General features: G+C 32.8%; 52 protein-coding genes and 1 pseudogene (2 of these 53 only partly in view). 19 read left to right on the forward strand and 34 right to left on the reverse strand.

The features are described 5' to 3' along the window. Nucleotides 1-321: the 5' portion of a UPF0738 family protein gene (locus tag KA900_RS04250; protein ID WP_096810472.1), read on the reverse strand. It extends 27 nt beyond the left edge of the window; only the first 321 of its 348 coding nucleotides appear in the window; the start codon lies at nt 319-321; its stop codon lies off the left edge, out of view. A 189-nt stretch (nt 322-510) separates the two neighbouring features. Between KA900_RS04250 and KA900_RS04255 the strand changes: the two genes are divergently transcribed. The 3 genes from KA900_RS04255 to yjbH all read left to right on the forward strand — a co-directional run bounded on the left by KA900_RS04255 (nt 511) and on the right by yjbH (nt 2360). Further along, the gene (locus KA900_RS04255) at nt 511-1095 is read left to right on the forward strand and encodes a CYTH domain-containing protein (protein ID WP_096810473.1); all 585 of its coding nucleotides are present in this window, start codon (nt 511-513) and stop codon (nt 1093-1095) included. An 87-nt stretch (nt 1096-1182) separates the two neighbouring features. Continuing rightward, nucleotides 1183-1554, forward strand: a complete 372-nt coding sequence (locus KA900_RS04260) for a truncated hemoglobin YjbI (protein ID WP_096810474.1) — start codon at nt 1183-1185, stop codon at nt 1552-1554. Nucleotides 1555-1571: 17 nt separating this feature from the next. Then, entirely contained in the window at nt 1572-2360 is a 789-nt protein-coding gene (gene yjbH, locus KA900_RS04265) for a protease adaptor protein YjbH (protein WP_096810475.1), read from the forward strand. A 527-nt stretch (nt 2361-2887) separates the two neighbouring features. Here the strand turns inward: yjbH and pepF are convergent. From pepF to spxA, 4 genes are all read right to left on the reverse strand, one after another. Continuing rightward, nucleotides 2888-4696 (reverse strand): oligoendopeptidase F, encoded by a 1809-nt coding sequence (pepF, locus tag KA900_RS04270; RefSeq protein WP_096810476.1) that lies wholly within the window; start codon nt 4694-4696, stop codon nt 2888-2890. Nucleotides 4697-4749: 53 nt separating this feature from the next. Then, a complete protein-coding gene (locus KA900_RS04275; RefSeq protein WP_096823896.1) occupies nt 4750-5751 on the reverse strand; it encodes a competence protein CoiA in 1002 nt (333 codons plus the stop codon). A gap of 208 nt (nt 5752-5959) precedes the next feature. After that, a complete protein-coding gene (gene mecA / locus KA900_RS04280) occupies nt 5960-6676 on the reverse strand; it encodes an adaptor protein MecA (protein WP_096810479.1) in 717 nt (238 codons plus the stop codon). Nucleotides 6677-6989: 313 nt separating this feature from the next. Then, nucleotides 6990-7385 carry a transcriptional regulator SpxA gene (gene spxA / locus KA900_RS04285; RefSeq protein ID WP_040030144.1) on the reverse strand — a complete coding sequence of 132 codons (396 nt, stop codon included), beginning with the start codon at nt 7383-7385 and terminating at the stop codon, nt 6990-6992. A 306-nt stretch (nt 7386-7691) separates the two neighbouring features. Here spxA and trpS point away from each other — a divergent pair, with 306 nt between their 5' ends. Beyond that, nucleotides 7692-8681: a tryptophan--tRNA ligase gene (gene trpS, locus KA900_RS04290; protein ID WP_096810480.1), complete on the forward strand. Its 990-nt coding sequence runs from the start codon at nt 7692-7694 to the stop codon at nt 8679-8681. Between the two features lie 66 nt (nt 8682-8747). Here trpS and KA900_RS04295 read toward each other — a convergent pair whose 3' ends face one another. The 5 genes from KA900_RS04295 to opp3b are packed head-to-tail and all read right to left on the reverse strand — an operon-like array spanning nt 8748 to nt 14440. Continuing rightward, nucleotides 8748-10397 (reverse strand): peptide ABC transporter substrate-binding protein, encoded by a 1650-nt coding sequence (locus KA900_RS04295; protein ID WP_115342317.1) that lies wholly within the window; start codon nt 10395-10397, stop codon nt 8748-8750. Nucleotides 10398-10412: 15 nt separating this feature from the next. Continuing rightward, nucleotides 10413-11354 (reverse strand): ABC transporter ATP-binding protein, encoded by a 942-nt coding sequence (locus KA900_RS04300; RefSeq protein WP_182478047.1) that lies wholly within the window; start codon nt 11352-11354, stop codon nt 10413-10415. After that, nucleotides 11344-12429, reverse strand: coding sequence for an ABC transporter ATP-binding protein (locus KA900_RS04305; protein ID WP_119488072.1), 1086 nt, complete (start codon nt 12427-12429; stop codon nt 11344-11346). Before KA900_RS04305 ends, KA900_RS04300 begins: the two co-directional genes overlap by 11 nt. Nucleotides 12430-12446: 17 nt before the next feature. Then, nucleotides 12447-13514 carry an oligopeptide ABC transporter permease gene (gene opp3C / locus KA900_RS04310; RefSeq protein WP_107644298.1) on the reverse strand — a complete coding sequence of 356 codons (1068 nt, stop codon included), beginning with the start codon at nt 13512-13514 and terminating at the stop codon, nt 12447-12449. Further along, nucleotides 13514-14440: an oligopeptide ABC transporter permease gene (gene opp3b / locus KA900_RS04315; protein WP_096810485.1), complete on the reverse strand. Its 927-nt coding sequence runs from the start codon at nt 14438-14440 to the stop codon at nt 13514-13516. The genes opp3C and opp3b overlap by 1 nt, the downstream gene beginning before the upstream one ends. 245 nt (nt 14441-14685) lie before the next feature. Between opp3b and KA900_RS04320 the strand changes: the two genes are divergently transcribed. After that, nucleotides 14686-15060, forward strand: coding sequence for a DUF3899 domain-containing protein (locus tag KA900_RS04320; RefSeq protein WP_115342320.1), 375 nt, complete (start codon nt 14686-14688; stop codon nt 15058-15060). A 53-nt stretch (nt 15061-15113) separates the two neighbouring features. Here the strand turns inward: KA900_RS04320 and KA900_RS04325 are convergent, their stop codons facing one another. From KA900_RS04325 to KA900_RS04335, 3 genes are all read right to left on the reverse strand, one after another. After that, nucleotides 15114-16346: an MFS transporter gene (locus KA900_RS04325; protein ID WP_107644550.1), complete on the reverse strand. Its 1233-nt coding sequence runs from the start codon at nt 16344-16346 to the stop codon at nt 15114-15116. 391 nt (nt 16347-16737) lie between these two features. Then, nucleotides 16738-17982: a beta-ketoacyl-ACP synthase II gene (gene fabF, locus KA900_RS04330; protein ID WP_096810488.1), complete on the reverse strand. Its 1245-nt coding sequence runs from the start codon at nt 17980-17982 to the stop codon at nt 16738-16740. 11 nt (nt 17983-17993) lie between these two features. Then, on the reverse strand, nt 17994-18935 hold the full coding sequence (locus tag KA900_RS04335) for a beta-ketoacyl-ACP synthase III (protein ID WP_107644549.1): 942 nt from the start codon (nt 18933-18935) through the stop codon (nt 17994-17996). 226 nt (nt 18936-19161) lie between these two features. Here KA900_RS04335 and KA900_RS04340 point away from each other — a divergent pair, with 226 nt between their 5' ends. After that, nucleotides 19162-19356, forward strand: coding sequence for a DUF2929 family protein (locus KA900_RS04340; RefSeq protein ID WP_119488071.1), 195 nt, complete (start codon nt 19162-19164; stop codon nt 19354-19356). Nucleotides 19357-19432: 76 nt separating this feature from the next. Here KA900_RS04340 and clpB read toward each other — a convergent pair whose 3' ends face one another. Continuing rightward, on the reverse strand, nt 19433-22042 hold the full coding sequence (clpB, locus tag KA900_RS04345; RefSeq protein WP_119488070.1) for an ATP-dependent chaperone ClpB: 2610 nt from the start codon (nt 22040-22042) through the stop codon (nt 19433-19435). Between the two features lie 316 nt (nt 22043-22358). On the opposite strand from clpB, the gene KA900_RS04350 reads away from it, so the two are divergent. Then, nucleotides 22359-22778 (forward strand): nuclear transport factor 2 family protein, encoded by a 420-nt coding sequence (locus tag KA900_RS04350; protein ID WP_210139323.1) that lies wholly within the window; start codon nt 22359-22361, stop codon nt 22776-22778. A gap of 103 nt (nt 22779-22881) precedes the next feature. Beyond that, nucleotides 22882-23586: an SDR family oxidoreductase gene (locus KA900_RS04355; RefSeq protein ID WP_210139324.1), complete on the forward strand. Its 705-nt coding sequence runs from the start codon at nt 22882-22884 to the stop codon at nt 23584-23586. Between the two features lie 49 nt (nt 23587-23635). Here the strand turns inward: KA900_RS04355 and KA900_RS04360 are convergent, their stop codons facing one another. The 5 genes and pseudogenes from KA900_RS04360 to KA900_RS04375 all read right to left on the reverse strand — a co-directional run bounded on the left by KA900_RS04360 (nt 23636) and on the right by KA900_RS04375 (nt 25455). Next, complete coding sequence (locus KA900_RS04360; protein WP_232164695.1) at nt 23636-24004, reverse strand: ester cyclase; 369 nt, start codon at nt 24002-24004, stop codon at nt 23636-23638. A 13-nt stretch (nt 24005-24017) separates the two neighbouring features. Then, the gene (locus tag KA900_RS04365; RefSeq protein ID WP_182478046.1) at nt 24018-24218 is read right to left on the reverse strand and encodes a hypothetical protein; all 201 of its coding nucleotides are present in this window, start codon (nt 24216-24218) and stop codon (nt 24018-24020) included. 53 nt (nt 24219-24271) lie between these two features. Then, nucleotides 24272-24535, reverse strand: a complete 264-nt coding sequence (locus tag KA900_RS04370; protein WP_182478048.1) for an MBL fold metallo-hydrolase — start codon at nt 24533-24535, stop codon at nt 24272-24274. A gap of 194 nt (nt 24536-24729) precedes the next feature. Beyond that, nucleotides 24730-24872, reverse strand: a pseudogene (locus tag KA900_RS14755) (hypothetical protein); the annotation flags it as partial. A 274-nt stretch (nt 24873-25146) separates the two neighbouring features. Beyond that, complete coding sequence (locus KA900_RS04375; RefSeq protein ID WP_019469047.1) at nt 25147-25455, reverse strand: metal-sulfur cluster assembly factor; 309 nt, start codon at nt 25453-25455, stop codon at nt 25147-25149. Between the two features lie 113 nt (nt 25456-25568). Between KA900_RS04375 and KA900_RS04380 the strand changes: the two genes are divergently transcribed. After that, on the forward strand, nt 25569-26411 hold the full coding sequence (locus tag KA900_RS04380) for a Cof-type HAD-IIB family hydrolase (protein ID WP_096810494.1): 843 nt from the start codon (nt 25569-25571) through the stop codon (nt 26409-26411). A 29-nt stretch (nt 26412-26440) separates the two neighbouring features. Next, nucleotides 26441-27763 carry a CoA-disulfide reductase gene (locus KA900_RS04385; RefSeq protein ID WP_115342321.1) on the forward strand — a complete coding sequence of 441 codons (1323 nt, stop codon included), beginning with the start codon at nt 26441-26443 and terminating at the stop codon, nt 27761-27763. 255 nt (nt 27764-28018) lie between these two features. Here KA900_RS04385 and KA900_RS04390 read toward each other — a convergent pair whose 3' ends face one another. Then, nucleotides 28019-28927: a ketopantoate reductase family protein gene (locus tag KA900_RS04390; protein ID WP_210139325.1), complete on the reverse strand. Its 909-nt coding sequence runs from the start codon at nt 28925-28927 to the stop codon at nt 28019-28021. 137 nt (nt 28928-29064) lie between these two features. Between KA900_RS04390 and KA900_RS04395 the strand changes: the two genes are divergently transcribed. After that, nucleotides 29065-29586 (forward strand): TetR/AcrR family transcriptional regulator, encoded by a 522-nt coding sequence (locus KA900_RS04395; protein ID WP_115342323.1) that lies wholly within the window; start codon nt 29065-29067, stop codon nt 29584-29586. A gap of 140 nt (nt 29587-29726) precedes the next feature. Here the strand turns inward: KA900_RS04395 and KA900_RS04400 are convergent, their stop codons facing one another. The 9 genes from KA900_RS04400 to KA900_RS04440 form a co-directional block, all read right to left on the reverse strand. After that, nucleotides 29727-30116, reverse strand: coding sequence for a YisL family protein (locus KA900_RS04400; protein ID WP_096810498.1), 390 nt, complete (start codon nt 30114-30116; stop codon nt 29727-29729). Nucleotides 30117-30347: 231 nt separating this feature from the next. After that, nucleotides 30348-31253, reverse strand: a complete 906-nt coding sequence (locus tag KA900_RS04405; RefSeq protein ID WP_210139326.1) for a fumarylacetoacetate hydrolase family protein — start codon at nt 31251-31253, stop codon at nt 30348-30350. 117 nt (nt 31254-31370) lie between these two features. Further along, on the reverse strand, nt 31371-32501 hold the full coding sequence (locus KA900_RS04410; protein ID WP_232164694.1) for a DUF418 domain-containing protein: 1131 nt from the start codon (nt 32499-32501) through the stop codon (nt 31371-31373). Between the two features lie 31 nt (nt 32502-32532). Beyond that, complete coding sequence (addA, locus tag KA900_RS04415; RefSeq protein WP_182478057.1) at nt 32533-36198, reverse strand: helicase-exonuclease AddAB subunit AddA; 3666 nt, start codon at nt 36196-36198, stop codon at nt 32533-32535. Continuing rightward, on the reverse strand, nt 36195-39659 hold the full coding sequence (addB, locus tag KA900_RS04420) for a helicase-exonuclease AddAB subunit AddB (RefSeq protein ID WP_107644443.1): 3465 nt from the start codon (nt 39657-39659) through the stop codon (nt 36195-36197). The genes addA and addB overlap by 4 nt, the downstream gene beginning before the upstream one ends. Before the next feature lie 303 nt (nt 39660-39962). Next, nucleotides 39963-40535, reverse strand: coding sequence for a signal peptidase I (gene lepB, locus KA900_RS04425; protein ID WP_103372899.1), 573 nt, complete (start codon nt 40533-40535; stop codon nt 39963-39965). An 18-nt stretch (nt 40536-40553) separates the two neighbouring features. Continuing rightward, nucleotides 40554-41072, reverse strand: a complete 519-nt coding sequence (gene lepB, locus KA900_RS04430; protein WP_096810503.1) for a signal peptidase I — start codon at nt 41070-41072, stop codon at nt 40554-40556. 4 nt (nt 41073-41076) lie between these two features. Beyond that, nucleotides 41077-41652, reverse strand: a complete 576-nt coding sequence (locus tag KA900_RS04435; protein ID WP_096810504.1) for a TVP38/TMEM64 family protein — start codon at nt 41650-41652, stop codon at nt 41077-41079. Between the two features lie 383 nt (nt 41653-42035). Further along, complete coding sequence (locus tag KA900_RS04440; protein WP_103372898.1) at nt 42036-43367, reverse strand: glucose-6-phosphate isomerase; 1332 nt, start codon at nt 43365-43367, stop codon at nt 42036-42038. A 352-nt stretch (nt 43368-43719) separates the two neighbouring features. On the opposite strand from KA900_RS04440, the gene KA900_RS04445 reads away from it, so the two are divergent. From KA900_RS04445 to KA900_RS04455, 3 genes are all read left to right on the forward strand, one after another. Then, a complete protein-coding gene (locus tag KA900_RS04445; RefSeq protein ID WP_096810506.1) occupies nt 43720-44922 on the forward strand; it encodes an argininosuccinate synthase in 1203 nt (400 codons plus the stop codon). After that, entirely contained in the window at nt 44915-46297 is a 1383-nt protein-coding gene (gene argH / locus KA900_RS04450) for an argininosuccinate lyase (protein WP_096810507.1), read from the forward strand. The genes KA900_RS04445 and argH overlap by 8 nt, the downstream gene beginning before the upstream one ends. Nucleotides 46298-46596: 299 nt before the next feature. After that, nucleotides 46597-47571, forward strand: a complete 975-nt coding sequence (locus tag KA900_RS04455) for a glycerophosphodiester phosphodiesterase (protein ID WP_107644287.1) — start codon at nt 46597-46599, stop codon at nt 47569-47571. Nucleotides 47572-47650: 79 nt separating this feature from the next. Here the strand turns inward: KA900_RS04455 and KA900_RS04460 are convergent, their stop codons facing one another. The 5 genes from KA900_RS04460 to KA900_RS04480 form a co-directional block, all read right to left on the reverse strand. After that, nucleotides 47651-48895, reverse strand: coding sequence for a Glu/Leu/Phe/Val family dehydrogenase (locus tag KA900_RS04460; RefSeq protein WP_096810509.1), 1245 nt, complete (start codon nt 48893-48895; stop codon nt 47651-47653). A gap of 110 nt (nt 48896-49005) precedes the next feature. Then, a complete protein-coding gene (locus KA900_RS04465) occupies nt 49006-50196 on the reverse strand; it encodes an ornithine--oxo-acid transaminase (RefSeq protein ID WP_107644286.1) in 1191 nt (396 codons plus the stop codon). A 586-nt stretch (nt 50197-50782) separates the two neighbouring features. Further along, nucleotides 50783-51916, reverse strand: coding sequence for an NADH-dependent flavin oxidoreductase (locus tag KA900_RS04470; RefSeq protein ID WP_103373618.1), 1134 nt, complete (start codon nt 51914-51916; stop codon nt 50783-50785). A gap of 201 nt (nt 51917-52117) precedes the next feature. Next, on the reverse strand, nt 52118-52519 hold the full coding sequence (ygs, locus tag KA900_RS04475; protein ID WP_096810512.1) for a S1 domain-containing post-transcriptional regulator Ygs: 402 nt from the start codon (nt 52517-52519) through the stop codon (nt 52118-52120). Between the two features lie 521 nt (nt 52520-53040). Then, on the reverse strand, nt 53041-53637 hold the full coding sequence (locus KA900_RS04480; protein WP_096810513.1) for a peptidylprolyl isomerase: 597 nt from the start codon (nt 53635-53637) through the stop codon (nt 53041-53043). A 67-nt stretch (nt 53638-53704) separates the two neighbouring features. Here KA900_RS04480 and kapB point away from each other — a divergent pair, with 67 nt between their 5' ends. From kapB to KA900_RS04505, 5 genes are all read left to right on the forward strand, one after another. Beyond that, the gene (kapB, locus tag KA900_RS04485) at nt 53705-54085 is read left to right on the forward strand and encodes a sporulation phosphorelay system protein KapB (RefSeq protein WP_096810514.1); all 381 of its coding nucleotides are present in this window, start codon (nt 53705-53707) and stop codon (nt 54083-54085) included. 129 nt (nt 54086-54214) lie between these two features. Then, nucleotides 54215-56632: a Na+/H+ antiporter subunit A gene (locus KA900_RS04490; protein WP_096810515.1), complete on the forward strand. Its 2418-nt coding sequence runs from the start codon at nt 54215-54217 to the stop codon at nt 56630-56632. Then, nucleotides 56613-57041, forward strand: a complete 429-nt coding sequence (locus KA900_RS04495; RefSeq protein ID WP_096810516.1) for a Na(+)/H(+) antiporter subunit B — start codon at nt 56613-56615, stop codon at nt 57039-57041. The genes KA900_RS04490 and KA900_RS04495 overlap by 20 nt, the downstream gene beginning before the upstream one ends. Beyond that, nucleotides 57041-57388, forward strand: coding sequence for a Na+/H+ antiporter Mnh1 subunit C (gene mnhC1 / locus KA900_RS04500; RefSeq protein ID WP_210139327.1), 348 nt, complete (start codon nt 57041-57043; stop codon nt 57386-57388). The genes KA900_RS04495 and mnhC1 overlap by 1 nt, the downstream gene beginning before the upstream one ends. After that, nucleotides 57375-57671: the beginning of a Na+/H+ antiporter subunit D gene (locus KA900_RS04505; RefSeq protein WP_096810518.1), read on the forward strand. The gene runs 1200 nt beyond the window's last position; the window shows 297 of its 1497 coding nt (coding positions 1-297); its start codon is at nt 57375-57377; the stop codon falls past the right edge of the window. The genes mnhC1 and KA900_RS04505 overlap by 14 nt, the downstream gene beginning before the upstream one ends.

Below are 57671 nucleotides of genomic sequence, written 5' to 3' on the forward strand. Positions count from 1 at the left end.
AACAGAAACAAACGCCTTACCATAGTTTGAATTACCTTGAATATTATCTAATATGTAATTAAGTTCTCTTCCGAATTGTTTTAATTCTAAATGATCATTAATTATTATTTTCTTGTTTTTATTTTCATGTAACATTGACCATGTTTCTTGAACAAATATTAAATAGGAATAGGATTGGCCATCATCTAAGATATATGCAAAACTATAATTATCACTGTCAACAAGCATTTGTCCTGCTTCTTGTAAACCTTCCGTAGATTGTTCTGTATAACAATTTAAACTATCTTTTGTTACTTTAATTTCATTCACATAAATACGCATGCTTGTTCCTCCTTATTCTTCATCATTTTAACATAATTATCCCGTACATAACACGTTACATGTCTATTATAATGTCATCAATATACTTTAATATAATATAATCATTTCCACCTAGCGATGCAATTCAATTTAAATTAACTTACAAGTCCTTTAAAATGAATTATCATAAATATTTAAGGAGTGTGTATTGTGTCAACGAACAACGAAATCGAATTTAAGCAACTACTATCTAAAGCAAACTATCAGGACATTTATGACAAATATTTTTTAGATGAAAAAGCATTTAGCCAAACCAATTATTACATCGATACATTAAACTTCGATTTAAAATCACATCAATCCGCATTGAGAATCAGAGTTAAAAACAATGCCTATGAAATGACTTTAAAAGTACCTGCAGAAATTGGTTTACTAGAATACAACTTTGAAACCAATATTGAGCCTAAACTAAATAAACAAATTGAAAGTCAAGATTTACCTGAAGATATATTAGATCAACTTTTAAATATGGGTATAGATATTGATTCATTAATCATTTTAGGTGATTTAACCACTGAACGCATCGAAAAGGAAATCGATGGCAATTTGCTTGTCTTAGATAAAAATCGTTATCTTGGTTTTGAGGATTTTGAACTTGAATATGAAGTAGATGATTATAATGAAGGGTTAATTCAATTCAAATCTATTCTTAATCAATTTAATATAAAACATGAAATGCCAAACAATAAAGTTCAAAGATTTTTCAATCGTAAATATAAATTAAGCAACAACTAGTTGCGCACAATATTAAGAAGTCGAATTACTTCCAAATGTAAAAATTCATGTTATATTAGTATTATATTAGCAGAATATGGTGATATTATGACGCAAACACCTTACGAGGTTATTGGACAAGATGCCTTATTTAAAATGATTGACCATTTTTATTATATGGTTGAACGTGATGATAGAATTAATCATTTGTTTCCTGGGGATTTTGAAGAAACAAGTAGAAAACAAAAGCAATTCTTAACTCAATTTTTAGGTGGTCCGCAACTATACACAGAAGAACATGGTCATCCAATGTTAAAAAAACGACATTTAGAATTTGTAATAACAACTGATGAACGTGACGCATGGCTTGAAAATATGTACGAAGCAATTCAACAAGCACATTTTCCTGCGGGCGTCGGGGATTATTTATATGAACGATTACGTTTAACAGCGAATCACATGGTTAATTCCGAAAATTAATTGTAGGTGAAAAAAACATGGCTGAAGAATTAAAATTAATAAATGCTAATAGTCGTGAAGATGCAAATCTTTCACCTTTGAGTAAGATAGAAATTTATTCCTTTTTCGATCCATTCAGTAAAGAATGCTTTAAATTGTCAGCAATACTTTCAAAATTACGTCTCGAATATAAACAATATATTAGCATCAGACACATTTTGAATCCTTCCTTAAGGGTATTGACGAAATGCCAAGCACAGAGCACATCAAATCTAGATAATATTGCTTTAGCTTATAAAGCTGCCGAACTCCAAGGACGCATACGAGCAGAACGCTTTATACACCTTGTTCAAAATGAGATTATACCGAAGCGTGATATTATCACCGAAGAGATGGTTAATAATTGCATTAGTAACGCAGGTCTTGATTATGAAGTCTTTAAAGAAGACTTACATAAAAGTGCTTTAAAGGAAAGCTTACAAGTTGATTTGCATATTGCTCGAGAAATGGAAATTGAAGAAGCCCCGTCCCTTGTTTTCTTTAATGAAGATATACAAGAAGAAGGTTTAAAAGTTGAAGGCTTATACCCTTATCATATATATACGTATATCATAAATGAACTTATTGGTACACCAATTGAAAAAGAACTTCCACCAAGTTTAGAATCTTACATTCAACAACAACAATTAGTAACCAAAGAAGAGTTACTGACTATTTATGAATGGCCTGAAAAATTATTGAATAAAGAACTGAAAAAATTAGCATTACAACAAAAAATAGAGAAACTACACTCTCCTGATGGTAAATTTTGGAAATCTAAAGTTTGAATCCCATTTTATATTCAAAACAAAAAATGTAATACCATTTCAATTTTACAATCACGATATCCTAGTTCCAATACAAGAAGCACTGCCCAAAAATGGACAGTGCTTCTTTGTATGTAATATTTATTGTGATCTGATCTCAATGATTAAGCAAAGTTAAACAGTTAAAATAAGTCTAAATATAGCATAAGCAAATGCTCCTTTTTACTACATTAACCCCTTCTATTTTACTTTATTTATTTAAACATTAAATACAGTTTGGTGATGCTAAAATAACTGAATAGTTATTCAATATCTTATACATAACGTAACAGTTTTAAAAATAGGTATAAAAAAAACGCCGTGTCTGATTACACGGCGCTAAACAAAGGGGATGGGAGAAATTTTTCACTTCAAACAAAGGGGTATGTTTGTTATGTGATTAATTTCATGTATATAATATAACACGCTGATATATACCTTTCAACCTTTTAAATTAAATAAATCCACTTTGTCACAAACTTGTCATATTGTAAACGAATACATTCATACTAAGCTTTCATTAGTTTTTCAAAGGCGTCTAATTTTTGTTCAAATACTTGGCAAGCTTGTTCAATTGGTTCTGGTGTCGTCATATCTACACCTGCATTTTTTAAGATTTCAATTGGATAATCTGAGCTTCCTTTTTTCAAGAATTCATTAATATAACGTTCTACAGCAGGTTTACCTTCTGTTAAAATCTGATGACTTAAGCTCTGTGCTGCACTGTATCCGGTTGCATATTGATACACATAATAATTCATATAGAAGTGCGGTATTCTTGACCACTCTTTACTAATATTTTCATCCGTTTCAACGGAATCACCAAAATATTTTCTATTTAAATCCGCATATACTTCATTCATACGGTTTGCAGTTAATGGTTCTCCAGCTTCTTCTATTTGGTGAATTTTATGTTCAAATTCTGCAAACATTGTCTGTCTAAATAATGTCGCACGGAAACGTTCAAGTTCTTGATTTAATAACAGTAATCTACGTTTATCGTCTAGGTGTTTATCCATATAGTCACTCAATAAAGCTTCGTTACAGGTCGACGCGACTTCTGCTACAAAAATAGTATAGTCACTTAAGTTCGACGGCTGGTTTTGGCGACTGAAATAACTATGTGCAGAATGTCCGAATTCATGAACTAAAGTATATAAGTCTGAAACTGTATTTGACCAATTTAATAAAATAAATGGATTCGTTAAATGGGCGCCTGAAGAATAGCCGCCAGAACGTTTCCCTTTATTTTCAAATACATCTACCCAACGATTATTTAGCCCTTCTTCAACAACTTTCATATATTCTTCGCCCATTGGTTGTAATGCTTTTAGCATCCAATCTTTAGCTTCTTCATATGGCATTTCAAACTTAACATCTTTAACTAAAGGCGTATAAAGGTCATACATTTTCATATCTTCTAACCCTAAAAGTTCTTTGCGTAACTTAGTATAACGATGTAGTAAAGGTAAGTATTTATGAACTGTTTTCACTAAATTATCATACACCGTTTCTGGAATGTGATTATTGCTTAAAGCTGCTTCTCTTGCAGTATTGTAATGATGCGTTTTTGCGTTAAATACATTTTTCTTAACTTCTCCAGCTAAAGTCGCGCTAAGCGTATTATTGTATGCACCATATGCTTTATATAGGTTTTCATATGCAGACTGACGTAAAACGCGATCATCTGATTCTAAACATTTGATAAATGTACCTTGCGTTAGAGCGTGGCGCTGGCCATCTTTATCTATTGCATCTTCAAATTCTAAATCTGCATTGCTAAACATACCATAAACATTATCAGGCGTAGATAATGCATCTTGTGCCTCAGTCAATAATTTTTCTTTATCCGCGCTAAGCACATGAGGTCTTTTTTCATTAATTAATTTCAAATCAAATTGATAGCGTTTCAAATCTTCATTTTCTTCAATAAATGATTGAATCGTTGCTTCATCGATTTGTAAAATTTCAGGTACTAGGAAACTCCAAGCAGAACTAAATTTTATGATTAATTGATGTGCACGTGACTCAAAACCTGTATATTTATCATTTGCAGTATCTTGATCTTGCTTTAAGTGCGCGTAAACATACACTTTTTCTAATTTAGAACCTAATGCATCTTCAAGTGCTAAAGCATTGTAAAGTGTAGTTGAATTATCTGCTAAATGGCCAACAAATTGTTGTTCTTGACCTATATTATCTTCCACTTCTTTAAATGCTTTTTCAAAAGCTTCATCGGATTCAAAGATAGTAGATAAATCCCAAGTGTATTCAGGATATTTACGTTCTTGCTCTTCTCTTGTTAATTGTTGTGTCATAATATCTAGTAAACCTCCTATAAATTCATTAGTATAATTTTCTCACGTAATAGTCAATTTTGCACGCTATAACACCCATGGATACCATAGAATTGCTTAAAAGACTGTACAACATTATACGTAATTTGCATTGTATCTATATCTTCATTATAAAACCTATTAAATTTCAGTAAAGATTGAAATGCCCCAATTTGTAGCGTATGATTACGTAAAAAATACATGAGCTGTAATTGCCAATATATTGGATGGGATTTAATAAATATTTGTTCCGGAAAAACTATCCCTAAATAACGACTAACCCATTCATCCGTTAAGCGTAAGTTATACATAACACTTAAGCTAGGTTCCAAAACAGAACGCGCTTTACGACATTGGTTAATATAATGATATATTGATTTTCGAGTTAATTTAATCGACTGAGTTGGGCATTGAAATGCCTCTGCGCTCTGAATAAAATTGATTAAATCATCAATCTCTAGTAGATATCTTTTAGCAATAAATCGCTGTCCTCCCAAAAAATAAACTATCCTATATACATAAAACTTATCATGAATAGCGTCCCACGAAAATAGCAATCTATTGTGGCTATTTATAAAATTACGTTCATAATTTGATAGATAGAGTACGCATGTTTTGATATTATATTTCACATTTTTGATAATCCAAATCACTTTATAACCAATATTTTGCAACGATCTACTGCGTCTTACAATATGTGCTACCACTTCACTAGAAAATTGGATTTCAATTGCTATTGCATCATCAATAATCAAATCTGGATATTGATAACTATCAGGTATGTATGGCTCAATGCTTACTTTGTAATTTAATTTTTTCAATTTCTGAGCAATACAATATTTCAAATTATAATGTTCATGAGTTTCGCTTTTTTGACAGTATAAATGATTCCTTTTATAATGCGCGAAATGTGGCGTGATGATTTGCCCATTTTTTAATAGCACTTCACAATTACAAAATGGACAGCGGTATTGGTCTCCTTTTAGAGCAGACCCAGCCCAAACATTTTGATTTTGACTATTCCTTGCATATAACATGGCTCCTCACCTCGTTTATATACACGCAGAAGTCGACCTAATTACTACATGATTACATGATTATTAAAGTATTTATCCTATATATGGATAGTCTAAATAAAAAAGCCATAAGTTAACTGTTACCAATTAACCTATGACTTCTCTCAAAGCAATTAATTATACATTTTTGTTCATAATTGAACTTATTTTAGTTTAATGTCATTTCTCATTATTCTGCTGTATTAGAAAAATAACGACGTACTTGTGACGCAACGTTGTGACTCATAATAATTTTAGCATAATCGTTTAAATATACTTCTGATTTATCAGTAGGATATGCGAACTCAAGTAATTGACTATAACTATCGTTAATTGCATCTTGTCCAACAGTTTCATCAAAATGAACAGCATAATAATAGACATTATCAAGACTATATAATAAATCTTCAAATTCATCCGTTTTTTGGTTGTTATGATAAGCGTAATCAATTACTTCCTCTAAATCATTAAATTTAACTATTACGGTACGTATATTTTGTGGTTTACGATTGTTACGCTCTTGGTCGTGATTATTTTCTTTTTGTTCTTGACGCTGTTCAAATAAATCTTCTAAACTTTCATCTTGGTCAAATGTTTGTGATAACAAGTCATTTACTTGATGATCTAATTGATCATTATCTTCCTCAGACATATTGATAAGATCTTCATTTTTAGATTTAGAAATTGTGACTTCAACGCCTTTTTCAAAAGCATGTACTTGAATCCATAATGGACCTTCTACAACAAAATCTTCTTCTTCGTTAACCTCTTCCATCATGTTCCAAAAGAATTCTTCCCCACGCTTTCGGTTAGTCCATAAATCTTCGCGCTTGAAACCTCTAGCCTCTATATCACTATACGTTATAAATAGCTTAACTGTAGTATCGTCAACTCGCTCTATTCTCATATCATCTCACTCCTTACAGTCGATGAATAGTAATCATTATTGTATTAGAACCTAGTAAGAATTACAATTGATTTGTTTGATTAATTTTTACTATTTTCTATTTGGTCTCTTATAATAACATATACCCTTTTAGAAGCCAAAAAAACAGCACTTTATACAGCGTGCTGTTTGACTTATGTCACTAATTATTCACAATTAAATAATCGCTTTGTTTGACGCAAGTATATGGCTATCTGTTATGGTAAATACAACAAAACCACAAAGTAATATTATGTCAACATTACTTCATGGCCGTCTTCGTTCTATTTATAATTTAATCAACCATACGTTGCGCTTCTTGCAATTGGAAGGTACGTACTTTTCTAGGTAAAAAACGTCTAATTTCGTCTTCGTTATAGCCAACTTGTAAACGCTTATCATCTAAGATAATCGGGCGTCTTAGCAAGCCTGGGTTATCTTGAATAATTGAATATAAGTCTTGAAGTGGTAAAGCATCGATATCTACATTTAATTTTTGGTACGTTTTAGAACGAGTAGATATAATTTCGTCTGTTCCATCTTCAGTCATTTTTAAAATTTGTTTGATTTCATCAATTGTTAAGTGTTCTGAAAAAATGTTACGCTCCGTATACGGAATGTCATGTTCTTGTAACCATGCTTTCGCTTTACGGCAAGATGTGCAACTTGGTGAAGTAAATAATGTTACCATACATCTCACTCTCCTATTTTTCATGAATATGAATTCATTAGATTTCAATATTTATATGATTAAGAATCTTCTAAGTGATTTTTAGCTCTCTTAACCTTACAATTAAAGTATACCCTTTCAACATTAAAATTAAATGAGAATTCTCTAATTTTTTAAAAAAAATTTCAAATAGGCGTAATTCCCAATCAATTTAGTTAGAAATATTGATATGTATATAGTTTAACATAACTTACAAATGATTGAAATACTGTTATACTAATACTAAAGTATATAAAATTAAATTATTAAAAAGGTAGGCATCAAAAAATGGAAACTTTATTTTCTGGTATCCAACCCAGCGGTATTCCAACGCTTGGTAACTATATTGGTGCGTTGAAACAATTTGGTGAAGTCCAAGACGATTACAATTGTTTCTTCTGCATCGTGGATCAACATGCAATTACGATCCCACAAGATCGCTTAAAACTACGTAAACAAACAAGACAGTTAGCAGCAATTTATCTAGCTTCAGGTATTGATCCGGAAAAATCAACGTTGTTTATACAATCTGAGGTCCCAGCGCACGTTCAAGCAAGTTGGATGTTAACAACTATCTCATCTATTGGCGAATTAGAACGTATGACACAATTTAAAGATAAAGCAGTAAAACAAACTGAAGGTATACCTGCTGGATTGCTTACATATCCACCGTTAATGGCAGCGGATATCGTTATTTATAATACAAACATCGTTCCTGTTGGAGATGACCAAAAACAACATATTGAATTAACTAGAAACTTAGTAGACCGATTTAATTCTCGTTATAACGATGTACTCATCAAGCCTGAAATACGAATGCCTAAAGTTGGCGGGCGTGTCATGAGCTTACAAGATCCAACTAAAAAAATGAGTAAAAGTGATGATAACCAAAAAAATTACATTTCATTATTAGATGAACCTAACGTGGGCGCTAAAAAAATTAAAAGTGCAGTAACTGATTCAGATGGTATCATTAAATTTGATCGTGATAATAAACCAGGTATTTCTAATCTACTATCTATCTATTCAAGTTTAACTGATACATCAATTGAAACACTTCAAACAAAATATAAAGATTCTAATTACGGTGAATTCAAAGCTGATTTAGCAGCTATTGTTAAAGACTTTTTAACGAATTTCCAAGAAAAATATGAGTATTATTTTAACTCTGATGAACTAGATACAATTTTAGATAATGGTAGAGATAAAGCCCAAAAAGCTTCATTTAAAACATTGAAAAAAATGGAAAAAGCTATGGGATTAGGTCGTAAAAGATAACTTGTAATTAAATGAAAAGACACGCAATCACTTTTTAAGATTGCGTGTCTTTATGATATCTACAGTCTATTTCTTTTTACCTGTTTCACGGTCAATTGACTTATCAATTTCCACATCTTTTAATGAAGTGTCCCCACCGATTTGATGATAAATCAAACCTTTAACTTGTGGATTCGTTAAGTGTGCTTCTCCTTTTTGATAAACAGGTGCAACTGGGGCATCATTTAGTAATAATTCTTCTGCTTCTTTCATCGCTGCGTTCCGTTCTTCAGGTTTTTTCAATAACTTACCATTTGCATCTTTAACGAGTTGGTCATATTTTTCACTGCTCCATGCAGTATTATTTTGCGCATTACCCGTTGTCATAATATTTAAAAATGTCAGTGGATCTGGGTAATCAGGCCCCCAACCTGATAGTGATGCTTCAAACGTTTCAGATGATTCTTGGTTTAAACGTTGTTTAAATGGTAATTGTTTAATCTTCAAAGTGACGCCTGGTAAGGTACTTTCTACTTGCGCTTTAATATATTCTGCTGAAATTTTTGCGTCTGGTGTATCTTCAGTATTCATCGTAAATGTTAATTCTTTAATTCCTAAGTCCTTTTTCGCTTTTTCAAAATGTTGCTTTGCTGCTTTTGGATTATAAGTAAGCGGTGAATCAATTGAATCAGCAAAATCTTTACCATCTGGTGTGTCTGCCGTTAATTTAGCAGTAAACCCATCTGTCGCTTCTGAACCATTATTTTTTACTGAATTCACATACCCCTCTTTATTGATAGATTGCGCAATGGCTAATCTCAAATCTTTATTTTTAAATTCAGGCACATTGTCTTGGTTCATTTTAATATAGAATGTACTAGCTAATAAACGTTTTTTTAATCCTGGATTATCTTGGTATTTATCTACTTGATCAGCGGTAATCGTCGTATCATCAACAGATGCTGTGTCATAAAGAGAAGCGCCTGCTTGTTGGTCTTTTAACACTTTGTAGTTAACTCGATCTAGTTTAACTGCCTTTTTATCCCAATAATCTTCATTTTTAACAAGTTGTATTTTATCTTCCACTTTCCAATCTTTAACTTTAAAAGGGCCATTAAAGACAGTTTTATCTGCAGTTGTTGCATATTGTTCGCCGTTCTTTTTCACAACTTTTTCATTTTGTGGCATAAACGCCCCAAAAGCAAACATTTCATTAATATATGGAATTGGTTTTGTTAATTCAACCTTCAACGTATGATCGTCCAAAGCTGTTACCCCTAAGTCATCAATATCTTTTTTTCCCATATTAATGTCTTCAGCATTTTTAATATCATACATTATGTAAGCATATTCTGCAGCTGTATCTGGGTCAACAACCCTTTTCCAAGCGTATTCAAAATCATGTGCCGTAACTGGGTCTCCGTTAGACCATTTAGCATCTTTACGTAAATTGATAGTTAACGTCTTGCCACCGTTACTTTTCTTAGGCATCTCTTTAGCAACGCCTGGTTGCGCCTTATCATTTTTATCTAATGTATATAATCCTTCATACACTTGATTATATAAATCAAACGATACCGTATCTGTTGCTAAGGCTGTATCTAAAGAAGAAATGTCTTGTGGAATAACTTTTCTAAATACCTGTCCTTTGTCTGAATAAATACCTTCAGCGCTACTACATCCCGCAGCAATTACGGCTAAAGCCAGTAGCGCTATCAATAGCTTAATCCTCTTCATATGAATCCCCCTTCCCTAAACAGATGGTGCGTGTGTTTCAGATTTTAACGTCTCTGCTTCTTCATCTGTTGTAAATACATAATGTCCTGGTTGTATTTCATTTAATGAACGTTTATCATTGTTTGAAATATCTTCTTTGTACACTGTTCTTTTACGTGAACGTTCGCTTTCAGGATCTGGTTGTGGCACAGCTGAAAGTAAAGATTTAGTGTATGGATGCATTGGATTGTTATATATTTCATCTGCAGAACCCAATTCAACAATCTTACCAAAGTGCATAACTGCGATTCTATCTGAAATATACTTAACCATGGAAAGGTCATGGGCAATAAATAGAAAAGTGATGTTGTGTTCTTGCTGCAATTTCAATAATAAGTTGACAACTTGGGCTTGAATTGATACGTCTAATGCTGATATAGGCTCATCTGCAATAATAAATTCAGGCTCCACAGCTAAAGCACGGGCAATACCAATACGTTGTCTTTGACCACCAGAAAATTCATGGGGGTAACGATTAGCATGTTCTTTACTAAGTCCTACTGTTTCTAATAAATCATATACTCTCTTCTTACGATCTTTTACGCTACTTGTAAGCTTATGAATATCTATGCCTTCTGCAACAATATCCATGACTTTTAATCTTGGGTTTAAGGAAGCATATGGATCTTGAAAAATCATTTGCATCTTTTTGTTGAATTTTAATGAATCTTTACGATTTTTTATTTTTTGAATATCCACCCCTTCGTAAAGAATTTCTCCATCTGTTATATCATTCAACTTAATAATTGCTTTACCGGTTGTAGATTTACCACAACCCGATTCACCTACTAAGCCAAATGTTTCCCCTTTAAATATATCAAATGATATATCTTCAATTGCGCGTACTTCGTTACGTTTTCCTTCATTAAAATACTGTTTAACATTTTTTACTTGCAGGAGTATCTCTTTATTTTGCATCATCAAACGCCACCCTTTCTACCTGTTGCGGTTTATCGTAATTATTAGGCATCTTACGCAAACGTTTTTGCACCATTTCTGGTGGGTCAATATAAGGCGCGCGTTCGTCAAGTAACCATGATTTTACAAAGTGTGTATCCGACACTTTGAACCATGGTGGTGGTGTCTTAAAATCTATATCTAATGCATATTGACTACGTTCAGCGAAAGCATCACCCTTCGGTGGATGTAATAAATCTGGCGGCGTGCCTGGAATGGCTAATAATTCTGTTTCAACACCGGTAGTCAAATCAGGCATTGATGATAATAATCCCCATGTATATGGATGTTTAGAATCATAAAATATTTCATCTACGTCCCCTGTTTCAACCATTTGTCCACCATACATAACAGCTACTCTGTCTGCTATATTAGCAACGACACCTAAGTCGTGTGTAATGAAAATAATCGAAGTACTGATTTTGCTTTGCAATTCTCTCATCAATTCTAATATTTGTGCTTGCATTGTCACATCAAGCGCTGTTGTCGGCTCATCTGCAATTAAAACCTTTGGTTCACACGCAAGCGCAGTTGCGATAACAATTCTCTGTCTTTGTCCACCTGAGAATTGATGTGGGTACGCGTTAAAACGCTTTTCAGCATTGGGTAATCCAACTAAATTTAATATTTCTAATGCTCGTTTTTTAGCATTTGCTTTATTGTAATGTTTGTGTTTAATCAAAGGTTCCATGACTTGCTTACCTATTTTCATAGTAGGGTTGAGCGAAGTCATTGGATCTTGAAATATCATAGAAATATCTTTACCTCGTAATTTAATTAATTCTTCTTCTGATTTTTCAGCTAAATCTTCACCTAAAAAATTGATCGCGCCTTTTTTAATTCTTCCTGAATCACCTTGGAATAGTTTCGTAATAGCTTTGGTTGTCACTGATTTCCCTGAACCAGATTCACCAACGATTGCAAGCGTTTCTCCTTTATCTAGATAGAAATCCACCCCACGTACTGCCTGCACTTCCCCTGCGTCAATATCAAAGGAAACATGCAAATCGTTAACTTCTAATATTCTTTCTGACATAAATGTTGCCCCCTTTTTTATTTACGCATTTTAGGATCAAATGCATCCCGTAATCCATCACTAAATAGATAGAAAAATAAAATTAATAAACTTAAAATAACTGCCGGTATAAATAATTCATGTGGATGAATCAGTAACATTGCCCTACCTTCATTCACTAATGAACCAAGCGACGTCCCCGGCGCTGGCACCCCAATACCAATAAAACTTAAGAACGCTTCGAAGAAGATAGCATTCGGTACTGTAAACATGGATGTAACAACAATAACGCCTAAAGTATTAGGTAAGATATGTTTAAATATAAGTTTGAGCTTAGATGCTCCTAGTGTCTGTGAAGCTAATACAAATTCTTGCTCTTTTAATTTTAAGAATTCTCCACGTACTACACGACTCATGCCTATCCATCCAGTGATTGCCATCGCTAGTATGATAGTCCATATGGATGGTTCGAAGATTAACACGAATAGAATAACTACAATCAATGTTGGTATTGATGCAACGATTTCAATAATACGCTGCATGACGTTGTCAAGCCGTCCACCAAAGAATCCGGAAATCGCACCATAAATAACACCTATAAAAATATCTAGTAATGCAGCGACAACACCAATAAATAATGATACTTGTGCACCTTGCCATGTACGCGACCATAAATCTCTACCGAGTTGGTCTGTCCCAAACCAGAAATTTTCATTAACGCTCGCTTCTTTATAAGCATCTACACCCTGTGCACCTTCACCATCAAATGGTAAAAAAGGAATTTGATCTAATACAGGTATTTTAGCTGGTAGATTACGTCTATCAACATCCTGTTCCGCATAATCATGTGAACTTAATAAAGGTCCAACTAAAGCGAGTATGACAATTATAATTAAACCAATCATCCCGACCACTGCTAATTTATTTCTTTTTAATTGTGACCATGCATCCTGCCAAAAGTTTTTACTTTCTCTTTGGATTTCTGGTTCTTTTTCCATATCATTGTTGCTTCTAATAAAATCTGATGCTGGGATTGCTTCTGAGGTATGTGTCATAACTGCATTTGAATAGTCTTTGTTTACTTTTTCATTTTTATTATCAGCCATTATTTTTTACCCCCTTGTACACGTATACGTGGATCAATGACACCATATAATATATCTACAAGGAATATAGAAACGATAAATAGTGTACTGAATAAAATCGTTGTTGCCATGATAACTGGGAAGTCATTCGTGGTAATCGATCTTACGAATTGGTCCCCTAAACCTGGCACACCAAAAATATTTTCAATGGTCAAAGTCCCAGTTAATATACTTGCTAACATAGGGACAATAATTGTAATTACTGGAATCAATGCGTTTCTTAACGCATGACCAAATAATACTCTCATAGTTGAATTACCTTTCGCACGTGCTAGTAAGATATAATCTGAACTTAATACTTCTATCATTTCTGCTCTTATGTATCTTGCCACCGTTGCTAATACTGCTGCTGAAAGTGCTAAAGATGGTAATACCGCTGTAGAAATACCTTCCCACCCGGCTACAGGGAACCACTGTAATCTTACAGAAAACACATATTGTAATAACACTGCTAATACAAATGATGGTACTGACACTGCGATAACTGAAATAACTGTCGCTGTATAGTCAACCCAAGTGTTTTGCCGGACTGCGGCAATGACCCCCAAAATAAGACCTAGTATAACGCCAATTACCATCGCTGTTAATCCCATTTCTAAAGATGGTAATAGTCTTGGTTTTATTAAATCCCACACTGGTTGGTTATCGTATTGGAATGAGTTACCAAAGTCCCCCGTAACAACATTCTTCAAATAACTGGCATACTGAACAGGTACTGGATCGTTTAAACCATACTTTTCATTTAGAATTTGCTTCTGTTCTTCATTTAATTTTTCATCGTTAAATGGTGAACCTGGCATAAGCTTCATCAAGAAAAAAGTAATGGTAATAATGATGAATAACGATAGAACCATATACCCTAATCGTTTTAAGACATATTTAAGCATATCTTATCCCCCTTTAATTTCGAAATAAACATTCCCTTCACAATATTCAGAATATTTAATAACATTATACGTTTTGTTATGGTTTTAAGCAATATTCTATTGCGTTACTTTATTAAAGTTATTAAAAATGGATATTTTTTATTCATTTAATTAAATACTGTAGCTAACGAATTTATAGTTATTTTTATTCATTTTTTAGTTACTTTAAGTTACAATTAATTTAATTCTTTTTAGGAGGACACAACATGAAATATTTACAACATATCATCATATATTTACTGTTCACCCCCTTACTTTCATTTATTTTATGGTTGTTCACAGCACACACTTGGATAAATTTGATTAACGTCACTTTTTATATTTCCATGATTTTAGCGATCATTTTCTTTATCATTTTAATTACACAAGAGGGCATATTAGATCCAACAAGCTTTGGCTTTAGAAGGTTGAAGTATCAACTAACCAGAAAAAAACATAGACATACCTTAGACGAAGATGAATTTTTCAAACCAACTAAAGTTAAAAAGGATGTCTATATCGTCTCACCTTGGGTTAAAATAGGATTTATCTGTAATCTTGTGTATATTGCGGTTTCAATTTTGATATCGTTTGCCATATAAAAAGACTGCATTAGATATCGTAGCGATTGCTATGATATAACTAATACAGTCTTTTAATTAGATTCAATGTTGGGATTAAAGAATAATGCATAATATAATAAGACAAAACCTATTAAAACTACACTAGCTACATAAATTGACATCATCCATGGTAATAAAAAAGCACCGAGAATAAGACCAAAGCGCGACAAAATATTCGCTCCAAAAAATGAAACCATACTAAAAGTAGCGTATGTGCTACGTTGGTCATTTGGTATCATTAAAAATCTTTGGGCATTTTGAATCGGAGAATATATTAATTCACCTAACGTAGCTATAACTGCAAAAATACATAACAATAAAAATGAGTTCGAAGCTGTAATCAAACTATAACCTACTGTATATAACAAAATCCCCAATACAAATATATATTTTTTAGAAGTGCCAGTGATTAAACGATTCACTGTAAACGTAAGTGTAACTACAACCAATGTGTTAATAATCATAATAACTGTAAACATCCTGACACCATCAATATAAAATTCTAAGAACGTGAAAGGTTCGAAATCTTTTTTTAACCTAACAATTACATAAGAATTTAGACTTAATTCTGCCATTAAGACAAACATATACCCTAAGTTAAAAATCATATAATACTTGTCTTTGATAACAGTATGGTAACTTTTCAAAAAATCTTTGAATTTAGAAGATAATTCATCTTTATGAGCATAAATTTGTTCAACGTCATAGAATTTTTCAAATAAAAACCAACTGATTAACATGGCAATAAAAAACATAATAAATAATAAATGTTTATGTTCCAAATAAAGCAAGGCACCTAGCAACATACCTAAGCCCGTGCTTATATTAAACATCCAATAATTAAATTGATACACGAACTCTCTTACTTCTTCATAAATTGCGTCCATAATTGCTGCCTCAAATATAGGTTCACTTGCAGCAAATAACATTTGAAAAATAAAGATTGTTACACAAAATACGACTAAGCCGATGCCATCCATAGTGACCGTAACACTTAAAATAATTAAGCATACAGCATAAAATGCATGTACATAATTCACTACTTTCTTTCTATTATAATTATCACCAATGTAGCCACCAACAAAAGACATAAAAAAATTCACTATAATGTTCGCAATTAAGAATGTACCTGCAAAAACTGCGCTAACTTTACTCGTTAAATATAATGCCAAAAAAGGGAGAATTGCTTGACTTGCCACAATCAAGATGAAATCTGCTATTAATCTTGTCTTTAGCGTGGTTGACAATGTTAGAAATTTTTTCATCCTCATTCTCCTGACTCTTAATATGTGTTTTATTAATATAAGAATAACTTTAACATTTTAAACTTAACTGTAAACTAAGAATTTTAATATATTCAAAAAAGTTGGACGAAAAACTATTTTCTTATAAATTTTGCTGTCCACTCTGGCAGGAATGGGTAGACAAAAAGCTCAAATTTCATCAAAAATCAGTTTAGTCTTAATAATTATTATAGAGCGAACAAGCGTTTCATAAGTGAATAAACTGCACCAAACGCATAGCGAATATTTTTTACAATAAAAAACGAATGGTTTTTACTTTGTTTACGTAAAAACCATTCGTTTTATAAATATTTGATACGTTTATGTCCCAATTTTGTAGCAAAACTTTATATGTTTATAAATACAGAAAAAACTAATCGTTAAATTTCTTTAAAACGAGCACTGCGTTATGCCCACCAAATCCTAAACTATTACTCATCGCATAAGTAATATCTAGATCTTCAGCTTTATTAGGCACAATATCTAAGTCGCATTCTGGATCTGGTGATACGGCATGGATTGTTGGTGCAATACGTCCCTCTTTAATAGATAAAGCTGAGAATATAGCTTCTAAACCACCTGTTGCGCCTAATAAATGTCCAGTCATGGATTTGGTAGAACTGATTTTTAGTGCATTAGCTGCTTCGCCGAAAGTATTTTTAATCGCTTGAATCTCTGTTAAATCTCCGACTGGCGTACTTGTACCATGCGCATTTAAATATTGTATATCTTTAGCTTCGATACCAGCGTCATCCATTGCAGCTTGCATTGCACGTGAACCGCCCTCACCTTCTGGTGCTGGTGCTGTAATATGGTAAGCATCGCCTGTTGAGCCATACCCTACTAATTCAGCATAAATTTCTGCGCCACGTGCTTTAGCTGACTCTAAAGATTCGAGTACAATGATACCTGCGCCTTCACCCATTACAAACCCATCACGACCTTCTTGGAATGGACGGCATGCTGTTTCTTTATCGTCATTCGTTGTTAACGCACGACTTGCGCTAAAGCCAGCTATTGCCATATGGGTGATAGGGGCTTCAGTTCCGCCTGTAATCATAGCGTCTGCATCACCACGTTGGATGATTTTAAATGCTTCTCCGATAGAATTAGTACCTGTCGCACATGCCGTTACAGTAGCACCGTTAGGTCCTTTTGCACCTAAATCAATAGAAACTTGTCCTGTTGCCATATCTGGAATTAACATTGGTACAAAGAAAGGACTTACACGTCTAGGGCCACGTTCTAACAATTGGCTATGTGACAATTCGAATGTTTCCATACCGCCAATGCCAGAACCGATCCAAACACCAATTCTATCGGCTGTGTTTGCATTAATATCTAATCTCGCATCATTTACAGCTTCTCTTGCAGCAACTACCGCATATTGAGTGAATCGATCCATACGACGTGCTTCTTTTTTATCTATATGATCTTCTATATCGAAGTCTTTGAGTTCTCCAGCTAAATGGACTTTATATGCCGATGTATCTAAACGTGTAATTTCATCAATACCGCTTACGCCATTTAGTGCATTTTCCCATGTAGTTTTTGCATTATTACCAATTGGTGATAATGCACCCATTCCTGTTATTACAACACGTTGTTCTTTGCTCATATATTATCCTCCTATTTTCCCCATCTTATAGTTACAGCGCCCCAAGTAAGACCGCCACCAAATCCTACTAATACTAAGACATCATCGTCTTTAATTCTACCATTTTCTAACTCTTGAGCGATACTTAAGGGAATTGAAGCTGCTGAAGTATTACCAAATTTATCTACTGATACACTCATTTTCTCTTTTGGAATACCTAATCGTTCTCTTGCAGACTCCATAATTCTAATATTTGCTTGATGTGGTATGAACATATCTATATCTTCTGGTTCTAAATTCGCTTTAGCTACAGCGTTATTAGACGCTTCACCCATAATTCTAACAGCAAATTTAAATACTTCACGTCCATTCATAAATATTTTACCGTTATCTGGATTTAAATATAAGTATTCAGCGCCTGAACCATCTGAACCGAGTTCATAGCTTAAAATACCTCGTCCCTCTGACACTTCTCCAATAACGACTGCACCAGCCCCATCACCGAATAAAATAGCTGTCGAACGATCAGTAAAGTCAGTAATTTTTGATAATTTATCTGCACCTACAACTAGAACATTTTTATAATCGCCTGATTGTACAAATTGTTTCGCATTAATCATTGCATACATAAAACCACTACAAGCAGCTAATTGGTCCATAGAAGCAACTTTGCCAATACCTAGTCTGTCTTGTAATATATTGGCCACAGTTGGAAATGGAAAATCTCCTGTAGAAGTCGCAACAATAATCATATCTATATCTGTTGGTTCAATACCAGCATCTTTGATTGCTCTAACACTAGCTTGATAAGCTAAATCAGAAGTTTCTTCATCTTCATCAGCCCATCTTCTTTGTTTGATACCTGTCATTTTTGAAATCCATTCATCTGATGTTTCTAAAAATGTTTCAAAATAGGCATTTTCTACAACTTTTTCAGGTGCATATGCACCGAAACCTTTGATACCCACGTCCATCGTTGTACACCTTCTTAATAATTTTTTAATACCAGGTATTAATTTAACATAATACACAATTCCAATACAAGAACTTCAACTGTACAATAATCAAATTACATGCTTTATTATAATTTAAAGCAAATATGAGTACAATGAAAATTCTAGCTATATGAATTACTACTATACAAATAGCGCTTTCTTATTTATAATGAAAATATATATATTAAATTGGAGGCATTACATAATGAAATACCTCGCAGTGTTAATTTGGGCTATACTTTTATTACAAATGACAAATTTCGTACTTAACAGTCTTGCTGGTGGGGGCACACTTAACTTAATCGCTCCTATTGTAGGTGCTGTTGTATTTACAATCCTTGTAGTATTGTTTGACATGGTAATAAAATCTTCAAAACATGATACAAATGAACAGCATTAAGCATTTATAACTCAATTAATATAAAAAGCTCAGTAGCAATGAATACATTGCTACTGAGCTTTTTTCTTCTTACAATTTAAATCATTTCTGGTTCAATTTCTTCAAATGTTAATCCATCACCTGATAGATCAATTTTGATTACAGTACCTTCTGGTAAGTTTTCTCTAATCATTTTACGAGCAAGTGGTGTTTCAATTTGTCTTTGTACAAATCGTTTAAGCGGTCTTGCACCAAATTGAGGTTCGTACGCTTCTTCACCTAACCATGCTTTTGCTTTATCTGAAACATCAATAGAAATGCGTTGTTCCATCAGTCTAATATTCAACTGTGTTAAAATTTTATCAACAATCAGACTCATATCATTAATAGATAATGGTTTGAATAATACAATATCGTCCATACGGTTAATGATTTCTGGTTTGAAATATTGATTTAAACTGTTCATAACTGCTTTTTCTGTTGGTTCGGTGATTACGCCTGTATCTTTTACATTTTCTAATAAAATCTGAGAACCAATATTACTTGTCATAATGATAATGGTATTTTTAAAGTCCACTTCCCGACCTTGTGAATCAGTTAAACGCCCTTCTTCTAGTATTTGTAATAACACATTGAACACATCTGAATGTGCTTTTTCAATTTCATCTAGGAGAATAACTGAATAAGGGTTACGGCGTATTGATTCTGTCAATTGTCCGCCTTCTTCATGGCCAACATAACCTGGAGGTGCTCCAATTAAACGAGAGACAGAATGTTTTTCCATGTATTCACTCATATCTATACGAACCATATGTTTCTCTGAATCGAATAAAGTGGATGCTAATGACTTAGCTAATTCTGTTTTCCCTACTCCTGTAGGCCCCAAGAATAAGAAACTTCCAATTGGTCTATTTGGGTCTTTGATACCTGCACGAGCTCTTACCACTGCGTCTGAAACAAGGTCTACTGCTTTATCTTGACCTACTACGCGTTCGTGTAATATATCAGCTAGGTTTAAGAGTTTCTCTCTTTCCGTTTCGACTAATTTAGAAACTGGGATGCCCGTCCAAGAACTTACAATATCGCCGATTTCTTCATCAGTCACAATTTCACGAATGATACGTTCGTTATCTTCATTTTGTTCACTTTGGAAAGCATCTTCTAACTCGCGTAATTCTTTTTCTAAGGCTGGAATTTTACCATGTTGTAATTCCGCGGCTTTTTCTAAATTGTAGTTGTTTTCTGCATCTTCTAATGCTTTTCTACTTTCATCTAATTCTGAACGTTTGTCTTGTAATTTAGCTATTTTTTCTTTTTCTTCTTCCACGCGTGATTGAATAGAACTTTGTTTTTCTTTTTCATTAGCTAATTCTTCTTGAAGCTCTTGTAAACGTTGTTTACTTGCATTATCTGATTCATTTTTTAATGCAGATTCTTCGATTTCCAATTGCATCACACGACGATTGACTTGATCTAATTCTGTTGGGTTTGAACCCATTTCAGTACGTATTGTTGCACATGCTTGGTCTACTAAATCAATCGCTTTATCCGGTAAAAATCGATCAGTGATATAACGATCAGATAATTCAGCTGCCGCCACAAGTGCTCTATCTTGTATGCGAACACCATGATATACTTCATAACGTTCTTTTAAACCACGCAATATGGAAATGGTATCTTCAACATCTGGTTCAGATACATTTACTTTTTGGAAACGACGCTCTAACGCTGAATCTTTTTCAATATATTCTCTGTATTCATTTAAAGTTGTCGCTCCAATACAATGTAGCTCTCCTCGAGCAAGCATTGGTTTTAACATATTTCCTGCGTCCATTGCACCTTCAGTCTTACCAGCGCCTACAAGCATATGAATTTCATCAATAAATAAAATGATTCTTCCATCTGATTCTTTCACTTCTTTAAGCACTGCTTTTAATCTTTCTTCGAATTCACCACGATATTTAGCACCTGCAACAAGGGCACTTAAATCAAGTTCAAAAATCGTTTTGTCTAATAAAGATTCTGGTACATCTTTACGCACAATACGTTGCGCTAGGCCTTCAACAATGGCGGTTTTACCGACGCCGGGTTCCCCTATCAGTACAGGGTTATTTTTTGTTTTTCTACTTAAGATTCGAATGGAGTTACGAATTTCTTCGTCACGGCCAATAACTGGATCCATGTTACCTTGACGGACTTCTTCAACTAAATCTCGACCATATTTTTCTAAAGCTTCATAGTTGGCTTCTGGATTTTGTGATGTCACACGATTGCCTCCTCTAATTTTTTTAATAATTTCTTCAACAACTTCTTGTTTATTCCCTACAAATTGTTTAGTTGTATCGTCTATATCCATTGCAGCTAATACAATATGTTCCATAGATATATAGTCATCTTCATATTGGTTCATATAAGATTCTGCTTTGTTTAATAAGTTATTAGTGTTTTGACTAATATATTGTCCATATTGAATATTATCGCCTTGAACTGATGGATATTTTTCTAATTTTGCATTATATGTTTGGTTTAATTGTTCTGTATCAATATTTGCTCTATCAAATATACTTTTAAATAAACTATCATTTTCTGTTAATGCTGCTGATAAGACAGCTTCAATTTCAATATTTTGATTTTCATTTGTTTTTGCTAATTCAATTGCTTTTTGCAAAGCACCTTGAACAGCATAGGTCATTTGATTTATGTCCAAAATGATTCACCTCACCATTTAATGATTGATCAATAAAGTAAGTTTGACTTTGACTTTCTTTGACCTTATATACATTATATAACTTCTTATTAAATTAATCAACAATAAAGATCGCTTTTTCATATTATTTTTATGAGAATTGAAAGCTTGCTACATCGTATATTTTGCCCGTTTAACGTAAAATAAAACATGCATTTATTATAAGGAAATAAATTCAACTAGCATTTTCAAACTACTTAACTAAGTAAATACAATGACAGTTGTTATAATTATGTTACGATTATTGTAAATAGACAATATAAGGAAGTGTGCTTACATGGAACAAGAAATTAAAAAACCAATACCACCTTTCAATAAGCAAACAACGTTGGAAAAAGTAAAGATAGCTCAAGACGCATGGAATACAAGAAATCCAGAAAAAGTTTGTCTCGCTTATACGGAAGACTCAAAATGGAGAAACCGTACTGAATTTTTTGAAGGACGCGAAGCAATCAAGTCTTTTTTATATAGAAAATGGAATAAAGAGCTTGATTATAAATTAATGAAAGAATTATGGTGTTACACAGACAACCTTATTTCTGTCCGATTTGAATACGAATGGCGAGATGCAGAATCAAATCAATGGATGCGTACACATGGCAATGAACATTGGGAATTTAATAAAAATGGTCTCATGACTAGAAGAGATATGAGTGCAAATGATTACCCAATTAACAAAGATGATAGAAAATACTAGAATCAAATATAGATTAATGAAGCTGACTAAAATTAACTATATTTTCATAATCATAAAGGAAAACAAAAAAACATTTATACTGTTAACCAAAGGAGATAACAATATGTCCCAAAACTTAATATATAAGACTGCATTAGTGACAGGCGCGACGAGTGGTATAGGTAAAGCCATCACAAAAAAATTACATCAAATGAATATGAACGTAGTAGCTGTAGCTAGAAACCAAGATAAATTAGATAGTTTAGCTTTCGAATTAAATAACGACTCTACATTACTCACGATACAAGCAGATGTTTCTAATAAAAAAGAAATAGAATTTGTAGTTAAACAAGCCGTAACGCATTTTGAGACAGTTGATGTTCTTGTTAATAATGCTGGGAAAATGGGCTCTAGTAGAATTTTAGATGGTTCGTCATCTGATTGGGAAGATATGATTGATATAAATATTAAAGGCTTACTTTATGGTGTAAATTCGGTAATTGGAAATATGGTCAATAATCAAAAAGGTCATATCGTCAATATTTGTTCCGATTCAGGGTTTGAAGTTATTGAGCGTTTATCTGTTTATTGCGCTACAAAATTCTCTGTGCGCGCTATTTCTATTGGTTTAGAAAAAGAATTAGCTAATACAGGCGTACGGGTAACAAACATATCACCAGGTATGGTGGAAACAGAGCTCAGTTCGAAAAGCCCTTTTGAAGAAAACAGGAAAAAATTAGAACCTAAAGATATTGCCAATGCTGTATCCTATGCTATTTCTCAACCAAATCATGTTAACGTTAACGAAGTCACTGTACGCCCCACTTAAATCGTTTTTTATTTCTAAACTTTAATTTGGTTTGTAATATCATTGACATCTACATGCGATTTTTTTCTACAATTTTGTTATCTTTAAATTTTAAAAGCATCATTAATGAGAACCTCACATGTTTGCCATTAGGCCTAACGCCATTAAATGGTGTACCAGTATGCTTACCTTCAAACGTTAGATATACTGCTGCGCTGTTATTGTTGCCTAAAATAATTTCTTTAACTGGCATTTTAAAATCTGGAAAAGCAGCGAAGTTTTTTCCTTCAGACACTTTTAACCCTTCTACACCATAGTATGGCGTATCAATTTGTGGATAAAATACAAAATCATCATGACAGAATGTCTTTAATTCTTCGTAATCTTCATTTTCAATAAGTTTATAAAATGCTTTTATCAATTCTTTTCTGTTTTTCATAATATGACCTCAATTAAAATTTATATTTATCTCCGTCTTCTGGGATAAGAATTTGTGAATCGAAGTTATTTGTTTTAGCAAATTGTTTTAAATCGCTTCTTGATAAATTCCAATGGTTAACAGCTCCCATATGAACAACGATTATATTTGAACCAGGCGCTTTTTCGGCAACTTTTTGAATATCAACTTCATCCCTAATTAAAGAGCCGCCCATATTAAACTGGTTATCACCGCCATTAACAACGATTATTTCTGTCTTATATGACTCTAATGTTTTTTCAACTTCTCATACCACACTGTATCACCAGCAACGTATAATGTTTTTTCATTTTCGTTTTTGAATATTAATCCACATACATTACCCGCAATTTTTAGCACTTCTCCTCGCCCATGTTGGGCAGGTGTTTTAATGAGTGTTATTTCTCCGAGATAATTTGTTTTTTCAAAAATTTGAACGTTAGTAAAGCCAACATTTCTTACTTCTTCTGCATCTTCACCGTTTTGTGTATATATTTTAATATCTTTATGCAATAATCTCTGAGCAGTGGCTTAATTTCCGTATAAAATTGGTTTTTATTTAATTGTTTTGGAGTCGTTTTCCCAAAGAAATTCACATCATCTACTGAAATAGGTCTCACTAAATAATTATCATATACTTCTGTTTTAAATGACGTTTTCTTATCAGAGACCGTTTTTTTCCCCAATTTATCGAACGCTCCAACAAATACAAATAAACTAGTAATTAAATATCCTGAAATAACAAAAAAGTATCGACACCGATAAAGCCACCCGTTAGCCATTACTTATTTAAATGATAGATTATAATACTTATTACAACAATTGCTCTTAATCCATCTAAACCAGGCATATACCGAATTTGATACTTTACATGATTATTTTTTAAATTATGTCCATTTCTCCTCAAACTTTCTAAAATTTACATAAATACCCCTATATCACTTTGATTTACCTAGTTATTGTAATATAACTGCAATTATTTTAATGATTTGAACAATAAAAAATCTGAAATATTATATAGCGCGTTGTAAAAAGAGCCTCAATTACAAAAATAAAAAAACTAGCCTAAGTTAGCGATACACATAGTTATGTGTCCCAACTCAAACTAGTTTTTAATCAATATATTAACCTATACCAAGCGCAATTTTAGCATAACGTGACATCATTTCTTTACTCCATGGTGGACTCCAAACGATATTTACTTCTGTATCTGAAATCTCAGGAATTTCAGCTAACACCATTTTCACTTGGTTCATAATTTGCGGTCCAAGCGGGCATCCCATAGAAGTTAATGTCATTTCAACTGTACATAGTCCTTCATCATCAACGTCTACATTATATACTAAACCTAAGTTTACAATGTCAATGCCTAACTCAGGGTCAATTACCATCTCTAAAGCATTAAGTATGCTATCTTTTAATCCTTCGTCCATACTTCTCACCTCTCTGTATTTAATCATATTAACAATATATCAAATATCTTACAAAACGCCAATAAAATGCTATGATAATCATACATCATTTATTATATTTAAAGGAGATTTACATGAGTTCTTATTTAATTTGTTTAGACTTAGACGGAACACTATTAAACGATGACAAGGAAATTACATCTTATACGAAAAGGGTTTTAACTACATTACAAAATCAAGGTCATAAATTAATGATTGCAACAGGTAGACCTTATAGAGCAAGCCAAATTTATTACCATGAACTAAATATGAATACACCAGTTGTCAACTTCAATGGTGCTTTTGTACACCACCCTAAAAATGATCAATTCGAAATTATGCATGAAGTATTAGATTTAGGATTATCTCACGAGATTATTCAATCTCTTCAAAACTTTGGTGTTTCCAATATTATTGCTGAAGTAAGAGATTATGTCTTTTTAAATAATTTTGACCAAAAATTATTCGATGGGTTTTCAATGGGGAATCCCAAAATTGAAACTGGTGATTTACTTACCTCATTAAATGAGTCACCTACTTCACTTTTAGTTGAAGCTGAAGAATTTATGATTCCTAGAATTAAACAAATGCTCACACGTTTTTATGCTGAAAATATCGAACATCGTAGATGGGGGTCACCTTTCCCGGTGATCGAAATCGTAAGACAAGGTATTAGTAAAGCCAGAGGCATCGATTATGTAAAATCTTATTTAGATATCGATAGAAACCATATCATTGCGTTTGGTGACGAAGATAATGATTTAGAAATGATCAAATATGCTAAACACGGTATTGCTATGGAAAATGGCTTAGATGAACTTAAACATGTTGCAAACCACGTAACTTATTCAAATAACGAAGACGGCATAGGACGTTATTTAAATGATTATTTCAAATTAAATATCCCTTATGAAGAAAAAGTAGAATCACATATATAATCAATAGATTGATAGGGAGGTAATTGGTTATGGGTAAAATTTTAGTTGTTGGTGCCGTTGCAGGTGGCGCGACTGTTGCCAGCCAAATCAGAAGACTAGATAAAGATAGTGAAATTATAGTATTTGAAAAAGATAGAGACATGAGTTTTGCAAACTGTGCACTCCCTTATTATTTAGGTGAAGTAGTAGATTCAAGGGATAAAGTGCTTGAAGCAACGCCAGCGTCGTTCTATAAATCCAAACAAATTGTTGTGAAACCCTATCATGAAGTAACAGCAATCAATGATCATAAACAAACAATTACCGTTTATAATAGAATAGATCATACATCGTTTGAAGAAACGTATGATACTTTAATACTAAGTCCAGGATGTAGTGCTAACACTTTAAACTTAAACAGTAATATCAGTTTCACCTTAAGAAATATGGAAGATACAGATGAAATTGAAAACTTTATCGAAAATCAAAAAGTTAAAACTGCCCTTGTTATTGGTGCAGGGTATATTGGTCTGGAAGTATTAGATAATCTTCATGTTAGAGGGATTGATACTACATTAATCCATCGTTCTATGCGTGTTAACAAATTGATGGATGAAGATATGAATCAGCCTATTTTTGAAGAAATGGAAAAAAGAAATATTAACTATCGCTTAAATGAAGAAGTAGAAAAAGTCGATGGTAATAAAGTTCATTTTAAATCTGGAAAAATAGAAACATATGACATGATTATTGAAGGCGTCGGTGTGAAACCCAATTCTGAATTCATTAAATCATCTAATGTGATGTTAGACAGTAAGGGCTACATCGCAGTAAATGAACGCTTCCAAACAAATGTTAGTAATATTTATGCTTTAGGTGATGTTATCACTTCTCATTATCGTCATGTAGATTTAAATGCACATGTGCCATTAGCTTGGGGCGCTCATAGAGGGGCAAGTGTTATAGCAGAACAACTAGCTGGAGATGCATCTATACACTTTAAAGGTTATTTAGGGTCAAACATTGTAAAATGCTTCGATTATACCTTCGCTAGTGTTGGCGTGACGCCAAATGAATTATCAAATTTTGATTATCAAATAGTTGAAGCCAATCAAGGTGCACACGCAGGGTATTACCCAGGGAATACTAAATTACATTTACGTGTTTATTTTGAAAAATCAAGTAGACGTATCATACGTGCTGCAGCCGTTGGTAAAAAAGGCGTAGATAAACGCATCGACATTTTATCTATGGCAATGATGAATAAACTAACCATTGATGAGTTGACTGAATTTGAAGTTGCTTACGCCCCACCATATAGCAGACCCAAAGATATCATTAATATGATTGGCTACAAAGCTAGAAATAAATAAAAATAATCCCTTCTTGAAAAACACAAAGATATCGATGATTTCTATACGAGAACTAAGTAGAAATCATCGCTTTTATTATTTATATTAGTACTTTAAGGTTTAGATTTCTATAAAACAGAATACTTTTATAAAAATTGCTTATTTTTTATAAAGGGGCTCCATATTTTCTTAACCATATGTTTTAACAACTATAATAATGATATTAAATTCTTATTTACACCTAAAAATTAATAAACATAATACAATTCAACTTTATTATATCGATTCCCTAATCAAATCATCTAAATGATTTGTTGTTAACACCGTTGGCCTATTTAATAACTTTATATCTTCGTATAAAGCATTAACTTCTGAATTTGAACCTTGAATTTGATTTATCATTTTGATATTAATAATTAATTTTAACAGCGGATAAGCAATATATTTAAATTTCTTAAAAAGTATCGACTGTAATTTTGGGATGATCTTATAGTTACTATGTTCAATTAATAAATGTAATTCATTATATGACTTAATGATGTTACTGATAAGTTGCTTTTGATTACCTTTATATTTATTTTTCAGTGATATCCCAGTATTTAGAGGTATTATCATTGCTGCATGCGACATTAACCAATCTTCAAATCTTGTTTCATAAGTTAATTTTATAGATGAATTTTTAAAAATTGTATCAAGTTTATGATGAAATGGCATTACGCCATTGAGATGGCTTACTTTTAATTCCCCTGCATTAAATCGAATAACAGTTGTTGCACTATCCCCTCTATTTCCGCCAGTCATTAAAAAACCAAAAGATATATTTTTATGTGTGATTGATTGGCGAAGTACTGTTTGACGAAGCTTATGGGGGTTAGTGTTATTACCTATAAAAATAATATTGGTACTTATATTTTGAGCTATTGAAGGTACAACTGAGTAAAAATCTGAATACTTCATTGTTACAAAGATAACATCATAGTTATCATTCTTACCTAAATGACTTATATAGTTAAAGTGATCCGTAGTTCTTTTATTTTGTAAGTAATGATTCAATATAACCCCTCTCTTATTTAAGTGTTTATAATTTTCACCTCTAGCTAATAATGTTATGTTATTATCAGTTTTGTTTAATGTATGTGCTAAATATTGCCCTTGTACTCCAGTGCCATAAATAAGAATACTCATATGCGTCCTCCTTTTTAACGAACATTTGTTCATTAACTTGAACTTATCATTATAAAAAGTTAAACTCAATAAACAAAATAAGTATATTGACGATTATTGAACAGATCTCAAAAATCGTTGATAAATGAGGAATAATTATGGATAAAAGAAAAGAAAAATCACGTCAACTTATTATCGAAAATTTTATAAAGCTAATGCAAAAAAAGGACATTGCTAAAATATCTATGAAAGATATTGCCGAAGCTTCTAATATCAATAGAGGAACGATTTATTTAAACTTTTTAGATAAATACGACATACTTAATCAATCATTAGATTTTATATTAGCTGAAGCAATTGAAAAATGCGAGCGTACGATGAACCTTCAACAAGATGGTAAAACAAATATGCGTGAAATACTCGTAGCTATAGATAAACAATATGTTATCTTGAAACAATTAATACAAAAATCTGATTTAAATATATTAAGACAAACGCTTTCTGAAAAATTTATGCAATCTATAAGGCAAAAAGATAATGAAATAACATTACAATTTTTAGGTTCAGCAATAGTAGGTGTTATTATATGGTGGGTTGAGAACACTAGACCATGCTCTATTGATGAGTTAAGTAATGAACTATGGTATCTATTAGAACCGCATATTGATACATTTCTATAGAACATGTTAAAAATCAAAGTACGCGTTTGATACGCTATTTTAATGTTTACATATCATTGCGCCCTTCAATTTAAATTATCTATCTACTGCCAAAATAAAAAAGATGCTACGACAATAAAGTCATAGCATCTTTTTTCACATTATAAACCAAACATTTGTGTAATTGGTCCTCGTGGTAAAATAACGCCGATAATCATAGTAATAATAAATACAACGATTGTCCCCCACAATAAACCGTGGCTTGGTTGTCCTTTTTTACGTTTAGTAACTGTAACTTCCATCAAAGCTACAACAGCTACACCGCAAATCATTTTCAATGTTAACAACATATGGCCACCTGAATTATCAGAACTAAATGCTTGAATCCAAACCCAAAATCCTGAAATTAAGACTAATACCATAAATAATCTTAATAACATATGAATAGGTTTAAAATAAGGTGTCGCGCCTTGTTTTTCAGAAAAATTAAAATATGCTGCAAAAAACAAGATAATTAGCAATACCCAACTTGCAATATGCATATGTAACATAAAAGATTACCCCCACACATTTTTACTTTATAAATATATAAAACAGAACTATACCATTCTTTTAACTATAAAATTAAAAGAATACTTCTCTTATCATACTGAAAAAGTAACTGTATTTCAAAAAAATTCTGCACTGCTTATTTTATCCGTTATTTCATATTAAAGCAATATACTATTTTTGTTCCATTAAAAATAGGCTAACTTTTGAGCTAGCCTACTTTTAATGTTTTATTATTTTTCTGCAATAAAGTTTGTTAGTGTTCCGATATTATCAATTGTTACTTTGACTTCATCGCCTGGTTGTAAGAACTTCGGAGGATTCATACCTGCACCTACACCAGCTGGTGTGCCTGTTGCAATAATATCTCCAGGATGTAAAGCAACATATTTAGAAATCTCTTCTATCAATTCGTCAATTTTAAGAATCATTTCACCTGTATTACCATCTTGGCGTATTTCATTGTTTACTTTAGTTACAATGTTAACATCTTCAGGCGTAGGTAATTCGTCCTTGGTTACAATATATGGTCCAATTGGACAACCGCCTGTTAAACTTTTAGATAAGAATGCTTGATCTTGTGCTTTTTGAGCTTTTCGATCAGTGATGTCATTAATAATAGTATAACCATATACATAATCAAGCGCTAAACCTTTAGGAATTTTTTCACCTGATTTACCAATTACAATGCCTAATTCACCTTCGTAATCTAACTGGTCTGTGATATATTTATGATTCGGTATTGTACTGTTATCACCAGTTAATGATGAAGCTGCTTTTGTAAAGACATACAAGCGTTGAACTTCGTGGTTCAATTCACTTGCGTGATCTTGATAATTACGTCCAAAAGCAATCACATTATTTGTTGGCGTTACTGGCGGTAAAAATTCAATATCAGTAAACGACACTTTATAGTCTTCACCTCTACCACTATCTTCTGCTGCAACTACCGCTTTGCGAACTTGTTCTTGGAAATCGACAACTTGGTTTTGTTGAAGCCCATTTAATAATGTTTTCGGGTGGAATTCGCCTTCCGCAAAATCAGCAAAAACTTTTTTTAAGTCCCATGCAGCCTCTTCACGTTTAACTTTCACACCATAAGATGTCTGTCCTTCATGTCTGAATGATAGGAATTTCATTCAATATCAGCTCCTCATCTATATCTTACTACATATTATAACTATATTTACCAACAAATCACAAATAAATACCCACTATTTTCAAAAAATTCAATACTCTCTAACATTTTATAAATGCTATTTTAAATACGTTACCTTACGCCATAACCATTCAATCGGACCGTATCTATAATATTTTAGATAGAAGTAACAGAATACAAGCTGTATGCCATAAACAACTAATACAATAATATAAGATTGATATAAAGGTAACTGATTATATAAACTTAACCCTACGTAAATAAATGTAAAAATAAAACTCTGCATTAAATAGACTGTTAGACTTAACTTACCAGGGTATTTAAAAATGGTCAAAACATGCGAAAATTGCTTCAACTGACATAAATATAAACACAATAAAATATAACCAAATCCTACCAAAGGCCCGCCAATCATAGAACTAATCATATTGAAGCCTTGATGTCCATAATCAATTACATAAGGTATTTTAATCATATAACCTATGAGTAGTAACGTAATTAAAGATATGATTGTGCGGCTATGATTATGTTTTACTTTCTCTACCAAATTAAATTTTTGTGCTGCCATACCGAATAAGATATATGGTAAAAATTCAAAATATGCAGAAAATGTTACTGTATCTACGATGCTATTTAAATATTCTTTAACATTAATACTTAAAAAATTAGAATAAGTACCACTTTGTTTTAATGCTATAATTTCAGAAACAGACAAACCACTTATACTAAAAGTGCTGTATGGATTGTCGTTCAAAGTCATTAAAAACGCTGGTAACACAAGAATAATGATTTTCACTGCAAATAAAATGATTGCTGCTTTTAAAAGTTGTCCCGCAGTTTTTTTAATAAATAATACTGCTATCATTCCTGTAAATGCATAGCTGAATAAAATATCTCCTGAAAACAATAAGAAACCATGGAGCATACCTAATACCAATAAGAAAATGAAACGCCTATATATAAAAGGATAGTAATTCATCGATTTTTTTAAACGATTGGTGTACATGATTGCTAGCCCATAACCAAATAAAAAAGTAAATATAGGATAAAATGAACTGATCACAAAAAGGGTGATGCCACGTAACAAACTTTCATCAAAACCACTTACCAAATCTGGAAGAAAAGCCTCTTCATACGGCATACTAAACACTAATATATTCATTAATAAAATGCCAAATAAACTCAATCCGCGTAAAGCATCTAACTCAAAAATCCGCCGCTGTTTCAATACCTTCAGCTCCCTTTATAAAATAATCATCTTACGATTGATCATCTATTGAAAGTTGACCAAATTTAAAGAAATATAAATAACCTTTTACGGGTACATTTAGGATTGTCTGTAATGTATTTCGGTAATATTCCATTTGAATTTTATAACGAGAACGCAATTGGTTTCCTACTTCATCATCTGACATACTCAAACGACGATTAAACGCATCTGTTTTATAGTCAACAAAATAATATTGATGATTTTTAATAAAAATCAAATCAATCATACCTTGAATAATTGATGCATCCGTTTCAGCATCTTTCAACTGATCTACTTTAGTTTGGTTAACAACAAAAGGTAACTCACGGTAGATATGTTCACTTGTTGCAATGGTTAGATATAAATCGCTTTCCACAAATCTATAAATATCTTCAAATTGAATATCCATTTTTGCATCTTCAGGAATAATAGATTGAGTGATTAATTGATTCACAAACACTTCAATTTCTTCTGGTGTAAGGCGTTCTTGTTTAAATGGCAAATGCTGCATTACGGTATGCATTAAAGTCCCTATCTCATTCGCTTTTCTCTTAGTTTGGTGACTTAAAAATGCGGGTCTCTCATAAGAAGAAGTACCGATACGATATTGGCGTACTCTGTCATAATTTGTGTCAGCCTGTTCTGTTTCTAATTGTCGTTTCAATTCTGATACTGACTGTTTCGATGGTTTTACAACAGCTTGTTTGTAAGGGTACTCATAATTTAATTGCTGGCGTATTTTTGCTTTCACTGGGGTATTGCCAGTATTTGATTGTTCAATATCCGCCACTGTTCGTTGTTCATTTTCTGATACAACTTCTTCTGAAGCAATATCTTCATAAAAATCCGTATTCAATTGGACATGTGGTTTCATTGTTGCATCAATCTCTTCGATCGATTGTTCAAAGCGCATTTCTCTTGGTAAAGATAAAGATTGATATTTTGAAAGTATTGGATATATCAAATCAATCGGTCTTTGCGCTGTAATGCGGTAACTTACTGGTAAATGTGTGTCCGAAACTGAAATTTGCTCGAATTGGGCTAATTCTTTCTCTTCTTTAACGCGCCCCACTAAAAACAACTGTTCCTTAGCACGTGTCAAGGCCACGTAAATCAATCTCATTTCTTCTGAAACCATCTCTTTTTCTGCTATAGCTTTATACGTCACTGATGATAACGAAGGATAAGTTAAATTCGTTTCAACATCAAAGTATGTCATTCCCAATCCATAATTTTGGTTTAAAATGACTGGTTTATGCAATTCATCTCTTCTAAATTTCCTAGATAATCCTGAGTAAATGACATAAGGAAATTCAAGTCCTTTACTGCTATGAATTGTCATCATTCTCACAACATCATCATTAGGACCGATAATGTTTTCTTCTCCAAAATCTTTACCTCGTTCTATGAGCTCATCAATAAATCGAATGAATTGATATAAACCACGAAAACTAGAATTCTCAAATTCAACTGCCTTATTAAACAAACCGTATAAGTTCGCTCGACGGCCTTTACCACCGATAAGACCACTAAAATATTGAATAACATAGTGATCATTGTAAAACTTATCAATAAGCTGATATACAGGGTGGCTCTGACTGTATTCTTGATACATCGCAATATCATTTAAAAATGCTTGTAGTTTTTTCACTAATTTCTTATTAGCAACATCGTGTGCCATATAATGTTGTATAGATTGATAAAAGTAATCATCATTAGGGCTAAACACTCTAATGTTTGATAGCTCATCTTCAGTGAATTGATAAATAACAGAGCGCATTAAACCTACTAAATAGATATCCTGTAACGGATTATCTACAGTTCTTAAAAATGATAATATTAACTGTACTTCTGTTTGTTCAAAATAACCTTCTTTACTATTTACATGAAAAGGAATGTTATGGTCTTTAAACGCTTGTTGAATTTTTCGTGCTTGGCCATATGATCTTTCTAAAATAACAATATCTTTATATGTCGGTTTGCGATATTGTTGTGTTTTTACGTCGTAAATTTCACGTTCATCCATAATTTTTTCAACTTGTTGCACAACATACTCTGCTTCCTGTTCAGAGCCTTTTAAATCTGAAGCGCCATCTTCTATGAGCATATTCAACTGCACATCATGCGGTTCATTGTCAAACGGCGCACCATAATAAAGTTGAGCCGCGTCATCGTAGACGATTTCTCCGACTGCTTCATCCATCATGTGTTTAAATAAATAATTGGTAGTTGTCAGCACTTCGGATCTTGAACGGAAATTTTGGGATAAATCAATGCGCAGACCATACTCTGAACCATTTAAAGTAAAACGGTTATATTTTCCAATAAATAGACTAGGATCTGCTTGACGGAATTTATAGATAGATTGTTTTACATCACCTACCATAAATAAATTTCCGTCAGCCTCTTCCCCGCGCTTAATACATGATAAAATCTTTTCTTGTACTCTATTGGTATCTTGATATTCATCCACTAATATCTCTTCGAATTGTTCACGGTAAGCTTTTGCAATTGTAGATGGTGAACCATCCTCATTCGTTAATATGCGTAAAGCAAAGTGTTCATAATCAGAAAAATCCAACACATTTCGTCCACGTTTTTTTTGGTTAAATCGTTCTATCACGTCGTGCGTTATTTGCGCAAGGTACGAAACTCTTGGTGCTAAGCGTTTCATATCTGATTTTAAATCTTCAGAAGCTCTTGAAAAATAATCGTTTTTTACTTTTGATACTAACTTTTTATAATCATCATAATAAGCTTTGCCATCATCATATGCATCTATCATCATTTCATTAGCTTCTTTAATCTTTTTATCTTTTCTCGGAAACGTTTTTTCAAATTCATGTTGCGTTACGATTTCAGAGTTTATATATCCATCTTCCATCGCTTGCTTTAAAAATTGTTGTTCTCTTTCTATAACTGCAACTTGCTTATCCACTTCTTCAAGCATCATAAATAAATCGTAACTTTTATTTAAAGACTCTAGCGCAGATGTCATAAAAATCATAGCCAATTCGTTTAGCAGCTGTAACAGTGCTTCTTGCTGTTGTTCATTTTCATATGGAACTGAAAGGTTTTGTAACCAATTGACAGGATTAGGATTAGCGACACTAAAGAAATACATTTTTTTGACAATAGCCCTAAGTTGGTCATCATTTCGATCAGAAGACAATTGTTCTGTTAAATCAACAAAATTAGGGTCTAAAATATCATAATGTTGTTCTAACACTTCATCAATCGTTTGCTCAAGTAGTAAAATATTTTCTGCTTCCCCACTTGTTTTAAAGTTTGGATCTATGTCTAATACATCGTAGTGCTGTTGGATTAACTTCAAGCAAAAACTATGCAATGTAGAAATTTGTGCTTGATGAATTTTAATGCGTTGATTTTTCAAATGGGTATTGTCAGGCGATTCAGAATAAGCTTCTTGAATACGTTGATCTACACGTTGTTTCATCTCTCTTGCACTTGCATTTGTAAATGTCACAACGAGTAAACGATCTACGTCAATCTTATCTCTAAGGATACGTTGAATAATACGTTCAACTAAGACAGCTGTTTTACCTGAACCAGCAGCAGCAGCTACGAGTATATCTTGATCTTTAGCGAAGATACTTTTCCACTGATTATCAGTCCATCTGGTATCAGCTGGTTTTACAGGAATCTCACTCATCATTCTTCTTCCTCACTTTCTAATTCCAAATCTTGAACTGCTTCTAGCGGGTTGATTGCTTCATCTACAGTTCGATATCTTTTACTGTCAATCATGCCATCTACATGACACACAGGTTTATAATTACAGAAATCGCATGGTAACGTTTGATTATATTTCATTGGTGCAACTTCTGTGTGACCATCCATAATATTAGATGCTGTTTCAATAAAATTCCGTTTATTGTGTTGGATTAATTTATATATAGTCTTTTCATCAGCAACTTTACTATTACGCTTGATGCCGCCATCTTTTTTCAAACCAAGTGGCACAATATCTGAATTATAATTCGGCTCTAACCTTGTATCGAAAGCTTCTAATACAGCATCATCACTGTTCAACAAACCACTTAATTTAAATGATTGAATAAATTCTGTATCACGTTTAGTCTCATTTAATTCATTCCAAGCCAATTTAATACGTGGTTCATGTACATGAAAATACAATAAGCCACCAGGTTTTGTCATATTTGTTAGCCCAAGTCTAGATTTATTCTGCAGTACAATATCCATATACGTCATCATTTGCATTTGCATACCATAATAAACTTTCGTCAGATCGAGCGTACCACTGTATTTAGAAGATTTATAATCAATAATGTTTACAAAACTTTCTTCTCCATGATTATACGTATCGATACGGTCAATTTGACCACGAATATTAATAGGGATGCCTTGTTTTGTTTGTAACGGTTGGGCATATAATTCCTCGTTGTCTCTAGGTTTTCTTCTGAAGCCCGCTTCAAATCGTTGAGGTATAAATTTGCTATAACTGCCTTGATATTTTAATGCAGTTAATGTCGTTTCAACAATAGAACCTATACGTTGTGATAAATATCGATAATAAGCCGTGGAATTTAATAAATTAAATTGTATCTCTGGTAGTATTTCAGATAATGCTTCACTTGTTAATTTATGAATTTGGTTTACATTTAAATTTTTGAAATCACCATTCACTTTTTCTGAAATAAATTTTAACACTTGATGGAAAATATCTCCTAAATCAAAATTTTCTAATTTATATTTTGTACGCTCATTAAGTCTTAATCCATGTGAAGCGAAATGTTTAAAAGGACATGATTGATAACCTTCAAAACGTGACACGCTTGCATTGATAGTCGTACCGTATAAATCTTTTGATAACGATTCGCTAAGTTGTACCGTTTCGTTATCATAAGTTAATGCTGATAATAGATAAGTCAATCCTTCATTGAGTTGAGCATCGTCTCTCATGACTTGATATGTATCTAGCCATGTATCAGCAACAATCTCATCATCAAGCCAAGCTTTCAGTGATTCGAATAAAGCAATCTTTGTTTGATGAGGATGCTCCATTAATGTAAGTGGGTTTGCTTGATGTTGATGATGGATATTTTGTATGTCTATGTTAGTGAATAGTTGTTGAATTTGATTTAAGAATGGGCTAGGTTCTTTTTCATCGCCTTTAGTGCCCATCAACGAATATGAAAAGGTAACATCTGAACATCCTCGAGTCATAGCAATATAACATACAAATGCTTCATCCATTTGTAATATATCAGCTGTAGGGCTGAGCTCAATAGCTGACTGTTCCTGGAAATATTTCTTTTCCTCATCTGTAATCAGTCCAGATGAACTTACAGTTTGTGGTAGTACACCATCATTCACTCCAACAAGATATATGTGTTGTTTATTATCGACTTTAGCTAAATCCATTGTACCAATACTCACTTGGTCAAGTGTCTGAGGAATCATAACAAACTCTAACTGATCCAATCCAATATCTAAAAGTTCTAAAAATCTATTTTGTGTCATCGTTTGAGTACCAAATACAGTAACTAAATCATCTAGCGTTTGGATAAAACCATGCCATAGTTGATCTATTTCTTCAGCTTTACGATGTTCACCCTCCGTATCCAACGTATCACGTTCAGTCATTAATTGACTCGGTAAATCAAATGTTTCTATTGCTTCATAAAATGCCGTAGCAAATTCTACAGCAGTCGAAGCATCAGCCATTTGATTTTCAAAACGCATAATTTTATCTATAACATCCGTTTTTAATTGAATCACTCTTTCAAACGTATGACGTTCTTCATCTGTTAATGGTTGTCGTTTTAAGCCCATTTTTCTAAATTGCTCAACTTGGAAATACTGGTCATCGATCCACCGTTTCCCGTAAACCCCTCGTTCTAATACAAAGTTCTCCAAAATATCAATAAGATATTGGCTATCTTTATATTTTTTTGTTAATACATTGGTTTTAAACAAACGCATTAAGGGATCAAAGTTCCAATTTGTTTGTAGCACTTCAATTAATGATCGGAGCATCTCCATAATAGGATGATGTGTCATTGAAGCTTTAATATCAATGTTATATGGAATATCATACTGGGGTAAAATGGATTCCATTAAATAAGCATACGTTTCATCTCTATATAAAATAGCAATATCTTGAAAGCGTCTACCCAATTCTCGATTTTCTTTTAAGATACGTCTTGCAACTTCATTAATTTCTTCACGCATAACTGATGATTCTATGATAGATATATGGCCTTCTGAAGCGATAGATTCAAATTGTAGTGCATTAAAATTTTGTTCTAGATGCATTAGTTCTTTGTTAGAAAATCTTTGTAAATCATTAAACCGCTTCTTATTCAAACGAATATTTAAGTCATCAGCAATATCTTCAATATGTGTTAATGACTCTGAGGCTTTTCTAAATAAACTAAAGACGTCTTTATCCCCATCAGTCGTTAATGCGACTGTTACTTTTTTCGTATTTTGTACTAAAGCACGAATCATTTGGTATTCAATTGTAGAAAAGTTATGAAACCCATCAATATATATTTCAGCGCGTTTTAACCATTCAGATTGATGCATGAGCGAAATAAAGCGTTGTAAACTATCCTCTGTAGAAACATATTCACCAGTAATTCTATCTTCTAAGTGCTTATAAATTAACGCAATATCTTCTAATTTATGCTTCGTTCTTGTTTGTAAATCATTCGCAGCGACGTATGATTCTAAATCTTGTGGAGAAACTGCATATTTTTTAAAATCTTGTATTTGTTCATAGAGTTTTTCACTGAAACCATAGTATTTAACTTGCGATTGATATAGTTTTAATTCTGATTGGTATGCTTGAATGATGTCATAAATCATCATTTCAGTACCTGCTTTGGATAATTGTTGTTCTGTCAATCCACCAACCTCTTGGAATACTCGATGACTTAAACGTTCGAAATGGAGCACTTCAGTCCTCAAACTACCGTATAAACTTGCATCGTTTACAAAAGCTTGTTCAAGTTGAAAAGTATTTTGTGTAGGTGCAATCAATACAATGGGATCTCCTAACGGATCCTGTTTCATTTTATTTTTTATTTCTTCTATTATATTGTGGGATTTGCCAGTACCGGCTCTCCCGATATATGCATTTAATTCCATTGCATATGCCAACTCCTTTGAATCACATTTTAACATATAACAAATTGTACTTCGTCCATCTTTAATTATTTTGTATTTTTCAATGGGTTGATGACTAATAACCTTACATAGTTTAAATATTACCTTATATAAAAAAGGGCAGAACAGAAATCTATTTTCAAAATCAGATTTCTTAATTCTGCCCTAGGCACAGATAAATCGTAAAAAACTGGAAAAGAAGATATTTCCAAACCAATCTTCTGTTACCTTTATTATGTTTGAGTCCGAAATATTTCAATGTCTCAAGCTTTTTGTACTTTTTATTTATTCATAGTTTGTATCCGGATTAAATCCAAATTTCATTTCATTAAGTGGCCAATATCTAAATGATACTTTACCTACAACTTGGTCTTTATCAATTAAACCAAATGAACGGCTATCTTTACTAACTTCACGGTTGTCACCTAGCACTAGCAATTTATCTTTTGGAATTTTATTCTTACCGTCTACTTGGTTGATATCTTTCGTTTCAAGGCTACCAGTAATGTATTCACCTAATTTATGTTTTTCATTATAATCTAAATAAGGTTCATCTACTTTTTTACCATTAACGATGAGTTGATCATCTTTATATTCTATTTCATCTCCAGGTGTACCAATGACACGTTTGACGTAGTCATTTTCTTTTGTAGCATGAAATACAATAACATTACCTTTTTCTAAACTACCTAGTTTTTGACCTATTAAATTGACTACTACGCGTTCTCCATCTTTAAGTGTCGGATCCATAGAGTCACCCTTTACTGTATATGACTTTGCGACAAAGTTTGTAATCAATAGCACTAACGCTACAGCAACAACGATTGACACAATCCATTCTAATATTTCTTTTTTCACTGTTTACACCTCGTCCATTTAATTAAAGTTTGCTGTGAATCTATCAAAAGGATAATACCTTAAACTGATGTCACCAATAATTTCTTCCTGTCGAACAAAGCCAATTGTTCTAGAATCATGTTTATTATTACGATTATCATTAAGTACAAAATAAACGTCCGGTGGAATAATATCTCCTTCAGACCCTTTAACATTTCTAAGAGATAATTCATCAATACGCGTATCAGTATAACTTTCTTTCACTTGTCTGTCATCTCTATACAACTGCCCTTGTTTAAAAGCAATAGATTGACCAGGTTTTCCGATAATTCTACCAAAATTGGTATCATTACCTTTACGGTACATGATAATATCATTATTATTTAATAAATTAAATGTTGTTTTGATTTTATTAACAATTACACGATCGTCTTGTTTCAATGTCGGATTCATACTTTTATCTTGAATCACAGCACCGGTAATTACAAACGCTTGAATCAATATGACAATAATAATCGCAAATATAATAGAAATCAAATGTTTTACTATCTTACTCAACTTGTCACTCCTCTGGAGAATGCATAAAATATCGCTCAAGCTTCCTACCAATAAACCATACAACCACAATTACAATTATAATCAAAATTAATCTTAATGGGTCAGTAAATAGCGTCGTAATATCATTGCCTAACCATCCAATCAAACCAATCATTATTAATTTCGAACTGAACAATACGACAAGATAAACATGCGCTTTAATATGGGACAAACTCACTACCAAATTAACTAAGGCGCTTGGTGTAAATGGGAAACATAGCAAAATAAAAATGGGGATGACCCCTTTTCTATCTATAAAATGTATCAACCGTTGAACAGATGTACGTTGTTGTAATCGTAGCATATATCGTGTATGGGTTAACCTTCTAAAACATATAAATACAAGATAACTTCCTAGAACAGTTCCTAACCACGCTAATAATGTACCCATCCAAAATCCAAACGCATTCACATTGACAATGACAAATACAATAATAGGTAACACTGGTATAAACGCTTCAATAAAAGGCAATAAAAATCCAACAATATATCCTAAACTGCCAAATAAATCAAACCAATATTGTACTTGCTCTTGAGTCATTTCATCAATCCCCACCATTGTTATTCAACGATTATTATAAGTGTATTATAACTATTTTAAAACAATAAAGTACTCATTTCATCAAATATCAGTCTCAAGTACGAAACAAAGCATCCAATTTTACAGCAATGCAAATCAAAAATAACTACTTATACGCATACACACCATCTCTAATTAAATAAAAATGAGCAGAACAGAAATCTAATTTAAAAAATAAGATTCCTTTATCCTGCTCATACGTAGGTTGGTGAAATTCTCCTTTTAATTTAACGCTATTTTCAGGACTAATCGCCTACCAACCATTTAAGTAAGAAACTTGAAATACACGCCCATACAAACTTCTCACTGAATCAAATTGATACATTCAATTTTGCTAAATAAAATTATAAACGTTTTTCTAATGCTTCTTTTTTATCTTCAAATCCTGGCTTACCTAATAAAGCAAACATATTTTGTTTATATGCTTCAACGCCAGGTTGATTAAATGGGTTTACGCCTAATTGATACCCGCTCATTGCACACGCCATTTCAAAGAAGTACACGATATAGCCGAATGTTTCTTCATCCAATTGAGGAATATTAATAACAACATTTGGAACGCCGCCGTCGGTATGAGCTAATAGCGTACCTTCGAATGCTTTTGTATTAACTTCATCAATTGTTTTACCAGCCAAGTAGTTTAAACCATCTAGATTATCACTATCTTCTTCAATAGTAATGCTGTGTTTTGGCTCGTTCACTTTTACTACAGTTTCAAATAAGAAACGACGGCCTTCTTGTACATATTGGCCAAGTGAGTGTAAATCAGTTGTATAATTAGCACTGGATGGATAGATGCCTTTGTAATCTTTACCTTCTGATTCACCAAATAATTGTTTCCACCATTCATTGAAATATTGCATTGAAGGTTCGTAATTAATTAACATTTCTGTATCGTAACCTTTTGCATATAAAATATTACGGATACTAGCATATTGATATGCAATGTTATCTTCTAAGTTTTCAGAAGAAAGTTCTTCTCGTGCTTTAGCAGCACCGCTCATCATAGCTTCAATATCAATACCTGCTACTGCAATTGGTAATAAGCCAACTGCAGTTAATACTGAGTAACGGCCACCGATGTCGTCTGGCACTACAAATGTTTCATAACCTTCATTTGTCGCTAATTGTTTCAACGCACCTTTTTCTTTATCTGTTGTTGCAAAAATACGTTGTTTTGCTTCTTCTTTACCATATTTATTTTCTAAAATTTGTTTAAATAATCTAAATGAAACTGCTGGTTCCGTAGTCGTACCAGATTTTGAAATAACATTAACTGAAAAATCTTTTCCATCTAAATAGTTAATTAATTCTTGTGTATATGTTGAAGATAGATGATTACCTACAAAGACAATTTCAGGGTATTCATCACTATTTCTAAATGCAGGTGTTAGCATTTCAATTGCAGCACGTGCACCTAAATATGAACCACCAATACCAATTACAACAAATACGTCTGAATTTTCTTTAACACGTTTAGAAGCATCTAAAATGCGTGAAAATTCTTCTTTATCATAATTTACAGGCAAGTCAATCCAACCTAAGAAATCACTGCCAGCGCCTGTTCCTTCATGAATCGTTTTATGAATTGATTTAACAATATCTTTTTGTTGCTGTAATTCATGTTCGCCGAAAAATTCTAAAGTTTTACCATAATCTAATTGAATATGAGTCATCTAAATTGCCTCCAGTGTTTTTGATTTCACTAATATTTTACTAAGTTTATTTTTACTATTCAAACAACTAGCCTATAAATCAAATTTTTCTATAAATCATTTACTTTATATTGTTTTAAAATTATAACAATTCTATCAATTGTTATATTCAAGATTATATACATTATAAGAAACAAAGGCAAATATTATACCAACGCTATCACAATCATAAAACCAAATTATACATTTTTAGAAATTTCAAGTTTTTGCATATTTATGTATAAAAATGGTTTTATTTTCATTTTTAATCTGCTATACTTACTAATATCAAATTTATAACTAACAAATAAAAATTTTCAATAGAGGTGTAATTATGAAAGAGAAAATCGTATTAGCATATTCCGGCGGATTAGATACAAGTGTGGCAGTAAAATGGTTGATTGATAAAGGTTATGACATTGTCGCTTGTTGTTTAGATGTCGGTGAAGGAAAAGATTTGGATTTAGTTTATCAAAAAGCATTAGACATGGGGGCAGTTGAATGTCATATTATTGATGCTACTGAAGAATTTAGTAATGACTTTGTTTCATATGCAATTAAAGGGAATTTAATGTATGAAGGTACTTACCCACTTGTTTCTGCACTATCAAGACCTTTAATTTCAAAAAAATTAGTAGAAATTGCTAGCAAAACTAACGCTGTAGGTATTGCCCATGGTTGTACTGGTAAAGGCAATGATCAAGTGCGTTTTGAAGTAGCAATTAAAGCTTTAGACCCTGATTTAAAAGTATTTGCCCCGGTAAGAGAATGGGCTTGGAGTCGTGAAGAAGAAATTGATTATGCATTAAAGCATAATATTCCAGTTCCAATCCAACATGACTCTCCATATTCAATCGACCAAAACTTATGGGGAAGAAGTAATGAATGTGGTATTTTGGAAGATCCTTACGCAGCACCACCAAAAGATGCATTTGATTTAACACAAGAAATTGAAGATACGCCAGATGAAGCGGATGAAATTGTATTAACCTTTGAAAAAGGTATTCCAACATCATTTAATGGAGAAACTTATACATTAAGCCAATTAATATTAGAATTAAATAAGCTTGCTGGTAAACATGGTATTGGTAGAATCGATCATGTAGAAAATAGATTAGTGGGTATTAAATCAAGAGAAGTTTATGAAACACCAGCAGCAGAAGTCATTTTAAAAGCACACAAAGCACTTGAAACGATTACTTTGACTAAAGATGTAGCACATTTCAAACCAGTAATTGAAAAGCAATTTTCAGAACAAATATATAATGGTCTTTGGTTCTCACCTTTAACAGATAGCTTAAAAGCATTTGTAGATAGTACACAAGCGTTCGTTTCTGGTGAAGTACGTGTTAAATTATTCAAAGGAAATGCAATTGTAAATGGAAGAAAATCACCACATACATTATATAACGAAAAATTAGCAACTTATACAAAAGAAGATGCATTTAACCAAGCCTCAGCAGTCGGATTCATTGATATCTTTGGTCTACCAACTAAAGTCAATTCTATGTTACATGGTGGTTACTTAAATGAGTAAGAAAGCTTGGGGTGGAAGATTTAGTGAACAACCTGAAGACTGGGTTGATGCGTTTAATGCTTCAGTCCATTTTGATAAAGCACTCATTCAATATGATGTGCAAGGAAGCATTGCCCATGCCACAATGTTAGCCAAACAAAACATTATATCTGATGATGACTGCCATCAAATTATTAATGGCTTAAAAGATATTTTAAAAGATTATGAAGAAGGTAATTTATCACTAGATGTTTCTTTAGAAGATATCCATCTCAATATAGAACATGAATTAATCAAACGTATTGGTGACGCAGGTGGTAGATTGCATACTGGCCGAAGCAGAAATGATCAAGTAGCTACTGATATGCATCTGTATACCAAAGAAGAAGTTACAAAAATTATTGAGTTAATCGACAGTTTTAAACAAACCATTGTCGATATAGCGGAACAACACGTGGATACCATTATGCCTGGTTATACGCACTTACAAAGAGCACAACCTATTTCATTCGCACATCACATCCTCACTTATTATTGGATGTTAAATAGAGACAAATCACGTTTTGAAGATAGCTTAAAACGAATCGATATTTCCCCACTTGGTGCCGCTGCACTAAGTGGAACAACCTATCCCATCGATCGTCATGAAACACAATCTTTATTAAACTTTAGTTCTATTTACGAAAATAGTATGGATGCTGTAAGTGATAGAGACTATATTGTAGAAACATTGCATAATATTTCACTGACGATGGTTCACCTATCTCGTTTTGCTGAAGAAATTATTTTTTGGTCATCTGCCGAAGCACATTTTATAACCTTATCAGACGCGTTTTCAACTGGCTCTTCCATTATGCCACAAAAGAAAAACCCTGATATGGCTGAATTAATTAGAGGCAAGGTTGGTCGTACGACAGGAAACTTGATGAGTATGCTAATGACGCTCAAAGGTTTACCTCTTGCTTATAACAAAGATATGCAAGAAGATAAAGAAGGGCTGTTTGACGCAATTCATACTATCAAAGGCTCTCTTCGCATTTTCGAAGGTATGATAGACACAATGACAGTAAATGTGGAATACTTACAACAAACTGTTTATAATGATTTTTCAAATGCAACTGAGCTTGCTGATTATCTCGTTAATAAAGGTGTGCCCTTCAGAACAGCACATGAAATTGTTGGAAAAATGGTATTATGGGCTATTCAACACAATATTTATTTATTAGACGTGCCATTAAATCAATATCAAGAAGCACACGAAAGCATTGAATCAGATATTTATGATTACTTAAAACCTGAAAATTGCGTAAGCCGTCGTATCAGTTATGGATCAACTGGTCAAGCTTCTGTAAAACATCAGTTATCAGTAATTAAACAGCAGTACAATACAAATTAATACGCCTAAGATAAAGCCTGTAAGTTAATTAAGTGAATTAACTTACAGGCTTTTTTTACAAAATACGTTCTTTATACATTTCATCGCATTTTACTTGAACATGATTCAATATGATTGAAAAATCAAAGTGCCCTTTGTTTTATTGTTTTATTTTATAAAGTTTTTTAAATAATTTAACAAATCGTTATAAAAGTGTTAATTTTATAAATTTTAAATTTTAATATCGTAAATTTCATTCTCATATGTCATTTTATTTTGTACGGTTGATATGTAAATACATACCAAGGAGTGACCTCATTTTGAAAAGCCTAAATAAAGTGATTACAACTAGTATTGCAATTACGTCCCTGTCCCTCATAACAACTACATCGATAATCGAAGCTAGTGGTAGTAATACCAGCAACGCTTCAACTTCAAATCAGACATCTCATAACTCGTATAACTCAAATAACGTACATAATCTGACTGGCGAACAATACACAACAATCGCGCATAGGGGCGCAAGTGGGTATGCCCCAGAACACACCTTTTTCTCGTATGATAAAAGCCACAATGCCATAGGCGCATCCTATATTGAAATCGACTTACAAATGACAAAAGACGGGCACCTAGTAGCGATGCATGATGAAACAGTAGATAGAACCACAAATGGCACTGGAAGAGTTGATGCTTATACGCTCGAAGAATTAAAACAATTAGATGCAGGTAGTAAATTTAACGCTCAAAACCCAAAATACGCTAATTCAAACTATAAAGATGCTAAAATTCCTACATTTAATGAAATATTAGAACGTTATGGCCCAGATGCTAATTATTATATTGAAACCAAATCACCTGATGTTTATCCAGGCATGGAAGAAGCAGTACTGGAAGCACTGGATGCTCACCATTTGCTCAATAAACACTCGCTTAACAATGGTCATGTATTAATACAATCATTTTCAGTTGAAAGTTTAACTAAATTACATCGTTTAAATAGCAATATACCATTAATAAGATTGTTAGATAAAGGTGAATTACCACGTCTATCACAAAAAGATTTCAATCAAATCAGACAATATGCCATTGGTGTAGGTCCTGAATATACAGATTTAACTGAACAAAATGTAAAGAATCTTAAACGCGCCAGCTTATTAGTTCATCCATTTACAGTCAATAACAAAGAGGATATGTATCGTTTAAACCAATATGGTGTTGATGGTGTTTTCACCAATTATCCTGATTTATATAAACAAGTTATACAAGATGATGGACGACAGCACAACAAAGACTAATGCAAACAAAAAAGTAGACGAAGTTCACTTTATTAATAGAACTTCATCTACTTTTTATTTAATTTCAATCATTGATTAATTAAGCCCAACCACGGTAACGTGCAGCTTCAGCAGTACGTTTAATACCAATAATATATGCTGCTAAGCGCATATCTATTTTTCTGTTTTGAGATAATTCGTAAATGGTATCGAAAGCTGTGATTAGTTTCTCACGTAATTTCGTATTCACTTCTTCTTCTGACCAATAATAACCTTGGTTATTTTGAACCCATTCGAAGTAAGAAACTGTAACACCGCCAGCACTTGCTAACACATCAGGTACAAGCAATTTACCACGTTCTGTTAAGATACGTGTACCAGCTGGTGTTGTAGGGCCATTAGCCGCTTCAACAACGATATCTGCTTTAATATCATTTGCATTATCTTCTGTGATTTGGTTAGCAATTGCTGCTGGCACAAGAATATCACAATCAAGTTCAAACAATGCTTTGTTAGAAATTGTGTCATCGAATAAGTTTGTAACTGTACCAAAACTATCTCTTCTATCTAAAAGATAATCTATATCCAAACCATCTGGGTCATGTAGTGCACCATAAGCATCTGAGATACCAACGATTTTCGCACCCATATCGTAAAGGAATTTGGATAAGAAACTTCCCGCATTACCAAAACCTTGAATAACAATACGTGCCCCTTTAAGGTTTAAACCTCTACGTTTAGCTGCTTGTTCAATAGCAATCACAACGCCTAATGCTGTAGAACGATCGCGTCCTTGTGAACCACCTAAAACAATAGGCTTCCCAGTGATAAATCCTGGTGAATTAAATTTATCTAATGAACTATATTCGTCCATCATCCAAGCCATAATTTGTGAGTTAGTAAATACATCTGGTGCTGGGATATCTTTTGTAGGTCCAACAAATTGAGATATCGCACGAACATACCCACGAGATAGACGTTCAACTTCATGAATACTCATTTGTCTTGGATCACAAATGATTCCACCTTTACCGCCACCGTATGGTAAATCCACGATGCCACATTTTAATGTCATCCACATAGATAATGCTTTAACTTCTTCAACATCTACATCGGGATGGAAACGTACCCCACCTTTTGTTGGTCCAACAGCATCATTATGTTGAGCACGATACCCTTTGAATGTTTGGACGGTCCCATCATCCATACGTACAGGGATACGTACTTCAAGGAATCTTAATGGTTCCTTTACTAAGTCATACATACCATCATCAAATCCCAATTTATGCAATGCTTCTTTAATAATTTGTTGCGTAGAAGTAACTAAATTATTATTCTCAGTCATGATTCATTTCGCCTCTTTTTCGTTACTAATGATTTCGCTTTCACGATAATTGTAACATAAGATTTTGCTTTTTAAAGGGTTTTCAAAACTTAAGTTACAGAACATTGATTTTATTTAAAAACACTGTTTACTTTGTCTATTGCAAAGTCTAATTCTTCTTTAGAAATGATCAGCGGCGGTGCAAATCTAATCACGGTATCATGGGTTTCTTTACATAATAAACCTGCTTCTTTTAGCTTCTCGCAGTATGGTCTAGCATTTTCATTTAACTCTATACCAATAAATAATCCGCGACCGCGTACTTCTTTAATAGATGGATGTTCAATTTTTTCTAATTCTGATTTAAAATACTCGCCTAATTCTAATGAACGACCTGCTAAATCTTCATCTACTAAAACGTCTAATGCTGCAATAGATACAGCACAAGCTAAAGGATTCCCCCCAAATGTTGAACCGTGAGAGCCGGGTGTAAATACACCTAATACTTCTTCATCTGCAAGTACAACTGAAATTGGAAACACACCACCACCTAGCGCTTTGCCTAAAATATAAACATCCGGTTTAACGTTATCCCAATCAGTAGCAAATAATTTACCTGAACGTCCAAGCCCTGCTTGAATTTCATCAGCGATAAATAAAACGTTATGTTCATCACATAATGCTCTAATTTCTTTTAAATAGCCTTCAGGCGGTACATTAATACCAGCTTCTCCTTGTATAGGCTCGATTAAAATAGCTGCTGTATTTTCATTGATTGCTTCTTTAACTGCATCTATGTTACCAAATTCAACTTTACGGAAACCGTCTAATAAAGGACCATAACCGCGCTGATATTCTGGTTCAGATGATAATGATACGGGTGCCATTGTACGACCATGGAAGTTACCATTGAATGCTATAATTTCAGCTTTATCTGGTTCAATTTGTTTTACATCATAAGCCCAACGACGTGCAGCTTTCAATGCTGTTTCAACTGCTTCTGCGCCTGTATTCATTGGTAAAGCTTTCTCTTTACCAGCTAACTTACAAATTTTTTCATACCATTCGCCTAAATTATCACTATGGAATGCACGCGATACTAAAGTCACTTTATCTGCTTGATCTTTTAACGCTTGGATAATTTTAGGATGTCTATGCCCTTGGTTTACTGCAGAATAAGCAGATAACATATCCATATATTTATTTCCTTCCGGGTCTTTAACCCATACGCCTTCAGCTTCTGAAATAACAATTGGAAGTGGTACATAATTATGAGCACCATAGTGGTTTGTTAATTCAATGATTTCTTCTGATCTTGACATAATATCTCCCCTTTGTGTGAATTGAAATATAATGATTAATTGGCAATACTTATTCATAGCATAACGTATTTATTAACTTTCGAAAACTATTTTCCGAAAATGCTATAAAATCGTAAATTCAAAACTTACAACTCAAGTTTTAAATGCTATGTTTATAAAACCACTAATATAATGTAAGCCCTTACAATAATATAATGAGACATTTCCAACTGTTTGCACAAGTCAATTTCAATAAATTTAACCATTTTCTTAAATTAAATTTATCGCTATCTAATCTAACCCACATTAGCTATTCATATACTATAAATAAAAGCTATATCCTAAACAAAAAAATTTAAAAATGGATTATCAAATCGATACGCGTAAACCTTGTATGGTAAAGCTTAATAAGCATACAAACAGAAATATATATTTTCTAAAATCATTTGCTCATCTTACCAATATCCTATTTGACATATAGTCATTCCTTAACCTTTATTTTTACGATAATGATAAAAAATAGCCATGAAGAAATCTATCATGATAGATTTCTTCATGGCTTATCGCTAGTGTGTTTTATATGCTTTAGAACATCATTGAACTACTTTTATTTATTGTCAGTTCTTGGTAATGGGTAAAAGCCATTATTAAATTGTTCCCACAAGTTCGGTGGTAAATGATGTTTATCTGCTCTATTAGGGTCAAATTGAGATATAATTTCATCTTCTTTGCCCTCTCTAATTTTACTTACAAAATTATAATCTAATAAAATTTCTCTTCCTAATGCAACAAGTTCTACGCCTGTTGATTCAATCGCTTCAATCGCTTGTTCAGCAGTGAAAATTGACCCGATACCTACCAGCGGCATACGTCCATTAATCCAATCTAAAATTAATTTAATACGCTCTTGTCCTTTATATTGACCTTCACGTGTTTTTGAGTGAATATCCATTAATGATACATGTAAATAATCTAATGGTTTTTCAATTAATTTTTTAATTAATTTTTCCGTTATTTCCATACTTATGCCTGGTGATTCAGCTTCTTCAGGAGAAAATCTATAACCAACGATAAAATCTTCATTGCCGTGCGTTTTAGCAGTTTCTGCTACTTCATCCACCACACGTAAAGCAAATTGATAGCGATTTTCTCCCCACTCATCATTACGACGGTTATAATAAGGAGAAACAAATTGATGAATTAAATAGTGATTGGCACCGTGTATTTCAACACCATCAAAGCCTGCTTCAATTACTCTTCGTGTAGCTTCACCAAATGCTTTGATTGTTGTTTCAATTTCATCTTCAGTAATTTCACGCGCATGGTGTTCTTCTTGTTCACCAAAACTTTTTAATGATATAGGGCTTGGTGCCGCAACGTCACCATTAGGCGTTAAATTAGGTAATGATTGCGCGCCACCATGATGAATTTGAACGACTGCTTTTGCACCGTTTTTCTTCATTGCTTTTGCCAATCGTTTTAAACCTTCAAGATTAGAATCATGTGCTACAGAAGGTTGTCCAGGGAAAGCTTTACCTAAATCCGTCACATTACTTGCTGCTGAAATAGCTAAACCAACGTCTTTTGAACGTTGTTCCATATAGACAACTTCTTCATTTGAAATTGTTCCATCATCATTGGATGAAACATGTGTTAAAGGGGCGAGCACAAATCGATTATCTAATGTTACATTATTTGGTAATTTTAATTTTTCAAATAATGGTTGAAATTTTTTATTCATTAAATTAAATCCTCCTAAAATTCAAAAATACTAAAGTGTCGTAATATCATCACTTTAAGTAATTTAATTCTAACTGCCTTAAATTCAAATATAAAACTATATGCTCACGCATATAATTTTATGATTTTTCATATTACGCGTGCAACTCATATAGAACAATTTAATGTTATATAAAAAATACTAACATCTTCAATGAAGATGTTAGTATTTTTTAAAAGATGATCGCTCATCTTTAATCGCGTCTTTGGACTGTTTAATCCAAACCGGTAAGCGTTCTTTAATTGTTTGAAACCCATATTTCTCGGTTTCTTTAATTTCATCTAATACTGATTGTTTTTCTTTTTTACGTTCATAGTTTTTAAAATAGTCATTATCTTTTAAAGAAAGATTTAACTTACCTTCTTCATCAATTGATATTACTTTCGCTTTTACAATTTGTCCTTCCGATAAAAACTTTTTTAAATTGTGGACGTAGTCATCCATAATTTCAGAAATATGGATTAATCCTTCAGTATTGTCAGGGGTTTCTACAAAAGCGCCATACGGTTGAATACCAGTCACACGAACTTTAATATGTTGACCTACTTTATAGTGATTATTCAACGTGATAACCCCTTAATTCGTTTTACTTAACAAGTTCATGATAGCATAAATCCTCTTAAGGTACTAACATTACCTAGAAAAATTTCACGATTTATTTAGAAATAAAGTAAAATAGCCAACGTTAAATGAGAATCGAATGCATTTATGAAAGCTCTTACAGCACATGGGGATGTATTTATTAATTCTTTTATTTTTGACAATAAAATTAAAAAAGTCTGAATGCAGTAAAAACAACAAAAAGTTTCTCTGCATCCAGACTTAATTTTCATACTTTATATTTTTTATACATTCAAAGTCGGGTTCATATTTTTCAAGCAGATGTTATAATTTTATAACCTTCAAAAGCATAACTATAAATTGATTGAAACTGTTTTAACGTTTTGCAACGGTTATAAAACACCCATGATTATATCAACACTATGCCATCTATTATTTGATTTGTATATGATACAACATTGAAACCAACCCATAACTGATATTATTCTATGTTCAAATCATTGCACTTATTGTAATATTTGTTTTTATTTCTCAACCACGTCTATAGAATCGATTGTGATGTCATGCAATGGTTTATCTTGAGGTCCCACTTTAGTAGCTGCGATATCTTCTAATGTTGCTTCTCCATCTATCAATTGACCAAATACTGTATGTTTTTGATCTAACCAAGGCGTACCACCTTTTTCTCCATAAGCTTTGACAATTGGTTCTGGCCATCCACCATCTGCAAGTTGACTTAGCATAGACTCAGGCACTTCTTTCATTTGAACGATAAAGAACTGCGAACCGTTTGTATTCGGGCCTGAGTTAGCCATAGATAAAGCACCATATAAATTGAAGGCTTCTAATGAAAATTCATCTTCAAAAGGACCACCATAAATACTTTCACCGCCCATACCACTAGCAGTTGGATCTCCACCTTGAACCATAAAATCATTGATAACACGGTGGAAAGAAATACCATTATAATAACCATTTTTAGCGTGTGTTACAAAGTTTTCTACTGTTTTGGGTGCAACGTCAGGTAATAGTTTAAAAGTCATATCACCTTTATTTGTATGCATTACTAATTTTATTTCATTTTCATTTACTTCTGAATTTAACTGAGGATAGTTCGTCATTTTTATTCTCCATTTCATGTTAAGATGATATATGTATTCTAACATAAAATGAAGGGAGTATTGAATTATGTTATATCGTTTTGCACACAAAACTGGAAGTTATGGCGTTTCAATCAAAGAAGAAGACGAGAACCAAGTATTAGTTCAAGTTGAACAAGTTATTAAACATCCAAAACAAGGTGATTTACATCATCCAAACGAAACTGAAAATGTATTTTTCCATGAGCGCAAAGCTTTAAGCCAATTTGAAAAACGCTATACATCTAAGTCAAAACTAAGACCATTTAATGTAGAGGAAATGCCTTATATAGCATCCTTGCAACTCGCAATTTCAAATTTGGAAAGTAAATTAAAAGCAGAAAACACAGCCTTTGCTAAAATGTCACTTGAGAATTTAAGCCGTTTAAAGGAAGATTATTCAATCCAATATAAAAAATTTTTTGAATAAAAATACCTTGTTTCTTCTTATTTAAAATAAACTTTAAATATAAGCTCTGCAAGGGTTGGCGTTGTTTTTCAGATTAGTGTTATTCATGTATAATGGCTTTACACTATTTTTTAAAAGGAGGATAAAATAATGAGTTTGATACATATAGCGGTCTTATTACCGTTAATATTTGCACTCATTATTCCATTTGTATATCGCATATATAAGCGAATACATTTAGGATGGTTTGTGTTACCTATCCCCGTCGTCTTATTTATTTATTTTCTTTCAGACATTTCGACTACAATGTCAGGAAATAACGTAGTACATAAAGCAAATTGGATGCCTCACTTTGGCATGAATTTCGATTTATACGTTGATGGGTTAGGCTTACTATTCAGTTTATTAATAACTGGTATTGGAAGCTTAATTGTATTATATTCTATTAGTTATTTAAGTCGACAAGAGCAATTAGGTCATTTTTATTGTTACCTATTGCTTTTTATGGGTGCCATGTTAGGCGTTGTATTATCAGATAACATTATTATTTTGTATCTGTTTTGGGAGTTAACTTCTTTTTCTAGTTTTCTACTAATTTCATTTTGGAGAACGAAACAAGCATCTATTTATGGGGCACAAAAATCAATGCTCATCACAGTACTAGGCGGCCTTTCACTGCTTGGTGGACTCATCTTATTATCACTTGCAGGCGGATCTACAAGTATTCAAACGTTAATTGGCAATGCGTCAGAAATACAAACAAGTCCTTTCTTTATACTATCTATGATATTTGTAATTATTGGCGCGATGACAAAATCAGCCCAATTTCCATTCTACGTTTGGTTACCAGATGCTATGGAAGCTCCTACGCCCGTCAGTGCTTACTTACACTCAGCGACAATGGTTAAAGCAGGTCTTTACTTAGTTGCCCGTATGACGCCAATCTTTGCACTTTCTCAAGGCTGGATTTGGACGATTACCGCAGTAGGCTTAATCACGTTATTCTGGGCCTCATTAAACGCAACAAAACAGCAAGATTTAAAAGGCATTCTTGCTTTTTCAACAGTGTCTCAATTAGGTATGATTATGGCAATGTTGGGCATTGGTGCAGTAAGTTACCATTTTGAAGGTGCGGATAGCCAAATTTATGTAGCTGCATTTACGGCTGCTGTGTTTCATCTTATCAACCATGCTACTTTTAAAGGTGCCTTGTTTATGGTAACAGGTGCTATAGATCATAGTACTGGGACGCGTGATGTAAATAAACTTGGTGGTTTAATCACTATTATGCCAATTTCATTCACAATCACGATTATTACATCACTAAGTATGGCAGGCATTCCACCATTTAATGGATTCTTATCAAAAGAAAAATTCCTTGAAAGTATGATTGAAGTTACACATGCTAATATATTCAGTTTAAATAGTATTGGCATACTTATTCCAATTGTAGCTATCCTAGGCAGCGTATTTACTTTTGTCTATTCTGTTAGATTTATCGGACAGATATTCTTAGGTAGTTACAAACCTGATTCATTACCTAAGCCAGCTCATGAAGTTTCAAAATTAATGTTAATATCACCGAGTATTTTAGCAATACTAGTGATTGTTTTTGGTTTCTTCCCTTCAATATTGACAGGATCGATTATTGAACCTGCAGTTAACGCAATAAGTCACACTACAGGAACAACAGCTGAGTTTCATATGTTCCACGGATTTACGCCGGCCTTTTTCTCAACATTAGGCATATATATAGTTGGCATATTATTAATCTTTAGTTTCGGTTATTGGATTAGCTTATTAAAAGCGCAACCTACAAAACTAACAATCAACTATTGGTATAATAAATTAGGCGCGGTTACGCCAAGCTTTTCGAGCCAATTTACAAACACATATGTTACAGGATTTACACGTAATAACTTATTAATGATTTTTGCATCATTAATCATTATCACGCTTGTGACATTACTAGTAACGCCGTTCAGTATCAATTTTAAAGATGTTAGCGAAATAAGACCATTTGAATTAATCATCGTAGTCATTATCATTACGGCTGCTTCTATGATTATATTCGCTCGTTCTCGCTTATTTAGTATTATTATGGCGAGTGCTGTAGGTTATGCAGTAGCTATTTTCTTTATTTTCTTTGGTGCACCAGACTTAGCACTCACACAATTTGTTGTAGAGTCGATTTCTACAGCATTGTTCTTATTATGTTTCTATCATTTACCAAACTTAAACCGACACAATGAAACACCTTCATATAAATGGTTAAACGCAATTATCGCCATAGGTGCTGGCCTTGTGGTTACTGTATTAGGTTTGATCGCCTATGGTAATAGACATTTTGGTTCAATTGGCGAATTCTATAAAGATCATGTATATGATTTGGCACATGGAACAAACATGGTTAACGTTATTCTCGTTGACTTCCGTGGTACCGATACATTATTTGAATCTTCAGTGCTTGGTATTGCCGGATTAGGTGTTTATACAATGATTAAACTTCGTTATAAAAATAAATCAAATGATGAAGGAGGAACTCACATTGAAAAGACAGAAGAATAATTTAATTTTCCAATATTCAGCAATTGTGATTTTCTTCTTAATCGTTATGTTTGGTTTACATCTGTTCTTAACAGGACACTATACACCCGGCGGCGGTTTCGTTGGCGGCTTATTATTGTCCAGTTCACTTGTAATCATTTCTGTCGCATTCGATATTAAGACAATGCGCAAAATATATCCATGGGATTTCAAAAAACTCATTGGTATAGGCTTATTCTTTTGTTTAGCCACACCAATGGCAAGTTGGTTATACAATAAAAACTTCTTTACACATACACCCTTTGAAATTCCATTAGTAATTTTAAAACCAATAGAAATGCATACTGCGACCTTTTTTGATTTAGGTGTTTTGTGTGCTGTCGTTGGTACAATAATGACTATAATATTAGCGATTGGAGAGAATGAGTAATGGAAATAGTGATGATTTTTGTTTGTGGTATTCTCACTGCAATGAGCGTCTACCTCATTCTTTCTAAAAGTTTGATTCGTATCATTATTGGGACTACTTTACAAACACATACAGCCAATTTATTTTTAATAACTATGGGTGGTCTTAAAAAAGGTGAAGTGCCTATTTATGAAAAAGGGATCACTTCATATGTGGACCCCATCCCTCAAGCACTTATATTAACAGCAATAGTCATTTCTTTTTCTGTCACAGCGTTTTTCTTAGTATTAGCTTTTAGAAGTTATAAAGAATTGGGCACAGACAACGTAGAAAGCATGAAAGGAGTGCTAGATAATGATAGAAAGTAACCTTATTATTTCACTACTCGTCATACCAATGTTAACCATTATCGCACTCATATTCATTGGTAAACGCCCGAAAATAAAGCGTTACGTTGCTTTATCAGGTACAGCAATCACATTGATTTTTGCATTTATTAATTTAAAAAATGTATTAAAACACGGACCAATCAAACTTGAACTCGGTTCTTGGGAGGCTCCTTACAGTATTGTATTTGTACTTGATATATTTAGTGCCCTACTTGTAATCACTAGTTTAATTGTAACAATGTTGATTATTTTATATTCATAC

Origin of the sequence: Staphylococcus sp. GDY8P120P (assembly GCF_017892065.1) — a bacterium.
Classification (GTDB): domain Bacteria; phylum Bacillota; class Bacilli; order Staphylococcales; family Staphylococcaceae; genus Staphylococcus; species Staphylococcus nepalensis.

What these genes read in the sequence shown, in the direction of transcription:
- KA900_RS04470 (WP_103373618.1), bottom strand. Translation starts at nt 51,916, where the DNA reads ATGAATAAAAAATTTCAACCATTATTTGAAAAATTAAAATTACCAAAT.
- KA900_RS04340 (WP_119488071.1), top strand. Translation starts at nt 19,162, where the DNA reads ATGAAATACCTCGCAGTGTTAATTTGGGCTATACTTTTATTACAAATG.
- KA900_RS04260 (WP_096810474.1), top strand. Translation starts at nt 1,183, where the DNA reads ATGACGCAAACACCTTACGAGGTTATTGGACAAGATGCCTTATTTAAA.
- KA900_RS04355 (WP_210139324.1), top strand. Translation starts at nt 22,882, where the DNA reads ATGTCCCAAAACTTAATATATAAGACTGCATTAGTGACAGGCGCGACG.
- argH (WP_096810507.1), top strand. Translation starts at nt 44,915, where the DNA reads ATGAGTAAGAAAGCTTGGGGTGGAAGATTTAGTGAACAACCTGAAGAC.
- yjbH (WP_096810475.1), top strand. Translation starts at nt 1,572, where the DNA reads ATGGCTGAAGAATTAAAATTAATAAATGCTAATAGTCGTGAAGATGCA.
- KA900_RS04275 (WP_096823896.1), bottom strand. Translation starts at nt 5,751, where the DNA reads ATGTTATATGCAAGGAATAGTCAAAATCAAAATGTTTGGGCTGGGTCT.
- KA900_RS04320 (WP_115342320.1), top strand. Translation starts at nt 14,686, where the DNA reads ATGAAATATTTACAACATATCATCATATATTTACTGTTCACCCCCTTA.
- KA900_RS04295 (WP_115342317.1), bottom strand. Translation starts at nt 10,397, where the DNA reads ATGAAGAGGATTAAGCTATTGATAGCGCTACTGGCTTTAGCCGTAATT.
- KA900_RS04405 (WP_210139326.1), bottom strand. Translation starts at nt 31,253, where the DNA reads ATGAAATTCCTATCATTCAGACATGAAGGACAGACATCTTATGGTGTG.
- KA900_RS04335 (WP_107644549.1), bottom strand. Translation starts at nt 18,935, where the DNA reads ATGGACGTGGGTATCAAAGGTTTCGGTGCATATGCACCTGAAAAAGTT.
- KA900_RS04490 (WP_096810515.1), top strand. Translation starts at nt 54,215, where the DNA reads ATGAGTTTGATACATATAGCGGTCTTATTACCGTTAATATTTGCACTC.
- KA900_RS04440 (WP_103372898.1), bottom strand. Translation starts at nt 43,367, where the DNA reads ATGACTCATATTCAATTAGATTATGGTAAAACTTTAGAATTTTTCGGC.
- KA900_RS04445 (WP_096810506.1), top strand. Translation starts at nt 43,720, where the DNA reads ATGAAAGAGAAAATCGTATTAGCATATTCCGGCGGATTAGATACAAGT.
- KA900_RS04435 (WP_096810504.1), bottom strand. Translation starts at nt 41,652, where the DNA reads ATGACTCAAGAGCAAGTACAATATTGGTTTGATTTATTTGGCAGTTTA.
- KA900_RS04400 (WP_096810498.1), bottom strand. Translation starts at nt 30,116, where the DNA reads ATGTTACATATGCATATTGCAAGTTGGGTATTGCTAATTATCTTGTTT.
- KA900_RS04365 (WP_182478046.1), bottom strand. Translation starts at nt 24,218, where the DNA reads ATGGGCGGCTCTTTAATTAGGGATGAAGTTGATATTCAAAAAGTTGCC.
- trpS (WP_096810480.1), top strand. Translation starts at nt 7,692, where the DNA reads ATGGAAACTTTATTTTCTGGTATCCAACCCAGCGGTATTCCAACGCTT.
- opp3b (WP_096810485.1), bottom strand. Translation starts at nt 14,440, where the DNA reads ATGCTTAAATATGTCTTAAAACGATTAGGGTATATGGTTCTATCGTTA.
- KA900_RS04350 (WP_210139323.1), top strand. Translation starts at nt 22,359, where the DNA reads ATGGAACAAGAAATTAAAAAACCAATACCACCTTTCAATAAGCAAACA.
- fabF (WP_096810488.1), bottom strand. Translation starts at nt 17,982, where the DNA reads ATGAGCAAAGAACAACGTGTTGTAATAACAGGAATGGGTGCATTATCA.
- addA (WP_182478057.1), bottom strand. Translation starts at nt 36,198, where the DNA reads ATGATGAGTGAGATTCCTGTAAAACCAGCTGATACCAGATGGACTGAT.
- mecA (WP_096810479.1), bottom strand. Translation starts at nt 6,676, where the DNA reads ATGAGAATAGAGCGAGTTGACGATACTACAGTTAAGCTATTTATAACG.
- KA900_RS04395 (WP_115342323.1), top strand. Translation starts at nt 29,065, where the DNA reads ATGGATAAAAGAAAAGAAAAATCACGTCAACTTATTATCGAAAATTTT.
- KA900_RS04360 (WP_232164695.1), bottom strand. Translation starts at nt 24,004, where the DNA reads ATGAAAAACAGAAAAGAATTGATAAAAGCATTTTATAAACTTATTGAA.
- KA900_RS04480 (WP_096810513.1), bottom strand. Translation starts at nt 53,637, where the DNA reads ATGACGAACTATCCTCAGTTAAATTCAGAAGTAAATGAAAATGAAATA.
- KA900_RS04465 (WP_107644286.1), bottom strand. Translation starts at nt 50,196, where the DNA reads ATGTCAAGATCAGAAGAAATCATTGAATTAACAAACCACTATGGTGCT.
- KA900_RS04390 (WP_210139325.1), bottom strand. Translation starts at nt 28,927, where the DNA reads ATGAGTATTCTTATTTATGGCACTGGAGTACAAGGGCAATATTTAGCA.
- mnhC1 (WP_210139327.1), top strand. Translation starts at nt 57,041, where the DNA reads ATGGAAATAGTGATGATTTTTGTTTGTGGTATTCTCACTGCAATGAGC.
- KA900_RS04385 (WP_115342321.1), top strand. Translation starts at nt 26,441, where the DNA reads ATGGGTAAAATTTTAGTTGTTGGTGCCGTTGCAGGTGGCGCGACTGTT.
- pepF (WP_096810476.1), bottom strand. Translation starts at nt 4,696, where the DNA reads ATGACACAACAATTAACAAGAGAAGAGCAAGAACGTAAATATCCTGAA.
- addB (WP_107644443.1), bottom strand. Translation starts at nt 39,659, where the DNA reads ATGGAATTAAATGCATATATCGGGAGAGCCGGTACTGGCAAATCCCAC.
- KA900_RS04325 (WP_107644550.1), bottom strand. Translation starts at nt 16,346, where the DNA reads ATGAAAAAATTTCTAACATTGTCAACCACGCTAAAGACAAGATTAATA.
- kapB (WP_096810514.1), top strand. Translation starts at nt 53,705, where the DNA reads ATGTTATATCGTTTTGCACACAAAACTGGAAGTTATGGCGTTTCAATC.
- opp3C (WP_107644298.1), bottom strand. Translation starts at nt 13,514, where the DNA reads ATGGCTGATAATAAAAATGAAAAAGTAAACAAAGACTATTCAAATGCA.
- KA900_RS04300 (WP_182478047.1), bottom strand. Translation starts at nt 11,354, where the DNA reads ATGCAAAATAAAGAGATACTCCTGCAAGTAAAAAATGTTAAACAGTAT.
- KA900_RS04460 (WP_096810509.1), bottom strand. Translation starts at nt 48,895, where the DNA reads ATGACTGAGAATAATAATTTAGTTACTTCTACGCAACAAATTATTAAA.
- KA900_RS04305 (WP_119488072.1), bottom strand. Translation starts at nt 12,429, where the DNA reads ATGTCAGAAAGAATATTAGAAGTTAACGATTTGCATGTTTCCTTTGAT.
- KA900_RS04375 (WP_019469047.1), bottom strand. Translation starts at nt 25,455, where the DNA reads ATGGACGAAGGATTAAAAGATAGCATACTTAATGCTTTAGAGATGGTA.
- KA900_RS04380 (WP_096810494.1), top strand. Translation starts at nt 25,569, where the DNA reads ATGAGTTCTTATTTAATTTGTTTAGACTTAGACGGAACACTATTAAAC.
- spxA (WP_040030144.1), bottom strand. Translation starts at nt 7,385, where the DNA reads ATGGTAACATTATTTACTTCACCAAGTTGCACATCTTGCCGTAAAGCG.